The following is a 54,787-nucleotide window of genomic DNA, read 5'->3' on the forward strand; positions in this document are numbered from 1 at the left end:
CACAGCTGGCGCAGCTCTTCGCGCATGGTCACCAGCTTGTCCAGCACCGGGCTGTCGGCGCGGGCGCCGGCCATGTGCGGATGCTGGTCGGCCGGAATGTTCTCGACATCGCGGTGCAGCCAGCGCTGGGCGGCCTTGAACTGCGCCCACTTGGCGGCGTTCTGCTCCTTCTGCTCCTTCATGCGAGCCAGTTCGGCGGCGCAGGCGGACTTCAGGTTGCGGCCATAGGCGGCCATCAGCTCGTAGCGGTTGGCGATGATCGCCTCCAGCGTTTCCTTGTCGGCCGGCTTGACCTCGCCCTGGACCAGCTTGGGCACCGTCTTGCGAACCTTGGCCCAGCCCAGCATCTCGAACAGGCGGATGTAGCCCCAGCCGATGTCGAACTCGTACGGCTTGACCGAGAACTTGGCCGAGGTCGGGTAGGTGTGATGGTTGTTGTGCAACTCTTCGCCGCCGATCCAGAAGGCCCACGGCGAGACGTTGCGCGAAGCGTCCGGCGCTTCGAAGTTGCGGTAGCCCCAGTAGTGGCCGATGCCGTTGATCACGCCGGTCGCCCAGACCGGGATCCAGGCCATCTGGATCGCCCAGATCGTCAGGCCGATCGAGCCGAACAGCGCCAGGTTGATGATCATCATCAGGCCCACGCCCTGCCAGGAATAGCGGCTGTACAGGTTGCGCTCGATCCAGTCGTCGGGCGTGCCGACACCGAACTTCTTCAGCGTCTCTTCGTTGCCGGCCTCGGCGCGATACAACTCGACGCCGGTCAGCAGCAGGGCCTTCAGGCCGCGCGTCTGCGGGCTGTGCGGATCGTCCTCGGTCTCGCACTTGGCGTGGTGCTTGCGGTGCACGGCGACGAATTCCTTCGTCACCATGCCGGTCGTCAGCCACAACCAGAAGCGGAAGAAGTGCGACGGGATGGGTCCCAGGTCCAGCGCGCGGTGCGCTTGCGCACGGTGCAGGAAGATCGTCACGCCGAGGATCGTGAAATGCGTCATGACCAGCGTGTAGGCCACGATTTGCCAGGCGCTGGCATCGGCCAGGCCGGAGCCCAGCCACTGCACCAAGGCATCACGAACGGTCGTCAGGAGGTCCATGCGGTCTTTCTGCCCAGCTTCTGGGCACCAATTTGGGTAAAAACGCCTGGGATTGTAGGCGATCCACCCAGGAACACCGACGCAAAAGTCGCGCCGGACTGAGCTTTATCAAGCGATTGGGGCTCTTGTGAAGCCTTCGCCTCGAATTGACCTAAGTTCGCTCCCACACGGCGGCAAAGAAGCCGTCCGTCTGGTGCCGATGCGGCCACAGCCGCAGATAGCCGTTCTCGGTCAGGCTCTCGGCCTGCTCGACATGGGCCTTGGCCAGCGCCTCGTCGGCCGGCACCAGCTTGAACGCCGGGTGGGCCGCCGCGAAAGCCTCAGCCACCTGTTCGTTCTCCGCGTCGAGCAGGCTGCAGGTGGCGTAGACCAGCCGGCCTCCCGGCTTCACAAGCCGCGCGGCACTGGCCAGGATCGCGCCCTGCTTGACCTGCAATTCCCCTATACCTTGGAGCGACTGGCGCCACTTCAAGTCCGGATTGCGGCGCAGCGTACCCAGGCCCGAGCACGGCGCATCGACCAGCACGCGGTCGATCTTGCCGGCCAGGCGCTTGACCCGATCGTCCCGCTCATGGGCGATCTGGGCCGGATAGACGTTGGAAAGCCCACTGCGCGCCAGCCGCGGCTTCAGCGCCGCCAGCCGGTGGCCGGAGATGTCGAAGGCGTAGAGCCGGCCGGTATTGCGCATCGCCGCGCCGATCGCCAAGGTCTTGCCGCCGGCGCCGGAGCAGAAGTCGACGACCATCTCGCCGCGCTTGGCATCCAGCAGCAGCGCCAGCAACTGGCTGCCCTCGTCCTGCACTTCGACCGCACCGCTGGTGAAGACCTCCAGCTTTTGCAGCGCCGGCTTGCCCTGCACGCGCAGGCCCAGCGGCGAATACGGCGTCGCCTCCGCCTCGACCTTGGCGGCCACCAGCGCCGCCTGCGCGTCCTCGCGCTTGGCCTTCAGCGTGTTGACGCGCAGATCCAGCGGCGCGGCCTCGTTCATGCTGTCGGCCAGCTGCCAGAACTCGGCCTCGCCGAGGCGCTGCTGCAGGGGCTCGGCCAGCCATTCGGGCAGGTTGTGGCGAAACCGCGCGGGCAGATGCGCGCGATCGATCTTCTGCACCTGCTCCAGCCAGATCTTTTCCTTGTCGTTGAGCGCGCCACGCAGGAAGGCCTGGTCGCCCTGCCAGCCCAGCATCGCCAGGCGCCGCTCGAGCGGGCCGCTGCCGGATTCGGCCAGGTTTTTCAGCAACGGCCGCAAACGCAGCACGGCATAGGTGGTTTCGGCCAGCACATGGCGTTCGCGCTGGCCGAGGTTCTTGTTCTTGCGGAAAAAGCTGGAGACGACGCTGTCGGCCGGCGAGTCCAGCAGCAGCACGTCGCGCAGCAGTTGGGCGGTCAGTTCGAGGAGAGCATTAGGGTGCATGGGGCGGGATTATCCCAGGCACCCCGCCCGCTCGAAATCAAGGTCAATGCGCATCGGCGTGCTGCGAGGCCGCGATGATCGCCTGCTCGTCCAGTTTCGCGCCGTTCAGGAACAGGTTCAGCAGCACCGCGCTGAGCGAGGTCAGCAGGATGCCGGACTCGACCAAGGTCGACAGGCTGTGCGGCATCCACTGCTTGAAGTTCGGTGCGATCAGCGGGATCATGCCGATCCCGATCGACACGGCGACGATCATCGCGTTGTGGCGATTGGTCTTGAAATCGACGCCGGACAGGATGCGGATGCCGGTCGCGGCCACCATGCCGAACATCACGATGCCGGCCCCACCCAGCACCACCGTCGGCAGCGATTCGACCAGCGCCGCCATCTTCGGCAACAGGCCCAGCACGAGCAGGATCAAGCCGCCGGCCACGCAGACGAAACGGCTCTTCACGCCGGTGACCGCCACCAACCCGACGTTCTGCGAGAAGCTCGTGTACGGGAAGGTGTTGAAGATGCCGCCGATCAAGGTGCCCAGGCCGTCGGTGCGCAGGCCGCGCGCCAGGTCCGGCTGCGTTAGCTGACGATCCGTCATCTCGCCGAGTGCGAGGAACATGCCGGTCGATTCAATCATCACGACGAGCATCACCAGCGACATCGTGAGGATCAGCACCGGGTCGAACTGCGGCATGCCGAAGTGGAAGGGCATCACCACCTCGAACCAGGCCGCCTTGCCGACCTTCTCGAAGCTCATCAGGCCCAGCGCCGCGGCTACCACCGCGCCGATGACGATGCCCAGCAACACTGAAATATTGGCGACGAAGCCCTTCGCGTACTTGCAGATCCCCAGGATAGCCACCAGCACCAGCGCCGCCACGCCCACGCCGGTCAGGTCGGCATAACGCGGATTCGGGACGGTGGGCAGGATCGAGAAGCCCTTCGGCACCGGCGGCAGCGCACTGCCCGGCGCACTGACCGCCGCCAGCCATTTCGCATGAGCCGGATCGACGATGGACGGCGCCGTCGGCCCGAACGGGTTGCCGAAGATCCAGTTGATGCCCACGCGCATCAGGCTGATGCCGATGACGGCGATGATCGTGCCGGTCACCACCGGCGGGAAGAAGCGCAGCATCCGGCTGACCAGCGGCGCGACGAGGATAGACACGACACCGGCGCCGATGATCGAGCCGAACAGCAGCGGCGCACCCTCCGGCCCCGGGTTCGCATTGGCGATCGCGATCATCGGTGCCACCGACGCGAAGGTCACACCCATCATCACCGGCAGCCGCACGCCGAACCACTGCGTGGCGCCAAGCGCCTGGATCAAGGTGACGAGGCCGCAGCAGAACAGGTCGGCCGAGATCAGCAGCGCCACGTCCTCCGGGCTCAGCTTCAGCGCGCGGCCGATGATCAGCGGCACGGCCACCGCGCCGGCGTACATCACCAGCACGTGCTGCAGGCCCAGCGCCAGCAGCTTGCCCGACGGCAGCCACTCGTCGACCGGGTGCACGGGCTTCAGGGGAACGGGTGCATTCATGCTGTCTCGAGCCTCCGGGGAAATCGGCATGACCGTTTGGTGACCGGCAGAGCGTAGGCGCTCCTGGCTGATCGATAAAGCGGGAGAATCAGATAAATACATCAGGGATTTCGATGAAACCATCGATGACCGAGCTGCGCGCCTTCGCCACCGTCGCGGAGACGGGCCACTTCACCCGCGCGGCCGAGCAACTGGGCCTGTCGCAATCGGCGCTGAGCGCGGCGATCGTCAAGCTGGAGAAGCTGATGGGCACGCGGCTGTTCGACCGCCACACCCGCACCTGCCGGCCGACCGATGCCGGCGTCGCACTGCTGCCCGCCACGCTCCGGCTGCTGGCCGACTGGGATCAGCTGCTGGCCAGCGGCCGGGACTTCGCCGCGAACGCGCGCGGCCGTGTCGACGTGGCCGCGCCGAATGCCCAGTGCGCGCTGCTGCTGCCGCCGGTGATCAAGGCCTTCCGCGCCGCGCACCCGAACGTGCGGCTGGTGCTGCACGACGTGCCCGAGCACGAGGTCCATGCGCTGGTGCGCAAGGGCACGGCCGACCTCGGCATCGCCACACAGACCGATGCCCGCGCCGACCTGCTGCTGACGCCGCTGGCCACCGACCAGTTCATCGTCGCGATGAGCCCCGAGCACCGGCTGGCTTCGCGCCGCGCGCTGGAGTGGTCGCAGCTGGCGCGCGAGCCGGTCATCGGCTACCTGCCCGGCAATCCGGTTCGCCATCTGCTCGACGAGAAGCTGGCGGAGCGCGGCATCAAGCTCGATTACGTCCACGAGGTCGCCCTGCCCTGGACGGCCATCGGCCTGGCGCGTGAAGGCCTGGGCGTGGCCGTCGTCACGATGGCGCTGCGCCCGCTGGCCGCCTGGCACGGGCTGGCGGTGCTGCCGGTGTCGCGCCCGCAACTCGCCCGCACGCTGGGCCTGCTGCGGGCGCCGGGCAACACGCTGTCGCCGGCTGCGGCGGCCTTCCGCGAATGCCTGCTGGGCCGGCCTCAGCCGGCGACCGCAGGCATTCGCTAGGATCCGACCCATGAATTCAGACCTGCCCCCGCTTCCCGACACGCCGCCCGGCCGCTACCGCCACTACAAAGGCGGCGAGTACGAAGTCATCGGCTGCGCCCGCCACAGCGAGACGCTGGAGCCAGTGGTCGTCTACCGGCCGCTCTATAACGACAGCGGCCTGTGGGTCCGCCCGCACGCGATGTTCTTCGGCACGCTGGAAGTCGACGGACGCACGGTGCAACGCTTCGCCAAGTCCCCATGAGCCTGCTGCGTTCGCTGCGTCACCGCCCGCGCCTGATCTGTTCGATCGCGCTGGCATTGGTCCTGCCCTGGCTGCTGCCGGATTCCGTACCTGCACCGACGCGAGCCCTGATCGGCTGGGACGCCGGGGTCTGGCTCTACCTCGCGCTGCTGCTGCAGATGATGTTCAAGGAGAACGGCAGTTCGCACCTGCAGCGTACGGCGCAGGCGAATGCCGACAGCATGTGGGCCGTGCTGATGGTCGCCACGCTGGGCGCGACGGCCAGCCTCGTCGCGGTGGCGCTGGAGCAGTCGCAGGTCAAGCAGGGCCTCGGCACGCTGCACGGCCTGCCCTACCTGGTGCTGGTGATCAGCACGGTGGTCGGTTCCTGGCTGCTGCTGCCGGTGGAGTTCGCGCTGGCCTATGCCGGCATCTACCACCAGGACAGCGCGAAGGGCACGGAGCCGCACGGCCTGGAGTTCCCCGGCCAGGACGATCACCCGGATTACCTGGACTTCATGTACTTCGCGATCACGCTGGCCGCCACCTCGCAGACCTCGGACGTGGCCGTCAGCTCGCGGCCAATGCGCCGCCTGGTGCTGATCCACGCGGGGCTGTCTTTCGTCTTCAACACCTGCGTGCTGGCGCTGACGATCAATATCCTGGCCGGCCTGATCAGCTGAAGAAGGCCTGCGATTCGCCGCCGGTGTGGCGCACGACGCCACCGGCATCGATGGCAAGTTGACCCTCGACGAACCAGCGCACCGCGCTCGGGTACATCCGGTGCTCCAGCTTCAGAATGCGCGCCGACAGGCTCGCCTCGTCGTCGCCCGGCAGGACGGGCACGACCGCCTGCGCGACGATCGCACCATGGTCCAGCTCGGCGGTGACGAAGTGCACCGTCGCCCCGGCGAGCTTGCAGCCTGCCTCCAGCGCACGCCGATGCGTGTGCAGACCGGTGAAGGCCGGCAGCAGCGAGGGGTGGATGTTGAGCATCCGGCCGGCGTAGTGCGCGGTGAAGCCGGGCGTGAGGATCCGCATGAAGCCGGCCAGCACGAGGAGGTCGGGCGCGTAGCCGTCGATCGTGCGCTGCAGCTCGGCATCGAAGGCCTCGCGGCTCTCGAAAGCCTGGTGATCGACCACGGCGGTAGCGATGCCGTGCTCCTGCGCGAAAGTCAGGCCCTCGGCGCTGGGCCGGTTGCTGACCACCGCGGCGATCCTGGCCGGCCAAGCTTCGGCCGCACAGGCCTTCACGATGGCCTCCATATTGGAGCCCCGCCCCGAGACCAGGATCACTACGCTTTTCATCGGGCGGCAGTGTAACAATCGCCCTCCCCATGAAGATCCAATCCCGCGCCACTCCTCGCGTCCTCTCCGGCATGCGCCCCACCGGCGCACTGCACCTCGGCCACTACCACGGCGCGCTGAAGAACTGGGTGCGCCTGCAGAGCACGCACGACTGCTTCTTCTTCGTCGCCGACTGGCATGCGCTGAGCACTCAGCACGAGCGCCGCGACGACCTGGAGAAGAACGTCTACGACATGGTCGTCGACTGGCTGGCCGCCGGCATCGACCCCGAGCAGGCCACGCTCTTCATCCAGAGCCGCATGCCCGAGCACGCCGAGCTGTTCACGCTGCTGGCGATGAGCACGCCCACCGCCTGGCTCGAACGCACCCCCAGCTACAAGGCGCAGACCGAGGCAGACCGCGAGCCGGCCACCTTCGGTTTCCTCGGCTACCCGTTGCTGCAGGCCGCCGACATCCTGATCTACAAGGCCGGCTTCGTGCCGGTCGGCGAGGACCAGGCCGCGCACGTGGAGGTCACGCGCGAGGTCGCGCGCCGCTTCAACCGGATCTACGGTGCCGGGCAACCCATCCTGCCCGAGCCGCAGGAACTGCTGACCGAAACCTCGCGCCTGCCCGGCCTGGACGGCCGCAAGATGAGCAAGAGCTATGGCAACGGGATCGCGATGCGCGACACGCCCGAAGCCACCGCCGAAAAGATCCGCACGATGCCCACCGACCCGCAGCGCGTGCGCCGCAGCGACGCCGGCGATCCGGCGCGCTGCCCGGTCTGGCCGCTGCACCAGCTCTACACCGACGAGGCGACGCGCCTCCAGCTCGATGAGGGTTGCAGGACCGCCGGCATCGGCTGCCTGGACTGCAAGCAGCCGCTGATCGAGGCGATCCAGCGCGAGCAGGCACCCTGGCGCGAGCGTGCCGACGAGTACCTGAACAACCCGAAGCAGGTGCACTGGATCGTCGAAGTGGGCACCGAGCGCGCCCGCGCCGTCGCCCGCAAGACACTGCGCGAGGTGCGCAGCGCCATGGGCCTGAACTACTGAGCGGCAAGAGATGGCCGGCATCCACATCACCGACATCGAAGCCGCCATCAACTGGTGGCGCGCGAAGAAGCCTTCGCCCGACGGCGTCAGCGCCTGCGCCGAGGTGCGCGCGCTGGCGACCGTCTACGCGCTGATGGTTTACTACCGCGAAAGCGAGTGCGACGAGGACTCGATGCCCGCCGTCGCCAAGGACGCCTGGCTCGGCTGGTACGAGAGCACGCCCGACGCGCCCTGCATCGCGATCTGCTCGACCAGCCAGGGCGACGAAATCTGCAAGGGCTGCGGACGCACCTTCGACGAGGTGCAGAACTGGCCCGTGATGACACCGGCCGAGAAACGCGTCACCTGGCACCGCATCTCGATCGAGGCCACCGCCTGGCGCTTCAACCGCTATGCGGAGCGGGCGCGCGAGTCCACTGGCGTCGATCATCCGCAAGACCCGCGTTGAAGAACTCCGTCCTGACCGACCTGCGGCGCATGCTGCCGCTGGCTTGGCCCGTCTTCATCGGCCAGATCGCCGTACTCAGCTTCGCCACCGTCGACACGCTGCTGCTGGCGCGCTACTCGAACATCGACCTCGCCGCGCTGTCGATCGGCGCGGCGGTCTACATCAGCGTGTTCGTCGGGCTGATGGGCATCGTGCTGGCGGTCTCGCCGATCGTCGGCCAGCTATTCGGCGCGGGCGAGCTGGAAGCGTCCGGCGATCAGCTCCATCAGGCCGTGTGGACCGCGCTCGGCCTGGCCGTGCTGGGCGATCTGGCGCTGCTGTTCCCGGGGCCGTTCCTGGCGATCTCGCACGTCGGGCCGGAGGTCGAATCGCGCGTGCGCGACTACCTGTTGGCGCTGGCCTTCGCGCTGCCGCCCGCCCTGGTGTTCATGGCCTACCGCGGCTTCAACGTTGCTGTGTCGCGGCCCAAGGTCGTGATGGCGCTGCAGGTCGGCGGGCTGCTGGCCAAGATCCCGCTGTCGAACTGGATGATCTTCGGCGGCCACGGCATGCCCGAGTTGGGCAGCCTGGGCTGCGGCGCGGCCACGGCCATCGTCATGTGGGTGCAGGCGCTGGCGGCGCTGGTCGTACTGCGCAAGGACCCGTTCTACGAGCGCTTCGGCCTGCATCGCGGCGCCCGCCTGCAGCGGCCCGACTGGCCGAAGCTCGCCAAGCTGCTGAAGCTGGGCATCCCGATGGGCGCGGGCCTGATGATCGAGGTGACGGGCTTCACCTTCATGGCCCTGTTCATCGCCCGGCTCGGGCCGACGATCGTCGCCGGCCACGAACTGGCCGTGAACCTCGTCGCGATGATGTTCATGCTGCCCTACGCGATCGGCAACGCGGCGGGCACTCTCGTGGCGCAACGCATCGGCGCCGATGACCTGGAGGACGCGCGCCGCCTCGGCTGGCACGGCATCGTTATCGGCCTGGGTTTCGCCTTCGTGCTCGGCGCCGCCGTGTTCTTCGGCCGCGTGCAGGTGCTGGGCCTGTACACGCGCGACGCGGCGCTAGTGGCAGCAGCCCTGCCGCTGCTGCTGTGGGTCTGGCTGTTCCACGTCAGCGACGCGGTGCAGACGGTGGCGGCCTTCGTGCTGCGCGCCCACCATATCGCCACCGCGCCGATGATCATCTACACGCTGGCCTTGTGGGGCGTGGGCCTCGGTGGTGGCAACTGGCTCGCCTTCGGCGGCGTGGCCTGGGTGCCACCGCTGCTGCAGGGCGCCTCAGGCTTCTGGTTTGCAGCCACACTGGGCTTGCTGCTCGCGGCGATCGGGCTCAGCGTGCTGCTGGCCCGGGCGCACTGGAAAGAGTTGCAGAACCCTAGGCTGCCAGCGCCGGCACGCTGAACACGAACACGCTGCCACCGCCATCGCGCGATTCGCAGCGCACCTGCCCGCCATGGCGCTGGGCAATCTGCTTGACCAGGCTCAGGCCCAGCCCCACGCCACCGGCTTGTTCGGCGTGGCCGGGCAAGCGGAAGAAGGCTTCGAAGATGCGATCACGCATCGTCTCCGGCACGCCAGGGCCGCGGTCGCAGACGCGGAACTCGGCACGGCCGCCATTGCGCTGCACCTCCAGCCGCACCTCTGCGCCGCCGTAGCGACGGGCGTTCTCCAGCAGATTGCGCAGCGCGCGGCGCAACAGACGGTCCTCACCGCTGACCTTCAGCGTCGCCAGGCCGTCGGCCGGTTCGAAGTCGGCATCAACGCGCGCAGCCTCCTCGGCCGCCATGCCGATCAGGTCCACCGCTTCGTTCTGAGGAGCCTGGCCACCGGCTTCCAGCCGACTGGCCAGCAGCACTTCTTCGACCAGCGCATCCAGCTCGGCAATGTTGGTATTGATCTCGGTGCCCAGGCGCGCGCGGGCGGCGGGGCTCGCTTCATCGAGCATCGCGAAAGCCATCTTCAGCCGCGCCAGCGGCGAGCGCAGCTCATGGCTGGCGTTGGCCAGCAAGGTGCGGTTGGAGCGCAGCAGCGCCTCGATCTGATCGGCCGCGCGGTTGAAGCTGACGGCCAGCGCCGCCACTTCGTCATTGCCATGGTCATTGACCCGGTGCGAGAACTTGCCGGCGCCGAACTGCTCGACGCCGCGCTTCAGGCCTTCGAGCCGCCGCGTCAGCCGACGCACGACCGGATAGGCGCCCAGCGCCACGCCCAGGAACAGCAGCACGAGCACGACGGCCAGGGCCTCGCCGCCGGTGCGATGCGACATCCATGGGATCGGCCAGATCGATTCCTCGCGCTGCTGGAACTGGCCGCCCGGCGCATACGGCACGGTCGTCACCACCGGGCCGGACGCACCCAGAGGCGCTGTCGGACCCGGCGGGTAGGTTCCCGGCGGCCGCAACGCGCGGATCACGATCAGCTTGCGGCCATCCTCGAACGAGACCTGCACGACGCGTGCACCAGGCTCGTCCTCGCGCTTCTCGAAGAGGTCATTGGCGGCGATGCGCTCGCCCTTGGTGTCCGTCAGGGACAGCGCCATGCGAAGCCGCTGGCCCCATTCGAGCAAGGCCTCGGCCTGCTGCTCGCGCGGGGCATCGGCCGCCGGCAAGGCGTGGTAGATCAGCTGGGCGATAGCCGTGAGCCGCTCGGTGGCGGCCGCATCGGCATTGCCCCGCTCCTGCTCCATCTGGCGTTGGAACAGCCAGCCGGAGCCGAAGGCAAAGGCCATCAGGAGGACCACCAGGGTCAGGTAGATGCGCAGGTACAGCGATTTCATGATCAGCGCATCTTGGCATGCCAGCCCTGGCGAGGCGGGGCAGGAAATTCCCTGAAAAGAATCAGCCCTCGGCGTCCTGCTTCTTCGCGAAGACGTAGCCGACGCCGCGCACCGTCAGCACTCGGCGAGGCGTCTTCGGGTCTTCCTCGATGACCGAGCGGATGCGCGAGATGTGCACATCGATCGAGCGATCGAACGCGTCCAACGGATGGCCCTTCAGAGCGTCCATGATCTGGTCGCGCGAGAGCACGCGGCCCGGGCTCTGCGCCAGCACGACCAGCAGGTCGAATTGGTGGCTGGTCAGGTCGCAGGCCTTGCCGTCCAGCCGGGCCATCCGGGCGGCCAGGTCGATCTCCAGGCGGCCGAAGCGCAGCACGTCGTCACCGGCAGCCTGCGGCTCCAGCCGGCGCAGCAGCGCCTTGATGCGGGCCTGCAGTTCGCGCGGCTCGAAGGGCTTGGGCAAGTAGTCGTCGGCACCCAGCTCCAGGCCGAGGATGCGGTCCATCGGCTCGCCGCGCGCCGACAGCATCAGCACCGGCATGCGGCGCATCTGCGCGTCGCTGCGCAGCTCGCGGCAGAAGTCCAGGCCATCGCCGTCGGGCAGCATCAGGTCCAGCACGATCAGGTCCGGCACGTCGCCGGCCAGCACCGCGCGAGCGGCGGCCAGCGAGCCGGCCACCTGGACCTCGAAGCCCGCGGCGCTCAGGTAGTCGTTGAGCATCGCCGTCAGGCGGGCGTCGTCGTCGATCAACAGCAGTCTTGCGGTCATGGCAGTGGTCAGGACCGACCGTGCCGAAGCATGGTGCAGGCGGTCGGATTCATAGGTCGGGGTCTGAAGCATAAACGAGCCCTCCGTCAAGAAATGCAAAGAGCCGACCAGGATTGGCCGGCGGTTTCGGGATCAGCTATCGGATCACTGGGCAGCCGTGCTGTGGCGTGCCTTCATACGCTCAGCCATGCGCGCCTCGCGCTTGGCCATCTTGGCCGCCAGCGTGGCGCGCTGAGCCGGGGTCAGCACATTGGCCGCGGCGATCATGGCCTGGCTCATGCGCTTGCTGATCTGTTCGCGCACCGTCGAGCCCTGCTGGCGCAGCGACTCGATCGCATTCGCATCGATCTGCGGTGCGGCGAACAGCGCCTCGGCCTGCTTGTGCAGATCGAACTCCTGCTTCATCAGCGGCTTCACGTCGGCGCGGGCAGACTGCATGATCGTCTTCACCTGGGTCCGCTGCGCGTCGGTGGCATCGGCGGCGTCGAGCATGTGCTCGGCTTCCATGCCGTCCATCCCCATGCCGGGGCCGCCGCGATGCGGGCCTTGCGCCTGCGCGGCCAGGCCGCTCAGCGCCAGTGCCGACGCGATGGCACCGATCTTGAGTCCACGAACCATATTCAGCTTCAACATCTCTGCTCTCCGAGGGAGGTGATTGGGTGAAGCGAATGATGGCGGCGGTGCGTTAGCCGCCCATGCCATCGTGGTAAAGATCGGTTAAGGTGGATCGTAACTTTTGATGGCTGTCAAGCAACTTTACGCTGCCGGCCGTTGCGCCCGGCATTGACCGCTCGCGAAATGAAAGAAGCCGGGCAAGCCCGGCTTCTTCGACTATGACTGGAAGATCACTTGATGGGTTTGAAGCGCATGCGCTTCGGGCGCGCACCCTCTTCGCCCAGGCGCTTTTTCTTGTCGGCCTCGTACTCGTGGAAGTTGCCGTCGAAGAAGAACCACTGCGAATCGCCCTCGCATGCCAGGATGTGCGTGCAGATGCGGTCCAGGAACCAGCGATCGTGGCTGATCACCATGGCCGAGCCGCCGAATTCCAGCAGCGCCTCTTCCAGCGCGCGCAGGGTTTCGACGTCGAGGTCGTTGGATGGTTCGTCCAGCATCAGCACGTTGCCGCCCTGGGCCAGGGTCTTGGCCAGGTGCAGGCGGCCGCGCTCACCGCCGGAGAGCTGGCCGACCATCTTCTGCTGGTCGTTGCCCTTGAAGTTGAAGCGGCCGAGATAGGCACGGCTGGGCATCACGAACTTGCCGACGACGATGTTGTCCAGGCCGCCCGAGACGTCTTCCCACACGGTCTTGTCGGCTTCCAGGCTCTGGCGGCTCTGGTCGACGAAGGCCATCTTGGCCGTCTTGCCGATCTTGACCGTGCCGCTGTCCGGCTGCTCCACGCCCTGCAGCATGCGGAACAGCGTGGACTTGCCCGCGCCGTTCGGGCCGATGATGCCGACGATGGCACCGGCCGGCACCTTGAAGCTCAGGTTGTCGATCAGCATGCGATCGCCGAAGCTCTTGCTGACGCCTTCGAACTCGATCACTTCATTGCCCAGGCGCTCGGCCACGGGAATGAAGATTTCGTTGGTGACGTTGCGCTGCTGGTATTCGACGTCCGACAGTTCCTCGAAGCGGGCCAGACGCGCCTTGCTCTTGGCCTGGCGGCCCTTGGCGTTGGAGCGCACCCACTTCAGTTCTTCCTTCATCGCCTTCATGCGGGCGTCTTCGGACTTCTGCTCGCCTTCCAGGCGGCGCTCCTTCTGGTCCAGCCATTCGGAGTAGTTGCCCTTCCAGGGGATACCGTGGCCGCGGTCCAGTTCCAGGATCCACTCGGCGGCGTTGTCGAGGAAGTAGCGATCGTGGGTGATGGCCACCACGGTGCCGGGGAAGCGCTGCAGGAACTGCTCCAGCCACTCGACGGACTCGGCGTCCAAGTGGTTCGTCGGCTCGTCGAGCAGCAACATGTCCGGCTTGGACAGCAGCAGGCGGCACAGGGCCACACGGCGCTTCTCGCCACCGGACAGCACGCCGATGACGGCGTCCCACGGCGGCAGGTTCAGCGCGTCGGCGGCCAACTCAAGCTGCAGGTCGGTATTCTCGGAACCGGCGGCGGCGATGATCGCCTCCAGCTCGCCCTGCTCGGCGGCCAGCTTGTCGAAGTCGGCATCGGGCTCGGCGTATTCGGCGTAGACCTCGTCCAGGCGCTTCTTGGCGGCCAGCACGCCGCCGATGCCCTCTTCCACCGCCTCGCGCACGGTCTGCTCGGGGTTCAGGCGCGGCTCCTGCTCCAGGTAGCCGATCTTGATGCCGGGCATCGGGATCGCCTCGCCCTCGTACTCCTTGTCCACGCCAGCCATGATCTTCAGGATCGTGGACTTGCCGGAGCCGTTGACACCCAGCACGCCGATCTTGGCGCCGGGGAAGAAGGACAGGGAGATGTCCTTCAGGATGTGCCGCTTGGGGGGAACCGTCTTGTTGACACGGTTCATCGAGAAAACGTATTGCGCCATGAGCGGTGCTTCCTGAAGATTGCTTGCTGGAGGTCGGAACCAAACCCCCTATTGTCGCAGCTTCAGGAAGGCCGCAGGTCGGGCCGCCCGATTCAAGCGCTCAGGCTGACGCTCGTCGAACTGATGGTGGTCGCATCGCTGCCCATCACGCTCAGATAACCCTGCGCGATGCGTTGCAGCATTTCCTGGATCTGTGCGGCGGATGGCGCGGAGGCGCCATCGCTGCCGGTTGAGGACGAAGACGTCGACGAGGAGGAGGAATCCACCGGCGGCGGTCCGGGCGGCGGACCCATCGGCGGCATGCCGCTGCCCTGCGAACCATCCCCGGTACTGCTGCCGGCCTCGAACTTGGCCTTCATCGCATCCTGCATCTTGCTGTCGAAGGTCGAGATCTCGGTGCTGGACAGTGAGCCGTCGCCGTCCGTATCGATCGCGCTGAACAGGTTCTTCACATCGCTGTCGGCGGAACTGAGGCCGAACTCGTCGGACGAGACCGAGCCGTCGCCGTTGGTATCCAGCTGCTTGATCGGATCGGCGTGATGCCCGCCATGGTGACCGCCGGCGCCGCGCGTGCCGGCGAACTGCGAGGTGGACATCTGCACATCGAAGCTCGATGGCGTCGTCTGCGTCGCCGAGCTGCTGGCGTCTGTCGCCGCGGGCGCGTCGGTGGTGCTGGCCGCCTGGCTGTACGAGGCGGTCTGCCCGGCCGCTGCCGCATTGGCTTGCTGCCGCGCCTGCGCGGCTAGCAGTGCGTCGAGCGCGCTGCTGGTCGATGATGAGCTTGAACTGACATTCATCTCGGGATCCTTTCTGAGTGGGAGTGTTGATACGACATCAACGCAGCGAGTCGTCGAACAGATAGCCCACACCGCGCACGGTGCGGATGAAGCTGGGGTTGCGCGCGTCGTCGTTGAGCTTGCCGCGCAGGCGCGAGATCAGCAGGTCGACGCTGCGTTCCAGCACCTCGATGCCGGCGCCGCGCGCCAGGTCCATCAGCTCGTCGCGGCGCAGCACACTCTGCGGTCGTTCGAGGAAGGCACGCAGCAGGCGGAACTCGGCCGGCGACAGCGGCGTGCTGAAGCCGCCCGGGCCGACCAGCCGGCGCGTCGCCGGATCGAGCCGCCAGCGGCCGAAGCTCAGCGCGCCCGCGCCGGCATCCACCTGCTCGGCCTGGCGCAGCAGCAGCCCCTGCATGCGGACACGCAGCTCACGCAGCTGGACCGGCTTGCCGATGACCGCATCGGCGCCGGATTCCAGCGCCAGCACGCGGTCGAAACTGTCATCGCCGCCCAGCATCGCCAGCACTGGCACGCGCGATCGGGCGCGCAGGCCGCGCAGCCCCGCCCATCCGCGGCCGCGCGGATCGACCGGGTCCACCAGGACGAGCCCGACGCGCTTGTCGGGCCGCGCCAGCCCGTCCAGGTCGCCCACGCTCACCCGATGCCCCCAGCGGGCCAGCGTGGCGGCGAGCAGGCGGGCGCTGGCCGGGTCGGGATCGATCAGCAGCACGACGGTCGGGGCGAGATCGGCGGGCTCGGGGCTGAGCATGGAGACTTCCTGTATGTATCGAGCGGTGTCGGATACAGGAAGCGTAGGATCCCAGTGCACAGCCATTGCGCCGATGAGGCGCCAGGTGTCCGCGCTATTTACCGCCGCTTTACGGGCTCGACACAGGGCTGTGCGATGCAGCAAAAAACCGGTTCCGCAAGTGCCGTGCCAAAACCCCAGCTCTTTACATAACTTTTATTGCAACAGGCCGGTCGGTCGGCCCGGAGCCCATAGAGTCAGCGGTTTGTCAGGGTCAGTAGGTTAAGAAAAATGAAGCAGATGATCTGCGTGAAGTGGGGCAAGGGCTACGGCACCGAGTACGCCAACCGCCTCTATGGCATGGCGCGCCGCAATACGACGGGACCATTCCGCCTGGTCTGCCTCACCGACGACCCGAGCGGCCTGCGGCCCGAGATCGATGCCTTCCCCTTGCCCGAACTCGGCTGCGAGCACCCCAAGCGCACGATGGGCAAGTGGCGCAAGCAGGTGCTGTGGGGCGCCGACATCCCGGCGCTGACCGGCCTGCAGGGGCCGGTGCTGTTCGTCGATCTCGACACGGTGATCGTCGGCAATATCGACGACTACTTCACCTATGGCGACCCGGATCGCGTCTACCTCGCGCGCAACTGGTCGAAGCCGTTGCATCGACTCGGCCAGACCTCGGTGTTCCGCTACCCGGTGGGCCGCTATCCGGAAGTGCTGGAAAAGTTCCGCGCCGACCCGCAGGGCGTGGCCGACCGCGAAGGCTTCGAGCAGCACCACGTGACGCACTCGGTGCCCGGCGGCATCGAGTTCTGGCCCGAGAGCTGGACACGGCTGTTCCGCCTGCACTGCGTGCCGCCCTTCCCGCTGATGTACTTCAAGCAGGCCAAGCTGCCGCCCGACGCGAAGATGGTCACCTTCGCCGGCGGCCCGAACCCGAGCGACGTGCAACTGGGCCGCTGGGAGCCCGACCAGCCCGAGTTCCCGAGCCGGCTCGACCACCTGAGCCGCCTCTTCAAGGCGGAACGTCCCTGGCGCCATCTGCGGCGCTACATCGTGCCGGTCGACTGGATCAACAAGTACTGGCGCGACTGATCCGTCACAGAATCGAAGCGATCACTAGCCTATAATTCGACTCACGCCGCGCCTCTCAGTCTTGCGCGGCGTTGCTTTTTCAAGCCCAAGCACGTTCCCTGGCGCACCGAAGACTGGCGTTCTCGCGAAGGGCGCGGCCGCGCCTCACGGACCGCGTGCGCAAAACATCCCCAATGAGTTTTGATTCCCTCGGCCTCGCGGCCCCGCTGCTGAAGGCCATCGCCGACGCAGGCTACACCACCCCCACCCCCATCCAGGCCCAAGCGATTCCCGCCGTCCTCAACGGTGGCGACCTCATGGCCGGCGCGCAGACCGGCACCGGCAAGACTGCCGGCTTCACGCTGCCGATGCTGCACCGCCTCTCCACCGGCGCCCCGCTGCTGAACAAGCGCGGCAAGCCCGCGATCCGCGCGCTGGTGCTGACGCCCACCCGCGAACTCGCCGCCCAGGTCGAGGAAAGCGTGCAGACCTACGGCAAATACCTGCCGCTGAAGAGCATGGTCATGTTCGGCGGTGTCGGCATGCAGCCGCAGATCAACCGCCTGCGTGACGGCGTCGACATCCTCGTCGCCACGCCGGGCCGCCTGCTGGACCACGCCCAGCAAGGCACGCTGGACCTGTCCCAGGTGCAGATCCTGGTGCTGGACGAAGCCGACCGCATGCTCGACATGGGCTTCATCCACGACATCAAGAAGGTGCTCGCGATCCTGCCGCAGAAGAAGCAGAGCCTGCTGTTCTCGGCCACCTTCAGCGACGACATCAAGGCCCTGGCCGACCGCCTGCTGAACCAGCCGGCACTGATCGAAGTGGCGCGCCGCAACCAGACCAACGACGCGATCGCGCAGAAGGTCCACCCGGTGGGCCGCGACCGCAAGAAGGAACTGCTGGCCCACCTGATCAAGCAGGGCAACTGGCACCAGGTGCTGGTCTTCACCCGCATGAAGCACGGCGCCAACCGCCTGACCGACTACCTGAACGACCAGGGCATCAGCGCCATGGCGATCCACGGCAACAAGAGCCAGGGCGCCCGCACGAAGGCGCTGGCCGAGTTCAAGAGCGGCGAACTGCAGGTGCTGGTGGCGACCGACATCGCCGCCCGCGGCATCGACATCGACCAGCTCCCGCACGTCGTCAACTTCGAGCTGCCCAACGTGCCCGAAGACTACGTCCACCGCATCGGCCGCACCGGCCGCGCCGGCGCCCAGGGCGAGGCAATTTCGCTGGTCTGCGTGGACGAGAACGGCTTCCTGCGCGAGATCGAGAAGCTGATCAAGCGCGAGATCCCGAAGGAAGCCGTGCCCGGCTTCGAACCGCCGGCCGGCGAGAAGCCCGAGCCGATCGTGCTGGGCCGTATGGTGCTGAACGGCAACGGCAGCCGCACGACCAACCGCGGTGGTCGCCCGGGTGGCGGTGGTGGTGGCGGTCGTCCCGGCAACCACGCGCCGCGTGGCAATGGCGGCGGCGGCGGCAACCACTCTCACGCCCCGCGTGAAGGCGGCCAGGCCCGTCACGGGCAGCCGTCGGGCCAGCGACCGAATGGCGGCGGCGGCAACGGCGGCCAGCGCTCGAACGGCAATGGCGGTGGCAATCGCAATGGCGGGCAACAGCCCCGGCTGACGACGCCGAAGCGCTGAAGCCTGAGGCGGGGAAGCTGAGGCAGCCCCTGCCTCGCGAATGACAGTTGTTATATCGTCGGTCCATCACCTTCCCTACTCAGGTGTCCGATGAAACAACCCGTATGGATCGCCGGTGCAAGCGGCCTTGTCGGCCGTGAGTTGCTGACCGTGCTGCTGGAGCGCGGGGTCGATGTCCATGCGCTGTTGCGGCGCGCAGTGCCGGATCTGGCCAAGGATGACCATCTGCACCAGCACGAGGTCGACTTCGCCCGCTTGCAGCTCGACGCCCTGCCGGCGCCGCAGGCGGTCTACATCGCGCTCGGAACGACGATCGCGGTAGCCGGCTCGCAGGCCGCATTCCGCGCGGTCGATCATGATGCGGTCCTCGCCGTCGCCCGGGCCGCCAAGACAGCCGGCGCGCGGCGCTGCGCGGTCGTGTCGGCGCTGGGGGCCGATGCGAAGTCCTCCGTGTTCTACAGCCGCGTCAAGGGCGAGACCGAGCAGGCGCTCGGTGGCATCGGCTTCGAGCAACTCGTCATCGCGCGGCCTTCGCTGCTGGTCGGCGAGCGTGCAGCGCTGGGGCAGCCGACGCGGGCCGGCGAGGTCTGGGGCGAACGCCTGACGCGGCCGATCCGCGCTCTGATCCCGGCGCGCTGGCGACCGATCCCGGCCGAGCGCGTGGCGCGAGCGATGGTCGCCGCGCTGGACGAGGCCGCAGGCCCGAAGCTCCGGGTGCTCGAATCCGACACGCTGCAAAGAATGGGGCGATGAAGACCGCGCCACTCGTTCACGCCCGCATCGACTTCAGCGACCCCGCCGCGCCCGGCGCTCCGGACTTCGGCGACGTCTATCACAGCCGCGCCGGCGCCCTGGGCCAGGCACGGCATGTCTTCCTCGGTGGCAACGGCCTGCCCGGCCGCTGGGCGGGGCGCGAGCGCTTCGTCATGCTGGAGACCGGTTTCGGCCTGGGGAACAACTTCCTCGCCGCCTGGGATGCCTGGCGCCAGGATCCGGCGCGCTGCCGACACCTCCTCTACATCGGCATCGAGAAGCACCCGGCGCGCCGCGATGACCTGCAACGCGCACACGCCGCTTCGCCGCTGCCCGATCTCGCTGCGCAGCTGGTGGCCGCCTGGCCGCCGCTGACGCCCGACCTCCACGCGCTGGACTTCGAGAATGGCGGCATCCGCCTGCTGCTGGCACAGGGCGACGTCCATCGCTGGATGCGCGAGCTGGTCGCCGACGACGTGGACGCCTTCTGCCTCGACGGCTTCTCGCCCGCGCAGAACCCGGACATGTGGGACGGCCACCTACTGAAGGCGCTGGGCCGCCGCGCTGCGCCGGATGCCACGGCCGCCACCTGGAGCGTCGCCCCGCAGGTGCGTGCGGGCCTGGCTGCCGCCGGCTTCGAGGTCGAGCGCCAGCGCGGCTTCGCCAACAAGGGCGGCATGTGCGTGGCCCAGTACCGGCCGCGCCACATCGCGCAGCGGCCGGCGGCCCGCGCGCCGCTGGCGCCCGGCGCGCGTGAAGCATTGATCATCGGCGCCGGCCTGGCCGGCGCCGCCTGCGCCTGGGCGCTGGCGCGCGAAGGCATCGCCAGCACCGTCATCGACACAAGACCTGGCCCCGCGCAAGGCGCCTCCGGCAATCCCGCCGGCCTGTTCCACGGCACGCTGAACCCGGACGACGGCCTGCACGCCCGCTTCAATCGCGCAGCCGCGCTGGCCACCGAACGGGCGCTGCGCGAATTACCGCCGATGCCTGGCCTGCAACGCGGCCTGCTGCGCCTCGAGCAGGAACGCGACGCGGCGGCGATGCAGGCGCTGATCGATCGCCTGGGCCTGCCGCCGGACTACGTGCAGGCGCTGGACCGGGACGCAGCCCGCGCGGCCAGCGGCCTGCCCGGCCTGCCCTCGCCCGCTTGGTTCTACCCCGGCGGCGGCGCGCTGACGCCCTCGGCCTACGCCCGCGCAATGCTGGACGCGGCCAACACTCGCTGGCGCCAGGCACGCGTCGGCGCGTTGCGCCGCGCGGGCGACGGCTGGCAAGTGCTGGCGGACGATGGCTCCACGATCGGCGAGGCGCCGCTGGTGGTAATCGCCGCGGGACACGAGGGCCAGGCCCTGCTGGACGGCCTGCCGCCGCTGCTGTGCCAGCGCGGCCAGCTGACTCACCTCGCGCGATCGGCCGTCCCGCCGCGCATCCCCGTCGCCGGCCTCGGCTATGCGATCCCCGACGGGACAGGCGGTCTCTGGTGCGGCGCGGCCAGCCACGACGGTGACATGCAGCCCGCGCTACGCAGCGAGGACCAGGCGGCCAATCTCGCGCAGTGGTCGCGCCTGTCGGGCGAGCCGCAGGCATCGGAGACACCGCTGGCAGGCCGCGTCGCCTGGCGCCTGGCGGCGCCGGATCGGCTGCCGCTGGTCGGAGGCCTGCCGGACGGCACGGCCGGCACCGCCGCCCGCATGGATCAACCGCGCTTCATCCCGCGGCTGCCGGGCCTGGCCGTCTGCACCGCCTTCGGCTCGCGCGGCATCACCTGGGCGGCGCTGTGCGGCCAGGTGCTGGCGGCACAGGTGACCGGCGCGCCTCTACCGCTGGAAGCCAGCTTGGTCGATGCGATCGATCCCGCGCGTTTTCTGGTCCGCCAGCAGCGGCGCACGGCGGAGTGAAACAAAACGTCTTGGTACCAACTGCTGCATCTCGCGGCGCAGGCGCGGACAACAATCGCTTGCATGACCAGCAGCACCAGTCCCAGTACCGATTCCCTGGCCGCCGAGGCCGACCAGCGCCTGATCGACAAGCAAATGGCCGGTGTCGTCGAGGCCATCATGATCCAGAGCTACAGCCTGGCGAACAAAGGCTTCATCCCATCGGACGCGCAGATCGCCGCCTACATCGCAAGCCTCGATGAAGAGACGCTGCTGCAGAAGATCCGTCGCCATCCGGGCGCGGCCTCGACTCGCGCGCTGAGCGCCGACGACACGGCCCTGCTGCGCTGGGCGCGCCTGGTGGGCCAGCGCGGCGCTCGCTGAAGCTTCTCGACTTGGTTCAGCCCGCCGCGGCCTGATCGATCAGCCACTGCTCGAAGGCCTGTACCGCCGGCCGCAGCCGCGAGGCCGGGTCCACGATCAGCTGATAGGCGCGCGCCGAGGCCACGTTGGCATCGAAGGGCGTCACCAGTTGGCCGGCCGCCAGCAGCGCATCGACCAGCGGACGACGGCCCAGCGCCACGCCTTGCCCGGCCAGGGCCGCAGCGATCGCCTCCGAATAGCTGGTGAAGCTGAGCCGCGCCGCGGGGCGCAGGTCGGCCAGACCCCAGGCCGTCAGCCAGGGCTCCCACTCGACCGGCATGCCGCCGGCATCGCCATCCATCGCCAGGTGCAACAGCGTGTGATGGGCCAGGTCGGCAGGCTCGCGCAGCGCCAGCGCAGTCTCGCTGACCAGGCGCGGGCTGCACACCGGTTGCATCGCCTCGTCGAACAGCTTGCGCGCGCCCGGCACGGCGCCGAGCTTGCCGTAGCGCACGGCCAGGTCGAAGCCCTGGGCGGCGAGGTTGCGGTTGTCCAGCGTCGCATCCATGCGCACGTCGATTCCGGGATTCGCGCGCGTGAACGCCGTCAGCCGCGGGATCAGCCACAGCGCGGCGAAGCCCGGCGTCGTCGTCAGCGACAGCACCTCGCGTTCGTGCGGCGCGCGGATGTCGCGCATCGCACCGCGCAGGCTGCCGAGCGCCACCGTGCAGGCGGCGAGCAGCCGCTGTCCGTCGAGCGTCAGCGTTAGCGCTCGGTGCCGGCGGGTGAACAGCGACACGCCCAGTTCGTCCTCCAGCGCACGCATCTGCCGGCTCATCGCCGACTGGGTGACGAAGCGCTCCTCGGCGGCCTTAGTGAAGCTCAGGTGCCGCGCCGCCGCCTCGAAGGCAACGATCAGCTCGAGCGGCGGGAGTCGGTCTAAGGGCTTGTTTGGCATGCGCGCAGGGAATGTGTTGGGTTCCGAACCATCGTTTGTCGGCCAAGTATGACGGCCGCAATATTCGCTCCACGCCAGACCCGGCGCAAGCATGCGCACGATGCATGCGAGGAGCCCACCATGTTGATCGACACCTCTCACGCCACGCTGCACCTCGAACGGGGCCAGACCTCGCGCCTCACCAGCGCCTGCCACAGCCGGCTGGCCAGCGCCGCGGGCACGCTGTGGGTCACGATCGACCATGACCCGCGGGACTTCGTGCTCGAGCCCGGCGAGAGCATTGAGCTCGGCTGCCACGACGCGCTGATGATCTCGGCGCTGGGCGGCCCGGCCACGCTGGATCTGCGCCCGGCGGCGGAGGCGCACTGATGGACGCCTTGCTCCAGCCACAAACCGGCGTCGAATTGCAGCCGGAGCGCCTCGCCCTGCCTGGCGGCCGCTCGGTGCTGCTGCGGCCGATCACGCCGGCCGATGCGGAGGCCGAGCAGGCCTTCGTCGGCACGCTGTCGCTGGACTCGCGCCACAAGCGCTTCCACGTCGGCCTGCGTCAGCTGTCACCGGACCTGCTGCGCCAGTTCACCGACGTGGACCAGCACGACCACGTCGCCCTGGTCGCGCAGGCCGAGGACGAGAACGGCCGCATCGTGGCCGACGCCCGCTACGTGCGCAGCGCCGAGCATCCGGACGAGGCCGAGTTCGCCATCGCCGTGGCCGACGACTGGCAGAGCCTGGGCCTGGGCCGCACGCTGATGGCACGCCTGGCCGCCCACGCGCGGCGCGCCGGTCTGGCCGCGCTCTATGGCGACGTGCTGGTGCAGAACCGGCGGATGCTGGTGCTGATGCGCGGCCTGGGCGCGACGCCGCGGCCGCACCGCCAGGGCGCACACATTGCCCGCGTCGTCTTCGACCTGCGCGCGGACTGACGACGGCCTCGCCGACTCCGTGCGATTTGCACGTTAGCTCCCGATGGCGCCGCAGCCGCCGCCCCGGGATCCCATGAAAATTTCAGCCTCGGAGACAACGAAGCGACAACGAGAACATGAGCTCAACGACCCGCGGCCGCTCGATCGGCCAACGCCTGACGCTGGTGCTGGCCCTGGTGCTGGCGATCGCCTTTGTCGGTTCAGGCCTCGGCTACTTCGCGCTGCAGCGCGTGGCCGCCGAGACGGCCGAGATGTTCCAGGGCGAGCTGATCGCCGAGCGCACTGCCGGCGACTGGTACCGCAACATCACCAACGGCGTCACCCGCACCAGCGCGATCGCCGTCAGCGCCGACCCGAGTCTGGTGGACTTCTTCAAGGCCGAGGCGGCCGAGTCGTCCCGGCAATCGACAGAACTGCAGAAGCAGCTCGAGACCAAGATGACCACGCCGGAGGAACGCGCGCTCTTCGACTCGCTGTCCGGCGCACGCAAGGCCTACCTGAGCACCCGCGACTCCGTCAGCGAAGCCAAACGCATCGGTGACGCGTACAAGGCCAAGACCCTGTTCGAGAAGGACTTCCAGCCGGCCGCCGCAGCCTTCCAGGCCGGCATCAAGAAGATCACCGAACTGCAGCGCCGCCAACTCGACGAGGCCACGCAGCACATCGACGAGGTGAACCGCAATGCGCGCATGGCGCTAGTGGCCTTCGGCGTCTGCGCGCTGCTCGTCGGTGGCGTGCTGCTGGTGTGGGTCACGCGCTCGATCACCCGGCCGCTCGGCGAGGCCGCGCAGGTGGCCGAGGCCATTGCGAACTTCGACCTCAGCCGCCCGATCCAGGCCGGTGCCAACGACGAGACCGGCCGTCTGCTGAACTCGCTGCGCCAGATGCAGGCCTCGCTGCTGCAGCTGATCGGCTCGGTACGCGGCTCCAGCGACAGCATCAACACGGCCAGCGCCGAGATCGCCACCGGCAACTCGGACCTCTCCGCCCGCACCGAACAGACCGCCTCCAACCTGCAGCAGGCCGCGGCTTCGATGATGCAGCTCACGGGCACCGTGCAGCAGACCGCCGAATCCGCCCAGACCGCCAACCAGCTCGCCAGCTCGGCCACCGAGGTGGCGCAGCGCGGCGGCGAGGTCGTTGCGCAGGTGGTCAGCACGATGGAGGACATCAGCGCCAGCTCGCGCAAGATCGGCGACATCATCGGCACGATCGACGGCATCGCCTTCCAGACCAACATCCTGGCCTTGAATGCCGCAGTGGAAGCGGCGCGCGCCGGCGAGCAGGGCCGCGGCTTCGCGGTGGTCGCATCGGAAGTGCGTTCGCTGGCCCAGCGCTCGGCCGCCGCGGCCAAGGAAATCAAGACGCTGATCGGCGCCAGCGCCGAGCGGGTCGAATCGGGCACGAAGCTCGTACAGGACGCCGGCGCGACGATGGGCGAGATCGTCGCCAGCGTCCAGCGGGTCACCGACATCATCGGCGAGATCACCGCCGCCTCGCGTGAGCAGAGCGACGGCATCCACCAGATCAACGCTGCAGTCACGCAGCTCGACCAAATGACGCAGCAGAACGCGGCACTGGTCGAGGAATCGGCCGCTGCAGCCGAGAGCCTGCGCGATCAGTCCAGCCAGTTGGCCGGCGCTGTCGGGGTGTTCAAGCTGGCCTGATCAGAACTCCAGGGTCCGGACGCCGCTGCTCGTCCCGAGCAGGCAGACGCCGGCCTTGTTGCGGGCGAACACGCCCACCGTCACGACGCCGGGCCACTGGTTGACGTCGCGTTCGAAGGCCTGCGGGTCACGGATCTGCACGCCGCGCACGTCGAGGATGTGGCAGCCGTTGTCGGTGACGCAGTTAGCGCGCAGCGTCGCTTGGCCGCCGATGGCGTGGAAACGCCGCGCGATCTGCGCTGCAGCCATCGGGATCACCTCGACCGGCAAGGGGAAGGCGCCCAACACGTCGACCAGCTTCGATTCGTCGGCGATGCAGACGAAGCGCGCGGCCAGGTCGGCAACGATCTTCTCGCGCGTCAGCGCCGCGCCGCCGCCCTTGACCATGTGGCCCTGGCGATCGATCTCGTCGGCGCCGTCGATGTAGACCGGCAGGCTCTCGACCTCGGCGGCCTCCAGGATCCGGATGCCCAGCGCGCGCATGCGCTCGGTGGAGCGCACCGAGCTCGACACCGCACCGGCGATAGCCATGCCGCTGGCGGCCAGTGCATCGATGAATTTGTCCACCGTGGAGCCGGTGCCGACGCCGACGATGCTGCCGGGCGTCACGTATTGCAGGGCGGCCTGGCCAACCAGGGTCTTGAGTTCGTCTTGAGTCATGGCGCTGCGGATTGGGGAAACCACGGATTATCTCAAGCCGAACCTAGGGGCCGGTCACGCCACCGAAGTCAGCCGGCAGTCATCAATGATCGTGCAGGCAAATTCGCCTAGTACAGATCCGCCCGCGTAGTAACTAGGAATTTACATCTCCTACGTTCAGCAGCCTTGTCCATGTGAAGCATTGCAAAGACCATCGCGCTGCATTTGCCCCAAGACGGCAGATGTCCAAGTAACTGACCCAGTAACTGATCTAGGAGAGATTGATGGTTTTCAATGGCACCCTGACCCGAATCGCAGCCTGCTGCGCAATGGCGCTGGCGGCGAATGCGGCAGATGCAGCCCAGTACCAGTTCACCGTCACCGGTGACTATTCCGCCAGCTGGCAGATGAACTCGACCGTCGTGCCCGACATTTCCGAGGAGGGCGGCGGCTTCGTGATGTGGGACGTGACGGGCGACTTCAGCGGCGCCGTCGACACGATCGCCGACCTGACCTTCTACCATGCCGACATCGGTGGCGGCATGCAGATCTATGACTACATGGGCGACAACACGCTGTTGCTCACCGACGGCCCGCAGTTGTACAGCGGCTCCGAAGATCAACCGACTTTCCTGCTCGGCACCTTCGCCATGACGGAGTTCGGCGGCTCGGGCCAGTACACGCTGACCGTCAGCGAAGTGAGCGCCGTGCCCGAACCGGCGACCTACGCCATGCTGCTGGGCGGACTCGGCCTCGTCGGCACCCTCGCTGCGCGCCGTCGCAAGAGCTAAGCCTCGTCCCTCAAAAAGCCGTCAGCCCCGACGGCTACGGACCGCAGCCGCCAGCTCCCGCAGCAGCGGCTCGGTCTGGCTCCAGCCCAGGCAGGCGTCGGTGATCGACACGCCGGGCAGCAGGTCGCGCTTGGTCTGGCCGGCGCCGAGGTCTTGCCGGCCCGGCTGCAGATGGCTTTCGATCATCACGCCGGTGATGCGCTTGTCGCCGCCGGCCATCTGCGCGGCCACGTCGTGGCCGACGTCGATCTGGCGCTCGTACTTCTTGCTCGAATTGGCGTGCGAGAAATCGATCATCACCTGCTCGCGCAGGCCCGAAGCCTTCAGCGCTTCGCAGGCGGCCTGCACCGAAGCGGCGTCGTAGTTCGGCGCCTTGCCGCCGCGCAGGATGATGTGGCAGTCCTCGTTGCCGCGGGTTTCGAAGATGGCGGCCGTGCCCATCTTGGTCATGCCCATGAAGGCGTGGCTGGCGCTGGCGGCGAGCACAGCATCGGACGCCACCTTGACACCGCCGTCGGTGCCGTTCTTGAAGCCGACAGGGCAGCTCAGGCCCGACGCCAGTTGGCGATGGCTCTGGCTCTCGGTCGTGCGCGCGCCGATGGCGCCCCAGGCGATCAGGTCGGAGATGTATTGCGGCGACAGCAGGTCCAGGAATTCGGTGCCGGCCGGCAGGCCCAGCGCGGTCACGTCCAGCAGCAGCTGACGGGCCAGGCGCAGGCCTTCGTTCATGTGGAAGCTGCCGTCCAGGCGCGGATCGTTGATGTAGCCCTTCCAGCCGACCGTCGTGCGCGGCTTCTCGAAGTACACGCGCATCACCACCAGCAGCTCGCCCGCCAGCTCGTCGCGCAAGTCCTTCAGCAGCCGCGCGTAGTCCATTGCCTGGTCGTGGTCGTGGATCGAACACGGACCGACGACCACCAGCAGCCGGTCGTCGCGGCCATGCAGCACGTCGCCGATCTCGCGGCGCGCGCGCTCCACCAGCTCCAGCGAGGATTCCGGCAGCGGCAACTCATCCAGCAGCAGCGCCGGCGAGATCAGCGGGCGCACCGCGCTGATGCGCGTGTCGTCAGTGCGGGTGGAATCAAGGGTGGCGGCGTCGGAGTTCATGGCGGTCTGGCTGTGGTCTTCAGGGGAACCCCGAATTATGGCCGCTTGAATTCGCCGTTATTGACCGATCGTTCCAATTAAAGGACACTCGCCCCATGGCACGACCGAAGCAGTTCGATCCCGACGTGGCGCTGGACGCCGCGATCGATGTGTTCCGCGAGCACGGCTACGCGGGCACGTCGGCCGAGATGCTGGTCGAGGCGATGCACATCGGCAAGCAGAGCCTCTACAACACCTTCGGCGGCAAATGGCCGCTGTACTGCGCGGCGCTGGAGCGCTATGCGGCGGCCGAGACGGCCGGCCACATCGATGCACTGGGCAGTGCGCCGACGGCGCTGGGCGGCGTGGAGGCGATGATGAAAAGAGTCGTTGCCGAGGCACGACTGGCCTGCCTGGGCACGCATTCGATCAGCGAGTTCGGCGATGCGCGCGAGGGCACCGAAGAGCTGGCGCGGATCCGCCAATCCGCCGGCCGCTCGCTGCGCACGGCGCTGGCCACCCGATTGCGTCAGGCGCAGCGGGACGGAGAGGTGTCGACGGAGCTGGACGTGCAGCACGCAGCCGGTTTCCTGATCGCCAACATCGCGGGCATCCGGCTGGCCGCCCGCGGCGGCGCCGGGGACGCCGAACTGCGGGCACTGGCACGGTTGAGCCTGCAGGCGCTCAAGTAGGGCATCTGCTTTTTTTTGGTCTATTTTTGAATGATTGTTCAATTTAAGGAATGACGATGACGACAGCAAATGAGACGGCAAATGGAAATGGCGTGGCAATGGTCTTCGGCGGCTCGCGCGGCATCGGCGCGGCGATCGCACGGCGGCTGGCGCGGGAGGGCTACGACGTGGCGCTGACCTATGTGTCACGCCCGGACGATGCCGCGGCGGTGGCGGCGGACATCGAGGCCCTCGGCCGGCGCGCCCTCGCGATCCGAGCCGACAGCGCGGACGCAGCGGCGCTGCAGCAAGCCGTCGAGCAGGCGACCGAACGGTTCGGCCCGCTGGACCTCGCCGTCGTCAATGCCGGCGTGCTGGCACTGGGCACGCTGGCGGAACTGCGGCTCGAAGACCTAGACCGGATGCTGGCCGTCAATGTGCGCGGCGTGTTCGTGGCGATCCAGGCCAGCGCCGCGCGGATGAAGGATGGCGGCCGCATCATCACGATCGGCAGCAATACGGCGGTCCGGACCGGTACGCCGATCGGCGCCGCCTACGCGATGACCAAGGCGGCGGTGGCCGCGCTGGTCAAGGGCGTGGCGCTGGATCTCGCGCCCCGCCGCATCACCGTCAACAACGTCCAGCCCGGCCCGACCGAGACCGACATGACGGCCGATCATCACGCGCTGATCCTGCCGATGGTGCCGCTGCGCCGTCTGGCAGAGCCGGATGAGGTTGCCGGCATGGTGGCCTACCTGGCGAGCGCCGAGGCCGGCTTTGTCACCGGAGCCAGCCTCACGATCGACGGCGGCTTCGTGCTCTGACAGACACCGCCTCAAGCCCGCTCGGCCAGGTCTTTCAGTGCCGTCAGCACGTCGATGAAATCGCCGGTCACGTGCGGACCAAACTCGGCGGCCTGCGGGCCGTCGATCTCGGTGCGGTAGACGACCTTGGTGCCGCCCCAGGCTAGCGGGATCAGTTCGTGCGAGACGACGACGCGTGTGTCGTCGATCACCGTCTCGTCGACGAAATGCCGGTTCTCGACGACATCCAGCAGCTTGCTGGTGAAGGCGTCCTGCCCCGGCGGCTGCATCACGAAGCGGGTGCCGCTGGTGAAGTCGCCGAGCAGCAGGATTCGCTCGATGCCGGCGTTCCAGCGCTTCCAGCCGGGCACGTCGGTGAAGAGGTTCCACAGCGTGGCCGGCTGCGCGTGGGTTTCGATGCTGGCTTCATGGGTCCACATGGCGTTTTCCTTGTTCTGGGGTGGGCGATTCATTGGAACGCCCTCCTCCTGACAAGGCTGTGGCAGCAACGACGGCTGCCGCGCTCAGGCCGAAGCCCAGCAGCGCCAGCGGCGGCAGATGCTCGCCCAGCACCACGAAACCCATCGCCGCCGACACGCCCGGCACGAGATAGAAGAGACGCGCCACCGCGCTCGCCTGGCCGCGCCGCACCATCAGGAACAACAGCGAGAACGCACCGATCGCATTCACCAGCGCAAGCCACAGCACGGCCAGCACCGCCTCCGCGCTCCACTGCACGGCCAGGCCTTCGAAGTGGCTCGCCGCCGGTGTCACCAGCAGGGCCGAGATGCCCACCTGCACGAAGGCGCCGCTGCGCAGGTCCATGCCGGCGCAGAAGCGCTTCTGGTACAGCGTGCCGGCCACCAGGCCGAAGAGGCCCATCGCCGCCAGCCCATAGGCCGCAGCGCCGCCACCCTGCACCGGCTTGCCCACGACGACCAGCGCGATGCCCGCCAGGCCGCCCAGCAGGCCGATGAGCTGCATCCGCCCCAGCCGCTCGCCGAGCCACAGCCAGGCGCCCAGGCAGGTCGCCACCGGCATCATGCCGATCAGCAGCGCCGCGATGCCGCTGGGCAAGCCCTGCCGCATCGACTCGTAGACGCCGACGAACTGCGTCAGCTGCATCAGCAGCCCGACGACGACGAGATGCGCCCAGTCCCGCGCGCGTCGCGGCCAGGGCGCATGGCTCATCACGGCGATGGCCAGCAGGACACCGGCCGCGATGCCGAAGCGCAGCGCCAGCAAGGTCAGCGGCCCGAGATGCGCCAGCGCCACCTTGCCCATCACGTAGCCGCTGCTCCACAGCACGACGAAGAGCAGCGGCAGGCTCATCGCGGCCAGCGGCACCGACGGCAGGGCCGGGCGGAATGTGCGTGCAAGTTCGGCGTTATGCATGGGGCAGCTCCTCGAAGGAAATCCAGTGGCGCCACTGTAGAAATTAGCCGATCAGGACACAATTCGCTCACAGATCGATTCAGAGTTTCCAACTGGAGAACAACGATGGGCCGCCTCGAAGACCTGCTCGCCTTCGCCCGCGTCGTGGACGCGCGCAGCTTCTCGGGCGCAGCGCGCGTGCTGTCGACGACCAAGTCGGCCGTCAGCAAGCAGGTCGTGCGGCTGGAAACGCAACTCGGCGCCAAGCTGCTGCACCGCACGACGCGCAGCGTGAGCCCCACGGCGGAAGGCCGCGGCGTCTACGAACGCGCGCTGCGCCTGCTCGACGAGGCGCAGGCACTGGCGGATGAGATCGAAGGCACGCAGGAGCCACGCGGCGTGCTGCGGCTGTCCACCTCCACCGCCTTCGGCAACCTGCAGTTCACCGCGCTGATGGGCGAGTTCTGCGCCCGCTACCCGAAGGTGCAACTGGTGCTTGGGCTGAACGACCGCTATGTGGACCTGGCCGAGGAAGGCTTCGACGTCGTGATGCGGCTGACGTCGCGGCCCTCGCCAGGGCTGGTGGCACGGCGGCTCGCGGCGATCCGCTACGTGACCTGTGCCTCGCCCGCCTACCTGCGCGCGAATGGCCGGCCCGAAACGGTCGAGGCGCTGGCCGAGCATCACTGCCTGCTGTTCGGCTACTTGCATGCGCCGGACCGCTGGCAGTTCCGCCACGCCATTCACGGCGAGGCCGGCGTGCCGGTGCGCGCCGCGCTGCGCTTCGAGAGCGGCCTCACCGTCAACAGCAGCGAATCGCTGCGTGTGGCCGCGCTGGCGGGCTTGGGCTTAGCCGTGCTGCCCACCTACGCCGTTGGCGACGACCTGCGCGCCGGCCGGCTCGAAGCGGTGCTGCCCGACTGGCAACCGCTGGGCGGCAATGCCGACGCCGACACGCTCTACGCCGTCTACCTGCCCAGCCGCCAGCCCAGCCCGAAGGTGCGCGCGCTGATCGACTTCATGCTGGAGAAGATGGGACAAGTGCCACCTTGGGACCGAGAGTGATGCCCCTCGCCCGGTCTCGCCGCGCTGAACGCGGGCGAGCCCAGTCGGTCCCCCGCGGGGACGCCGGGCCGGCTTGGGGCGGCCCGGCGCTCGGCCCGAGCCAGCTTTGCGACAATGCCGCCCCATGCCGCTGATCCCCTACGCCCTCACCCGCCCCTTCCTGTTTGGCCTCGATCCCGAACACGCCCACGAACTGACGCTGGGCAGCATCGCGAAACTGCAGAACACGCCGGCGCAATGCCTGTGGTCGCAGACCCGCGTCAAGGACCCGGTCACCGTGGCCGGCCTCAAGTTCCCCAACCGCATCGGCCTGGCCGCCGGCCTGGACAAGAACGGCCGTTGCATCGACGGCCTGGGGGCGATGGGCTTCGGCTTCATCGAGGTGGGCACGGTGACGCCCAAGGGCCAGCCGGGCAATGACAAGCCGCGCATGTTCCGCCTGCCGGAGGCCGATGCGCTGATCAACCGCCTCGGCTTCAACAACGAGGGCCTGGATGCCTTCCTCGCCAACGTCCGGCGCGCCCGCAGCTTCCGCGCGGCCGGCGGCCTGGTGGGTCTGAACATCGGCAAGAACGCCGCCACCCCGATCGAGAACGCGGTGGACGACTACCTGATCGGCCTGGCGGGCGTGTTCCCGCATGCCGACTACATCACCGTCAACATCTCGAGCCCCAACACGAAGAACCTGCGCGCGCTGCAGAGCGACGAGGCGCTGGACGCGCTGCTGTCCCGGCTCCAGGAGCGCAAGCTGGCGCTGGCCGTCGAGCACAAGCGCCGCGTGCCGATGTTCGTCAAGATCGCGCCGGACCTGGACGAAGCCCAAGTCGGCGTGATCGCCCGCACCTTGAAGGCCAACGGCATCGACGGCGTGATCGCGACGAACACGACAATCTCCCGCGAGGCCGTCAAGGGCTTGCCGCACGCAGAGGAAACCGGCGGCCTGTCGGGCCGGCCGGTGTTCGAGGCCAGCAACCGCGTGATCGGCCTGCTGCGTGCGGAGCTGGGCGCGGGCTATCCGATCATCGGGGTCGGCGGCGTGCTGAGCGGCGCCGATGCGCAAGCCAAGCTGGCTGCCGGCGCGGACCTGGTGCAGGTCTACACGGGGCTGATCTACCGCGGCCCCGCGCTGGTGAGTGAGTGCGCGGCGGCGATGGCGCGCGCCTAGGTCGCATCATGGGCATCGAGATCGAGCGCAAGTTCCTCGTCGTCGGCGAGGCCTGGAAGCAAGGCCTGACCCCCGAGCGCCTCAGCCAGGGCTACCTGAACCGCGACAAGCAGCGCACGGTGCGCGTGCGCCTGGCTGGCGGCGCGGCCTGGCTGACGATCAAGGGCGAGTCGCGCGGCGCTACCCGGGCCGAGTTCGAATATCCGATCCCGGTGGAAGACGCCGAGCAACTGCTGGCCCTGTGCGACGGTCCGCGGGTCGAGAAGTACCGCTGGCGCGTGCCGCACGGCGGGCTGGTCTGGGAAGTGGACGAATTCCTCGGCGACAACGCCGGGCTGGTCGTCGCCGAGGTGGAGCTGGCCGCGGAAGACCAGGCATTCGATATGCCCTCCTGGGCGGGCGAGGACGTCACCGCCGACCCGCGCTACTTCAACTCCAGCCTGGCGAGCCGTCCGTTCAAGGACTGGTGAGCCCCAAGAACCCGATGACGCGCATGCCCCGTACCTTCGCCTCCGCCTGGCAGCAACTGCGCGACCTGCTGGCCTCGATCGGCCCGCTGTTCTTCCTCGTCGCTGCGCTGATCGTCGGCGCCTACTGGTGGATCGACCCGCAGCCGCCGCACACGGTGCGCATGGCCACCGGCCCGGAGGGCTCCACCTACGCGCTGTTCGGCAAGCGCTACGCCGAGCAGCTGAAGGCCAAGGGCATCGAGGTGCGCGAGATCGCCACCGCCGGCTCGGCCGAGAACCTGCAGCTGCTGCGCGAGGACAAGGCCGACGTCGCCTTCATCCGCGGCGGCACCGACGAGTACACCGACGACGACGCGCTGCTCTCGCTCGGCTCGCTGTTCTACGAACCGCTGTGGATCTTCTATCGCAAGCTGCCGAAGGCGCCGCCGATCACCGCGCTGCCCCAGCTCGCCAAGCTGCGGCTGAGCGTGGACACGCCCGGCAGCGGCGTGCCCCTGTTGATGGAGCGCTTGTTCAAGGCCAACAAGCTGGACATGGCCACGCTGCACATCGAAAACCTGCCGCCCGAGGCCGCCACCGAGGCGCTGCTGGCCGGCAAGCTCGACGCCATCGTGCTGGCGCAAGCGCCGCAGTCGCGCTTCGTCCGCAAGCTGCTGCGTGCGCCCGACATCGCGCTGGTGGACATGGCCCAGGCCGATGCCTACAGCCGCCGCTTCGGCTTCTTCTCCAGCGTCACCCTGCCGCGCGGCGTGGCCGAGCTGGCGTCAGACCTGCCGCCGCAGGACGTCTCGATGGTGGCGCTGACGACCGCCTTGCTGGCCCGCGAGGACGTGCATCCCGCACTGCGTGAACTGTTCGCCGACGCCGCCGTGAAGCTGCACGGCGAGGTCGGCTGGTTCAACCGCGCGCGCGACTTCCCGAACACCCGTACCAGCGAACTGCCGGTGAGCCCCGAGGGCGACCAGGCGATCAACGGTACGCCGCCCTTCTACAAGCGCTGGCTGCCTTTCTGGCTGGCTAATCTGGTCCAGCGCATGGGTCTGCTGATCGGCGGTTTCCTGGTGTTGCTGCTGCCGCTGTCGCGCGTGATCCCGCCGCTGTACCAGTGGCGCGTGCGCCGCCGCGTGTTCCGCTGGTACGCGCTGCTGCGCGAGATCGAGGAGCGCGTCGAGACCGGCCAGGAGACGGCAGACAGCGCGCACAAGCGGCTCGACCAGCTTGACGAGCGGGTCAACCGCGTGGCCGTGCCGCTGTCGTACGCGGATGAGCTTTACGCGCTGCGCAACAACATCCACGCGGCGCGCAAGCGGATCGTGGCGCGGGAGCCCGGCCCGAGATAGCGCCTGATTGGAATGGAAAAGCCCCGGCGCACCGTGGAGTGCGCCGGGGCTTGGAGCCTGCGAGGGGATTCGATCAGCGGAGCGTACGCCGCCGACGCGTGGCCACCAGGCCCACCGCGCCCAGGCCCGCCATCAGCATCACATAGCTGCCGGGCTCGGGCACGGGGCTCACAGCCTGGACGCTGATGGCACCGTTGTAGGCACCGCCCAGGGAGCCCGTGGCGCGACCGAAGATGTCAAGGTAGTAGACCCCGCCCTCCGTGGCAGGCACCGAGAAGGAGTAGGAGCCGACCGAACTCAGGTTGCCGGAAGCAACAACCTTGTCGTCGGCGTTGCCCACCACACCGTCCGCGCCGGCATAGGCGAGGTCGAAACCACTGAACGACAGGTTCAGGGTGCCGAGCGACCCCAGGTCAATCGGAAAGTTCTGGAACGAATAGCCCGAGCCGCCGTTCGTCGGCAACGCGAAGGTGTAGGTATCCGCGAAGATGCCGTTGGCGACCGTGGCACTGAAGGTCTTCGGAACCCCGATGCTCACGGCACCGAGGTTGTAAGTGGTCGCGGAAGCGTTCCCGCCCAGCAAGGCCGACGCGATGACCGCGCTGGCAAATACAGCTTTGAGAAGAAATAGCTGCTTCATGTGATTTCCTTAACGGAGCAAGCGTCGACATTTCGTGATGCAAGATGAGTGTGCAGCTCTTTGTCGCTTATTTCAATGTCACAACCCCTCTAAATGAGGGGGTGCACAAGGCGACAGCGGTCCATCGGCGCCGCGCCCGCCTGCCTCTTCAGGGCGCCAGCACCCGCATCACCCGCTGCATGCCTTCCACCGGCTTGCCCTTGCGCGCACGCTTGCCCGCATAGCCGGCCAGCGCGGCGCCCTTCAGCAGCTCTTCCTTCGCCTTGCCACCCCGCCCGCTGCCCTGCACCAGCAGCTGCTGCGTGAACGCGGCGACGCTGACCAGCGCGTCCTTGGGCTCCAGGTCGATCAGAGTCAGGCCGCGGCCGCCCTTGGGCTGGTGCTTCAGCTCATCGATCGGGTAGCTCAGCAGCCGCCCCTGCAGCGAGAGGCAGGCGAACTGCACGCCTGCGACTTCGCCCGCCGGCAGCAGCGCCGGCGGCAGCGGTTTCTCCTCGCCCTCCAGCGCCAGGAAGGTCTTGCCGGCCTTCTTGCTGCCGACCAGGTCGCCGGTCTGCGCGATCAGGCCGAAGCCGCCCGTGCCGGCCAGCACCATCTTCTGGCCCGGCGCTGCGGCGAGGTAGTGCGCGATCTGCGTGCCGCTCTCCAGCTCGATCAGCGTCGTGATCGGCTGGCCGTCGCCGCGGCCACCCGGCAGCAATGAGACCGGCACCGAGTAGACGCGGCCATTGCTGCCGAACACGATCAGCGGGTCGACGCTGCGGCAGGGGAACACGCCGTAGAGCTGGTCCCCGCTCTTGAAGGCCAGCGCCGCCGGATCGACCTCATGGCCCTTCAGCGCGCGCACCCAGCCCTTCATCGAGACGACCACCGTCACCGGCTCGTCGACGATGCGCACCTCGGCCACCGCGCGCTTCTCGGCCTGGATCAAGGTACGGCGCTCGTCGCCGTACTGCTTGGCATCGGCCTCGATCTCCTTGACCACGGTGCGCTTGAGCACGCCGGGGTTGGCCAGGATGTCCGCCAGCTTCGCCTGCTCCTCGCGCAGCTTGGCCAGCTCCTGCTCGATCTTGATCGCCTCCAGCCGCGCGAGCTGGCGCAGGCGGATTTCAAGAATGTCCTCGGCCTGGCGGTCGCTCAGCTTGAAGCGCTCGATCAGCGCCGGCTTGGGCTCGTCCGCGTTGCGGATGATGCGGATCACCTCGTCGATGTTCAGCAGCACCAGTTGCCGGCCTTCCAGCACGTGGATGCGGTCCAGCACCTTGTCCAGCCGGTGCTGCGTGCGGCGCTGCACGGTGGCCTGGCGGAAGGCCAGCCACTCGCTGAGGATCTGGCGCAGGCCCTTCTGCGTGGGCCGGCCATCCAGGCCGATCATCGTCAGGTTGATCGGTGCGGAGCTTTCCAGGCTGGTGTGGGCCAGCAAGGTCGTGATCAGGTCCTGCTGCTCGACGGTGCGGCTCTTCGGCTCGAATACCAGGCGCACCGGCGCGTCCTTGCTGGATTCGTCACGCACCACATCCAGCACGGCCAGCAGGCTGGCCTTGAGCTGCATCTGCTCCTGGGTCAGCGCCTTCTTGCCGGTCTTGACCTTGGGGTTCGAAAGTTCCTCGATTTCCTCCAGCACCTTCTGCGAGCTGGTGCCGTGCGGCAGCTCGGTGACGACCAGCTGCCACTGGCCGCGCGCCAGATCCTCGATCTTCCAGCGTGCGCGCAGCTTCAGGCTGCCGCGGCCGGACTGGTAGGCGGCGCGGATGTCCTCGGGCGGGCTGATCAACTGGCCGCCACCGGGGAAGTCCGGGCCGGGCAGCAAGGTGAACAACTCGTCGTCCGACAGTTTCTCGTTCTTCAGCAGCGCCACGGCCGCGGCCGCCACCTCGCGCAGGTTGTGGCTGGGCACTTCCGTGGCCATGCCGACGGCGATGCCCGAGGCACCGTTGAGCAGGGTGAACGGGAGCCGCGCCGGCAACTGCTTGGGCTCCTCGGTGGAGCCGTCGTAGTTGGCGATGAAGTCGACCGTGCCCTCGTCGATCTCGTCGAGCAGCAGCCGCGCGATCGGGGCCAGGCGCGCTTCCGTGTATCGCATCGCCGCGGCGCCGTCGCCGTCGCGCGAACCGAAGTTGCCCTGGCCGTCGATCAGCGGGTAGCGCTGCGAGAAGTCCTGCGCCATGCGCACCAGCGCGTCGTAGACCGACTGGTCGCCGTGCGGGTGGAAGCGGCCCAGCACGTCGCCGACGACGCGGGCGCCCTTCACGGGCTTGGCGCCGGCGTTGCCGCTGAAGGACAGGCCCATGCGCTCCATCGCGTACAGGATGCGGCGCTGCACCGGCTTTTGGCCGTCGCACACATCGGGCAGCGCGCGGCCCTTGACGACCGACAGCGCGTATTCGAGGTAGGCGCGCTCGGCGTAGTGGGCCAGGGTCAGCGCGTCGCTGTTGTCGTCGGACGGCGGCGGCGGCGGTGGCGGTGGCGGAGCTGCGGCAAAGAGGTCGGCTTGGTCACTACTCATCGGTTACTTCGGTTCGGATGTCAGATGTTCATTGGGACAGGTGCAGCTCCAGCTGCTGCGCCTTCGCGGGCAGGCTGCGTTGCAGCAGCGCCCAGTAGAGTTCGAGCACCAGTTGCACATGGGCGCGGGTCTCGTCGATGTCGGGCACGCGGCCGCCGGCCTTGCGCACCGCGCCCTCGCCGGCGTTCCAGGCAGCCAGCGCGGCATCGATGCGGCCGAAGCGCTTGATCAGGTCGGCCAGCATGCGCGCGCCGGTCAGCACATTGATGCGCGGATCGAGCAGGCGCTGTGCGTCGGCGGCCGTGGCGTAGCGGGCGGCGGTCTCGGGCGTGATCTGCATCAGGCCCATCGCGCCGCGCGGCGAGACCGCGTCGCGCTTGTAGCCGGACTCCACCGCGATCACCGCCTTCAGCAATTCCATGTCCACGCCGTGCCGGGCGGCGGCCTGGCGCAGATAGGGCTGCACGGCCTTGACCTCGGGCGCGATGTCCAGCCAGGTCAGCAGCGGCTGGCTGCCGTCGAGCTTGCCAGGCACGCGGCCGAAGGCAGCACCGGGCGTGCCCATCACCAGGCTGTAGCTGCCGTCCAGCGGCGCCGAGGCCAGGTGCGCGATACCGCGACCGTCGACATAGCCCCACAGCTCGGCATGCGCTGCCGTGGCGGCGAATGTGAGGACGAGCGCCAGCAGCCGCTTCACGCGCCCGGCTCCTCGACGCCCAGCGCCTGCCGCGCCTGGTACTCGCGGTCCAGCATGGACATCACGACCAGGCTGTCGTAGCCGTCCGCGCCGACGCCAGACAGGCGCACGCTCTCGCGCAGCCGCCCTTCCTCGACGAAGCCCTCGCTCGCATAGAGCTTCTGCGCCCGCACGTTCAGCGCCTTCACGTCCAGCCAAAAGCGGTGGGCGCCGAGCTGGGTGAAGGCCATCTTCTTCAGCAGGCGCACGCAGGCGCGGCCGTAACCCAGGCCCTTGGGGCCCAGCACCAGGCGCTTCAGCTCGATCGAGCGATGCGGGTTGCGGCAGCCCTGCAGGATCACGAAGCCGGCCATGGCTCCATCACCTTCACCAGCCTCGACGACGAAATGCCGCGAATCCGGGAAGCGCACCGCGCCCTCGTGCTGCGTGCGCTCCCACGGCGTGATGAACGGCAGATTGGTGGCGTCCTGCTCGACCGAGACGACGAAGTCCAGATCGGACAGCATCGTCGGCCGCAGGTGCACGAGCGGCTTCATACGTCGATCTCGACCGAGTCTCCGTGGATTTCCATCAGCTCGCGCCGCGACGAGGCCTCGCCCTTGCCCATCAGCTTGTTGATCGCGGTCTCGGTGGCCTCCAGGTCCAGCAGGCCGTAGCTGATCGGGCTCAGGCGGCGCGTCTCGGGGTTCAGCGTCGTGTCCCAGAGCTGTTCGGCGCTCATCTCGCCCAGGCCCTTGAAGCGGCTGATGCTCCAGGAGCCTTCGCGGGCGCCTTCCTTGCGCAGCTTGTCCAGCGTGGCGGTCAGCTCACCCTCGTCCAGCGCGTAGATCTTGGCGGCCGGCTTCTTGCCACGGGCCGGCGCGTCCACGCGGTACAGCGGCGGGCGGGCGATGTAGACGTGGCCGGTCTCGACCAGCTTCGGGAAATGGCGGAAGAACAGCGTCAGCAGCAGCACCTGGATGTGCGAGCCGTCCACGTCCGCGTCGGACAGGATGCAGACCTTGCCGTAGCGCAGGCCCGACAGGTCCGGCGAGTCGTTCTTGCCGTGCGGGTCGACGCCCAGCGCCACGGAGATATCGTGGATCTCGTTGTTGGCGAACAGGCGGTCGCGCTCGACCTCCCAGGTGTTCAGCACCTTGCCGCGCAGCGGCAGCACGGCCTGCGTTTCCTTGTCGCGGCCCATCTTGGCCGAGCCGCCGGCCGAGTCCCCTTCGACCAGGAAGACCTCGTTGAGCGTCAGGTCGCGGCTCTCGCAGTCGGTCAGCTTGCCGGGCAGCACGGCCACGCCGGAGCCCTTGCGCTTCTCGACCTTCTGCGCCGCGCGCTGGCGTGTCTGTGCCTGCTTGATGACCAGCTCGGCCAGCTTCTTGCCGTGCTCCACGTGCTGGTTCAGCCACAACTCCAGGCCCGGCTTCACGTAGGTGGAGACGAGGCGCAGCGCGTCGCGCGAGTTCAGCCGCTCCTTGGTCTGACCCTGGAACTGCGGGTCCAGCACCTTGGCCGAGAGCACGAACGAGGCACGCGAGAACACGTCGTCCGGCATCAGCTTGACGCCCTTGGGCAGCAGGCTGTGCATCTCGATGAAGCCCTTGATCGCGCCGAACAGGCCGTCCTTCAGGCCGGACTCGTGCATGCCGCCGGCCACCGTCGGGATCAGGTTGACATAACTCTCCCGCATGACGGTGCCTTCGTCGGTGAAGGCCACGCACCAGGCGGCGCCCTCGCCTTCGGCGAAGTTCTCGGTCTCGGACTTGCTGGCGTACTGCTCGCCCTCGTACAGCGGGATCAGCGGATCGGCCACCAGGGTCTGCATCAGGTAGTCGCGCAGGCCGCCCTTGTAGGACCAGGTCTGCACATCGCCGGTCTTCTCGTTCTTCAGCGTCACGATGACGCCGGGCATCAGCACGGCCTTGGAGCGCAGCAGGTGCACCAGCTCGTTCTTCGGCAGCTCGGCGCTCTCGAAATACTTGGCATCGGGCCAGACGCGCACCGTCGTGCCCTGCTTGCGGTCACCCGAGGCCGCAGGCCGCACGCTGACCGGCTCCACCACGTCGCCGCCCGAGAAGGCCAGCGCCGCCACCTGCTTCTCGCGCCAGACGCTCACCTCCAGCCGCTTGGCCAGCGCGTTCGTCACCGAGACACCCACGCCGTGCAGGCCGCCCGAGAAGCTGTAGGCGCCGCCCGAGCCCTTGTCGAACTTGCCGCCGGCATGCAGCCGCGTGAAGACGATCTCGACGACCGGCACGCCCTCCTCCGGATGCAGGCCGAAAGGGATGCCGCGGCCGTCGTCCGCCACGCTGACCGAGCCGTCCGCATGCTGCACCACGTCAATGCGCTTGCCGAAGCCGGCCAGCGCCTCGTCGGCCGCGTTGTCGATGACTTCCTGGATGCAGTGCAGCGGGTTGTCCGTGCGGGTGTACATGCCGGGCCGCTGCTTGACGGGCTCCAGGCCTTTCAGGACGCGGATCGACGCCTCGCCGTAGGAAGAAGGGGTCGTGGGGTTCGTAGCCATAGGGGCGGGATTCTATGGTTAGCATGTCGGCCCTATGAGCCGCCGCCTGCTGTCCCTGCTTTCGCTGTCCGTAACGATTCTTTTCAGCGGCATCGCCCGCGCCCAGGGCCAGGCGCCCGATGCCGAGCCCTTCAAGGCCAGCGCGCAGCTGAGCTTCGCCCTGGTCAACGCCCAGTGGTTCGACGGCCAGGGTTTCAAGAAGGGCACGCTCTACATCGTGGACGGCAAGTTCACCGCGCAGAAGCCCGCCCGCGTGAACCGGCGCATGGACCTGAAGAACCAGTTCATCATTCCGCCGCTGGCTGAGGCCCACAACTACAACCTGCAGAACGACTGGGGTATCGAGCACTACGAACAGCGCTACATCCAGGACGGCGTGTTCTATGCCGCCATGCTCTGCAGCGACCCGGCCGAGCTGGCCACCGCCAAGACGCAGCTGAACACCCAGGACAGCCCCGACGTCGTCTTCGCCAGCGCCTGCATCACCTCCAGCGACGGCCAGCCGCTGGCAGCATTGATGGCCGCCCCAGCCAAGCCGAAGCTGGCCGACATCGCCGACAAGGCGGTGCTGGTGATGGACAAGCCCGAACAGGTCGACCAGAAATGGAAGCTGGTCACCCAGCGCAAGCCCGATCTCGTGCGCATCACCCTGAGCTACAGCGACAAGCCCGAGCTGCGCGCCAAGCCCGAGCTGAAGGGCCGGCTGGGCCTGGACGCCGAGACGGCGGCGGCGATCGTCAAGCACGCGCACCAGTCGAACCTGCGGGTCAGCGCCAACGTCGACAGCGCGGGCGACTTCGACGCCGCCGTGCGCGCGGGCGCCGACAACATCGCCCACCTGCCCGGCCACTTCAACCACCACGGCGACGGGCCCGAGCGCTACCTGATCAGTGCCGACACCGCCGCGCTGGCCGCACGACAGAAGACGACCGTGACGACCGCCATCGCCGCCACGCAGCTCTACAAGACCACGCCCGAGCAGGCCGAGAGCCTGCGCCAGACGCAGATCAAGAACCTGCAGACGCTGAAGGCCGCCGGCGTCACCCTGCTGCTGGGCTCGGACGTGTTCACCGGCACCTCGCAGGCGGAGCTGGCGCGGCTGGCCGAGACCGGCGTGTTCAGCAACGCCGAGCTGCTGAAGATGGCGACGATGGACACCCCGCGTGCGCTGTTCCCCAAGCGCCAGATCGGCTGCTTCGAGCCGGGTTGCGAGGCCAGCTTCCTGCTGCTGCCCAGCGACCCGCTGCAGGACCTCAAGGCCGTGGCCACGCCGATGTTCCGCGTCAAGCAGGGCCGCATCCTGACCCAGGTGGACGACGTGGCCGAGACCAGCGCCACGGCCACCGAATCGACCGACGCGGCGAAGAAAGCCAAGGCGGCCGGCAAGAAGAGCACGAAGAAGAAGGCGCCGGCAACGGCCGCCAAGCCGCGCAAGAAGACTTAGGCCTGCACCGTCTTCAACTGCTGCAGGCGCTCGGCCAGCGCAGGGTCCTGCAGCGCCGATTCCAGGTTGCGCAGCCACGGGTGCGCCAGGTAGGCGCGGAAATGGAAGAAATCGGCCGGCGCCTCGTCCAGCACGGCCAGGCCTTCCAGCGTGGCCGGTGCGCCGTCCGCCAGGCGCTCGCCGACACGGGCGCAGAAGTAGGCCAGCGCCAGGCGCCCCTCACGGTCCGGCCAGCGCGGGTCGGGCGGGCTGGTCAGCAGGCTGTCGATGTCAGCGGCATCGGCCACCAGCGCCGGCGGCAGCCCCCATTCGGTCATCAGCAGGCGGCCGATCTCTGCGGCGGGCAGGCCCAGCGCCGCCTGCTCGGCGATCGAGCGCGCCAGCAGGCCTTCGCGCGGGATCGTGGCCAGCTCCTCGGCCGTTGCACCGCCCTCGATCGCCAGCCGGCCGAGGAAGGAGAGTACCAGCGCGCTGACGGTGGCGCCCGCCGCGTCGAAGTGCAGCGCCTGGCAGAGATGGCGGGCCAGTTCGCTCGCGATGCCGCTGGCCCGCCAGCTGGCCTCCAGCCGTGCGGCGCGGGCGGGGTCGTCGGTGCTGAAAGCGGCCAGCATCAGGTAGCGCAGGCAGATCGAGCGCACGCCGTTGACGCCCAGCACCATCACGGCCTGGTCGATGCTCGCGGCGGGCCGCTGCAGGCCATAGGCCGGGGAATTGACGACGGCCAGCAGTCGCGCAGCGATCAGCGGCTCGGTGGCGATCAGGTCCACCAGTTGCGCCGAACTCGCGGTGTTCAGGAAATCCGGCGACAGCAGTTGCTGCAGCAGCGCCGGCGGGCGCGGCACCTTGCGGAACAGCGTGAACAGGTCGCGCCGCCGCTCGGGCGACAGCTCATCGGCATGGGTCGGCCGGAAGGCCAGCAGCGCTTCGGGCGCTGGCGGCCGGGGCCGGGCGGACGGCTCGGGCTGCACCGGTGCCGGTGCCGGCACCTTGGCAGCGGTGACCAGCGGTGGCGCTTCCTGCACCTTGCGCGGCCGCCGCAGCAGCACGAAGGCAGCAACCGCGACGGCCGCAATGCCCCACCAGAGATAGTCGTTGATCATTGTTGTTCCCTGCCCCGAATCGGTTGGCCGCCTAACTGTAAGTTCGAGCGGTGCGGCGGAACCCGGCTCTTTTTCTCGAACCGCGCAAGTTGGCGCGCATTGGCTACATTCGTAGGCATGAACGCCACGACCACCTCTGCCGCCGACGCCAAGCTGTCGATGACCCGGGTCCTGCTCTGCGGGGCGATGGTCGTCACGACCTCGATGGGCATCCGCCACGGCTTTGGTCTGTGGCTGCAGCCGATCACGATGGAACGCGGCTGGACGCGCGAAACCTTCTCCTTCGCGATCGCGGTGCAGAACCTCTGCTGGGGTCTGGCCGGGCCGCTGGCCGGCATGGTGGCGGATCGCTTCGGCGCGTTCCGCGTGCTGCTAGCGGGCAGCCTGCTCTACGCGCTGGGGCTGCTGGGCATGGCCGCCTCGGCCAGTGGCTGGGCCTTCACAGCCACGGCCGGCGTGCTGATGGGCGTCGCCCAGGCGGGCACGACCTACGCGATCGTCTATGGCGTGATCGGGCGCAACATCGCGGCGGAGAAACGATCCTGGGCGATGGGCGTGGCGGCGGCGGCCGGCTCCTTCGGCCAGTTCCTGATGGTGCCGGTGGAGAACTGGCTGATCGGCCACGCGGGCTGGCAAAACGCGCTGTTCGTGCTGGCGGCGGTGGCGCTGGTCATCATGCCGCTGGCCGTGGGCCTGCGCGAGCGCCCGCAGCAAGGCGGCCCGGCGCACGGCGCCCGCCAGAGCATCGGCAGCGCGCTGCGCGAGGCCTTCGGCTACCGCAGCTTCCAGTTGCTGATGGCAGGCTACTTCGTCTGCGGCTTCCAGCTCGTCTTCATCGGCGTGCACATGCCCAGCTACCTGAAGGACCGCGGGCTGTCGCCGCAGGTCGCCACCGTCGCGCTGGCACTGATCGGGCTGTTCAACGTGTTCGGCACCTACGCGGCCGGCAGCCTGGGCGAGAAGGTGCCCAAGCGCTACCTGCTGTCGGGCATCTACGCGCTGCGCGTGCTGGCGATGATCGCCTTCCTCAGCGTGCCGGTGAGCCCGATGACGGTGTACCTGTTCGCCGCGATGATGGGCTTCCTGTGGCTGTCCACGGTGCCGCCGACGAACGCGGTGGTGGCGCAGATCTTCGGCGTGCAGCACATGTCGATGCTGGGCGGCTTCGTGTTCCTGAGCCACCAGGTCGGCAGCTTCCTGGGCGTCTGGCTGGGCGGCAAGCTGTACGACGCGACCGGCAGTTACGACATCGTCTGGTGGCTGGCCGTGGCGCTGGGCGTGATGGCGGCGCTGGTGAACCTGCCGGTGCGCGAAGGCGCGATCGAGCGCCACGCGGCAGCGGCATGAAGATCCACACCAAGCGCTGGCTCGCCCGCGGCGCTGCGGCGCTTGCGTTAACGCTGGTCTTCCTCGCCTACACGCAGCCGGCGCTGATGACGCAACTCTCGCAACAACTCTGGGCCTGCTTTTGAGCATCACCGACATCTCCCCCTGGCTGCGGCGCTGGCCGCAGGCCGTCCGACCCGGCGCCACGGCGCTGGATCTCGCCTGCGGCTCGGGCCGCCACCTGCGCCACCTGGCAGCGGCGGGCATGAAGGTCACCGGCGTCGATCGCGACGAGGTGGCCGTCGCCCCGCTGCGCGGAATCGCCGAGATCGTCGTCGCCGACATCGAAGGCAAGGCCTGGCCCCTGGAAGGCCGTACGTTCGACCTGGTGCTGGTCACAAATTACCTGTGGCGGCCACTGCTGCCGCGCATCGTCGCCGCGGTGGCGCCGGGCGGCTGGCTGGTCTACGAGACCTTTGCCGACGGTCAGCAGACGATCGGCCGGCCCGCGCGCCCGGACTTCCTGCTGCAGCCCGGCGAGCTGCTCGACCTCTGCCGGAGCGAGTTGCGCGTGATCGGCTACGAGGATGGCTATGAAGGTGGATCCGGGCAGTCAGTCGTCAACGGCCGTTATGTCCAGCGCGTTGCTGCGGTTCGGCCGGCCGGCGAGGCCGGGATTTACCAGCGCCACATGCTGGACTGAGGCTTAGCGCCCGGACGCTTCAGTAGAATCGCGGGATTACTGGGAACCATTCCATGAACGGACTTGTTGGCAGCATCGTCGCTCTGGTGACGCCGATGCACGAAGACGGCAGCGTCGACTACCCCGCGCTGCGCAAACTGATCGACTGGCACATCGCCGAAGGTACGGCCTGCGTGGGCGTCGTCGGCACGACCGGCGAGTCGCCGACGGTGAGCATGGAGGAGAACCGCGAGATCATCCGCGCCGCCGTCGAGCATGCCGCGGGCCGCATCCCCATCATGGCCGGCACCGGCGCGAACTCGACCGCCGAGGCGATCGAGCTGAGCCGCTACGCCAAGGAAGTCGGCGCCGACTGCACGCTGTCGGTCGTGCCCTACTACAACAAGCCTTCGCAGGAAGGCATCTACCAGCACTACCGGGCGATCGCCGAGGCCGTCGACATCCCGATGATGCTGTACAACGTGCCCGGTCGCACGGTGGCGGACATGGCACCGGAGACCTCGCTGCGCTGTGCCGCCCTGCCCGGCGTGTTCGGCGTCAAGGAAGCCACCGGCAACATCGAGCGCGCCGCCTGGCTGATCAAGAACGCGCCGAAGGGCTTCTCGATCTATTCCGGCGACGACGGCACCGCCATCGCGCTGATGCTGCTGGGCGGCCATGGCAACGTCAGCGTCACCGCCAACGTCGCGCCGCGCGCGATGGCCGAGCTGTGCCGCGCCGCGCTGGCCGGCAAGGCCGCCGAGGCCACGAAGATCCACTTCCAGCTGCTGGCGCTGCACAAGCAGCTGTTCTGCGAACCCAGCCCCGCGCCGGCCAAGTGGGCGATGGCCCGCCTGGGCCTGTGCGCCGCCCACCTGCGCCTGCCGATCACGCCGCTGACCGACGCCGGCCAGACCAGCGTCGAGCGCGCGATGGTCGAGGCCGGCCTGCTCTGATCGGCCTGCCTGCGCCGATCTGATCTAATGCCGCACTTTCTTGCGACCGGAGCAGCAGCGCGGCTCCGGCGCCCCTTCCGAACCCCGGAGATGTCTAGCGTGACCCGTTCCCCCATTGTTGATTCGTCGTCCACCGCCGTGCGCGTCGCCTGCCTGGCCCTGGTCGCCACGCTGGCCGGCTGCAGCACCGTCGAAGGCTGGTTCTCGTCCGACAAGGTCGACTACAACAACAACGCCCGCCAGACCGCCGGCCTGCAAGTGCCGCCCGACCTGACCCAGCTGGCCAAGGACAGCCGCTCGCAGATCCAGGGTGGCAGCGTCAGCGCCGCCGCGCTGGCCCAGCAGCAGGAAGCGGGCAACACGGCCGGCAGCAACCGTGCAGCAGCGGCCCCCGGCTCGCGCGGCGCGGTCGCGCTGAACAGCGCCGGCGACGCCAGCATCGAACGCAGCGGCAGCGACCGCTGGGTCCACACCAGCCTGACGCCCGAGCAGACCTGGCCGCAGGTGCTCGCGTTCTGGAAGGAAAACGGCTTCGAGATCGCCAGCAGCGATGCCGATACCGGCATGATCGAAACCAACTGGATCGAAGACAAATCCAAGCTGCCGCAGGACTTCTTCCGCCGCACGATCGGCAAGGTCTTCGACAGTCTCTACTCGACCGGCGAGCGCGACATGTACCGCGCCCGCGTCGAACGCGATGAGAAGGGTGGCACCGACATCTTCATCAGCCATCGCGGCAAGACCGAGGTCTACACGAACACGCAGAAGGACAACACCGGCTGGCAGGATCGCCCGAGCGACCCGCTGCTGGAAGCGCAGATGCTGTCGCGCCTGATGCTCAAGCTGGGCGGCAAGACTCTGGCAGCGCCGACGACCCTCGCCAGCGCCGACGACGCCGCATCGGCTCCTGCAGCGCCGGTGCCGGCCTCGGTTCTGCCGGACACGAAGAAGGCACGCCCGCTGTCCGAAGTGCCGGATCAGCTGGTGGTCAACGACAACTTCGAGCGCGCATGGCGCCGCGTCGGCCAGTCGCTGGACCGCCATGGCTTCACGATCGAGGACCGCGACCGCACGCTGGGCATGTTCTTCCTGCGCTACGCCGATCCATCCAAGGCCGGCCAGGACGAGCCGAACTTCTTCCAGCGCCTGTTCAGCAGCGACAAGGGCGCCGAGCCGATCCGCTATCGCGTGCTGGTCAAGGCGCAGGGCCAGACCACGGTTGTCTCGATCCTGGACAACAAGGGCCAGGCACAGACGAACGACATCGCCAAGGGCATCCTGAACCTGCTGATGGACGACCTGCGCTGATTCTCAGCGTTAGCATCGACAAGAACGCCGCCGCACCGCAAGGGCCGGCGGCGTTTTTCATGAACCAGGCGGTATCCCTTCTTCCATGCGTTTCTGCAGTCTCGGCAGCGGCAGCGGCGGCAACGGCACGCTGATCGAAGCCAGCCAGGGCATCACGCGCACGCGCGTGCTGGTCGACTGCGGCTTCAGCCTGCGCGAGCTGACGCGGCGACTTGAGCGCGCCGGCACCTCCCCGGCCGAACTCGACGCGGTGTTCATCACGCATGAGCACGGCGACCACGCCGGCTGCGTGCTGACCTTGGCGGCGAAGCACCGCGTGCCGATCTACACCAGCCGCGGCACCTGGCGCGCGATCGGTCAAGCGGACTTCGACGCCGCGCCGGTGCACTTCGTGCGCAGCGATGAATGCATCGCGCTGGGCGACCTCGAGTTGCAACCGTTCGCAGTGCCGCACGACGCGCAGGAGCCTTTGCAGCTCCGCGCCACCGACGGCTGGCGCCGACTGGGACTGATCACCGACATCGGCTCCCTGACACCCTTCGTCACCGCGGCCCTGCAGGGCTGCGACGCGCTGCTGCTGGAATGCAACCACGATGAGGCGCTATTGCAGGCTTCGAGCTACCCGGCGAGCCTGAAGCGCCGCATCCTGGGCAGCCATGGCCACCTGTCCAACGCCAGCGCGGCCGAGTTGCTGGCGCAGTGCCGCCACGAGCGACTGCGGCACGTCGTCGCCGCCCACCTGAGCGCACAGAACAACACGCCGGCTCTGGCTGCCGCAGCGCTTGCCGCAATACTCGGCTGCAGCGCGCGCGAAATACCCGTGGCCGATCAGGCCCTGGGTTTTGATTGGCTGGTACTGAATTGATCGTGATTCAGCGATACCCAATCAAACTCGGTCAGTAACCCGTCAGAAACTCGAGATTCCCGAGGGAACTTCTTCAATTCGTGCCAGATTGGCACATCAGAAAAACGAAAAGCCGCCCGGCATGACGCCGAACGGCTTTTTCGTTTCGCGGCACACACGAGCCTTGCGGCTCGGCGCGCTCAACGATCAGTTGCTGGCAGCGCTGGCCGAAGCGTCAGCGGCGGCCGGAGCCGAAGCGTCCATGGCCGGAGCCGAAGCGGCTTCCGAAGCGGCCGGGGCCGGAGCGGCGACCGGAGCCGGAGCAGGAGCGGCTTCTTCCTTCTTGCCGCAAGCGGCCAGGGCAACAGCAGCAACCAGGGAAGCCAACAGGATCGACTTTTTCATACTTGTCCTCAAAGATCGTTAAACGATGAACGCGAAATTACCGGTAATTTTTGAAGCCACACGAATACTCGTCAGCTTCGCAAGACAAGACGACGAAAACCTCGAGCGTTTCCCTCGCCTAGCCGCTCATTATAGCCAGAGCTTTTGAATGCACTCATAGTCCGAACGTCGTGGATGGGAACGACAAGGTCGATCGTTGCGTCACGGCATCAAAAATTTCCCGGGATCTGAGCGCATCGACGGGCAATTCCGATGCCACCCCGCGCCAGGTCTGCGCATCCAGCAGACGCACCGAACGCTGCTGCGCGCCGCCGGCAGCAACCAGGAAGGCCGCGAGCTGGCTGCGGCCGACCATCGCCTCGGGTTCGTAACTTCGAGCCTCGACGCAATGGTCGAAGGTCGTCCGCCAACGCACGAAGCGTGGCTGCGCGCGGCGCAAGTCCTCGTACTGCAACGCCAGCAGATGCAGCCGCCGGCCAGGCTGCCGCGCCCAGGCGCTCAGGGCATCCAGCACAGCCGGCTCGGACAGCGGCCAAGCCTCGAAGCTGGCGTCCAGGCAGAACAGCTCGCGAGCGCCGCTGCCGTCGATCGCACAGGCCTGCAGCAGGGTTTCCCTCAGGGCGTCGACGAATGCGGTACGCCCTTCGAACACGCCCAGGGTCAGTGCCATTCAGGCCTCCTTTGCGTCGGGCCAGGCCGGCCGGATCCAGCCGTCTTCCGCCCACTGGTCCAGCACTTCGCGCGCGCCATCGGACAGCTGCGCGACCTGCTTCGCGCTCAGCGCACGCTCGTCAGCCAGCACATGCATCAGGCGTGCATCGCGCCCGGCCGCGCGGAACGATTCGCCGTTGATGAACACATGGGCGTCGTCGTACATCAGGCGGCTGCGGCGATCGAGGATCACGTCCACCCCGTCCGGCAGCGGCTCGCCGGGTTCGAACCAGACCTGCGGTTTCGGGTCCGTCAGCGCCTCGCCCAGGGCCCGCTCCAATGCCATCGGTTCCTTCAGCGCGCGCGCCACCGCATCGGCTGCAAAAATTTGTAAACCGTTGGGAATTTGCCCCGGATGGGCCGTCGCGGGCTGCTTCGGATCGGAATACACCCGATTGGCGTAGGGGCGATCCTCGTCGTCCATCAGGCGCTGCAGCAGTTCGCGCGCCAGCTCGGCCCGCCAGGGCGCGCGGAAGCCCACCGAGCAGGTCACGCAATCGCCGCCGACGGCCATGCCGTCATGCGCCCAGCCGGGCGGCAGGTAGAGCATGTCGCCCGCCTCCAGCACGAACTCCTCCGTCGGCTCGAAGTTGGCAATGATCTTCAGCGGCGTGTCCTCGCGCATCACGGCGTCCTTCTGCGCCCCGATGCGCCAGCGGCGCCGGCCCTGGGCCTGGATCAGGAACACGTCGTAGGAATCGAAGTGCGGGCCAACGCCGCCGCCATCGCTGGCGTAGGAAACCATCAGGTCGTCCAGCCGCGCCTCCGGCACGAAGCGAAAGCGCGCCAGCAGTTCGTGCGCGGCCGGCAGGTGCAGATCCAGCCCCTGCACCAGCAAGGTCCAGCCGGGCTTGGAGAACGGCGGCAGCTTGGCCAGCGGCCCGCGCCTCATCGCCCAGCGGCCGTCGAAGGAGGACACGAGGCGCGATTCCACGTCCTCGCTGGCGGCCAGCCGCGCCAGCTCGGCGCGCGTGGCGGGCGGCACCAGGCCAGGCAGCGCCTGGCGCACGACCAGCGGCTTCTTCTGCCAATGGCGGCGCATGAATTGCTCGGCTGTCAGGCCGCCGAGCAGGGCAAGAGGTTCATCGATCTGCATGGGGCTATTGTCCGTACGGGTCCGTATGAAACAATCGAGCGATGCAAATTTCCTCCCCCTGCGTCGTCTCCCTGAGCTGGAGACTGGAAGACGCCCAAGGCCAGCTGATCGACGAACTGGCCGAGCCGCTCGAGTTCTTCTACGGCGGCGACGATCTGTTCGCCAAGGTCGAGGAGGCACTCGCCGGCCAGGAGGCCGGTTTCGAGACCAGCGTGGCGCTGGAGCCCGAGCATGCGTTCGGCGAGTACGACTCGAACCTCGTCTGCTTCGAATCGAAGACGCTGTTCCCGGACGGCGTCGAGCCCGGCATGCAGTTCGAAGGCCTGCCCGAAGGCGCGGCCACCGAAGACATGCCGATGGCCGTCTACACCGTCACCGAGGTCTACCCGGAGCACGTCGTGCTGGACGGCAACCACCCGCTGGCCGGCGTGGGACTGCGCATGCACCTGAAGGTACTGGACGTGCGCGAGGCCACGGCGGAAGAGACCGAGGCCGGCAGCCTCGGCGAGGCCGTGTTCCGCATCGGCGGCGCGCCGGACGGCGAGACGCTGCACTAAGGCAAGCTAAGGCGAGCGCTCCGTTTCCGGCTGCAGCGCCAGCAGCGCCGCGTCGAAGTCGAAATCACCCAGCGCCTCGACGACGCGCCGCAGCGCTGCCTTGAGCGCCGGTTCGGTGGCGGCTTCGAGCAGTTCGTCGGCCAGGTCCAGGGCATCCGCATCGCCCTGCCCCAGCAGTTCGGCCAGGCGGCCGAGCGATTGCTGCATGCGTTCGCGTCCGGCTTCGTCCGGCACCTCGGCGCTGGGCGGCGGCCCGGGCGGCGCGGCCCCTTCGAGAAGGGCCAGGCCCTCCAGCACCGGATCCAGCGCGTTCATCACCGCGGTCAGCATGATCTGCAGTTCGGTCGGACTCCGGCCGGCCTGGCAGGCCATTTCGAGGTCTCCCGCCGCGCCTTCGACGGCGATGGCGCCGACGTTGCCGGCCGAGCCCTTCAAGGTGTGGGCCAGGCGCTGCGCCGCCGTCGGGTCGGCGTCCTGCTGCGCCGCTGCGAACTGCTCGGCAAAGCCGACCATCCCGTCGCGGAATCGGGTCAGCAAACGGCGGTACAGCGCCTCGTTGTTGTTGGTGATCGCCAGTCCGCGGGCCACGCTGATGCCGGGCAGCAGCGGCGGCAAGGGTCGCGGCAGCGGTGGCAACGGTGATGGTGGCGCCTCCTGCGGCGCCGCGGTGACTACGGCTGGCCGAACCCAGCGGGCGATCGTCATGAACATCTGGCCGACGTTCAGCGGCTTGGCCACGTGGTCGACCATGCCGGCGGCCAGCGCCTGCTCGCGGTGGCCGGCCATCGCGTTCGCCGTCATCGCGATCACCGGCAGCGTGCTCCAGGCCGGATTGCGGCGGATCGCCTCGGTGGCCGTGTAGCCGTCCATCACCGGCATCTGGCAGTCCATCAGCACGCCGTCGAAGCGATCGTCGCGGGCCAGCACGTCCAGCGCCTCCTGGCCGTTCACCGCGCAGACGACCTCGATGCCCGCGTCGCTCAGGAGGTTGACCGCCAGCTCCATGTTCAGGTCGTTGTCCTCGACCAGCAGCAGCCGGGCTCCGGCCAATTGCGCGCGCGCCTGGTCGTGGGCATCGGCCACCTCAGCCGCCCGCGGTGCCACCGGCAGCATCCGACCCAGCACCTCGGCCAGGGCCTCCAGCAGGGTCGACGGCGTCACGGGTTTCGTCAGCACGCGCAGATGCCCCATGCCGCCCAGGCGCGCGGCATGGACGGCATCTTCGCGGCCATAGGCGGTGACCATGACGACGCGGGGCTGATGCACCATCTGCTGGTCGCGCAGCCTGCGCAAGGTCTGCACGCCATCCATCTCCGGCATCTTCCAGTCCAGCAGGACCGCATCGAAAGCCGCCGCGCGGCGATCCGCCTCGGCCAGCAGTTGCAGCGCCTGTGCACCGTTGCGCGCGGTCTCCGCCCCGAAGCCCACGCTGCGAGCCATCGTGGCGAGGATCTCGCGCGCGACCGCGTTGTCGTCAACGACGAGCACCGTCGTGCCCTGCAGTTCCTCCGCGCGGAACATGCGCCGCTGCCGCGGCTCGCTCTGCACACCCACGCGGACGTGGAAATGGAAGGTCGAGCCCCGGCCCGCCTCGCTCTCCACCCAGATGCGCCCGTCCATCAGCTCGACCAGGTTCTTCGAGATGGCGAGGCCCAGGCCCGTGCCGCCGTAGCGGCGCGTCGTCGACGCATCGGCCTGGCTGAAGGTCTGGAACATCCGGCCGCTCTGCTCCGGCGTCATGCCGATGCCGGTGTCGCGGACCCAGAAGTGCAGTTCCACGCCCTGCGGCTGCTCGGCCACCAGTTCCACGCCCACCACCACCTCGCCGGCCTCGGTGAACTTGACGGCGTTGTTGCTCAGGTTGATCAGCACCTGGCCGATCCGCAACGGATCGCCGCGCAAGGCGGTCGGCACGTCCGGCGCCATGTCGAACAGCAGCTCGATGCCCTTGTCGTCCGCCTTCATGCCGATCAGGTTGGCGAGGTTGTCCATCACGTCCTCGAGACGGAAGTCCACCGTTTCCATCGCCAGCTTGCCGGCCTCGATCTTCGAGAAGTCGAGGATGTCGTTGATGATGCCCAGCAGGCTCTCGCCCGAGCGATGCACCTTCTCGATGTAGTTGCGCTGTTTCTTGTCCAGTGAGGTCTGCAGCGCCAGGTAGGACATGCCGATGATCGCGTTCATCGGCGTGCGGATCTCGTGGCTCATATTGGCCAGGAAGGAACTCTTGGCGCGCGCCGCCTGCTCCGCCTCCTCCTTGGCCGCCCGCAGGTCGCGCATCAACTGCGAGTTGCGCTCGCTCATGCGTGCGTCCATCACCGTCAGCAGGATGGTGAAGCCCAGCACCACGAAAGCCAGGGCGCTGACCGCGACCGCCAGGCCCGGTGCCGGCACACCCCAGCGGCTGGCCTCGGTGACGCAGTTGGGCGCGAACTCCGCCGCGGCCATGCCGGTGTAGTGCATGGCGGCCACGGCGCAGCCCATGACCAGCGCGCCGCCGGCACGCGTCAGCCCCGAGCCGATGTTGTGCGCATGGCGGAAGGCCAGCCACACGCCCGGCACCGACAGACTCACGGCCACGCCCACCGAGACCAGCACGATGCGCCAGTCGAAGCTGATAGCCGGCGCCACCTCGATCGCCAGCATGCCGCTGTAGTGCATGCCACCGATGCCGCTGCCCAGCACCAGCGAGCCCAGCAGCACGTGGCCGGCATTCGGGCGCGGGATGCGCCGCAGCATCAGCAGCAGCAGCGCCGAAGCCGCGGTGGCCGGAAGCATGGACAGCGCCGTCCACGGCGCGTTGTAGCTCAGCTCGATCGGCAGGTGCAGGGCCAGCATGCCGACGAAGTGCATCGCCCAGATGCCGAAGCCCATGGCCAGCGCACCGCCGGCCAGCCAGGCCTTCCAGGCCTTGCCCTCGCTATAGGTCAGCCGGCCGGCCAGCCCCAAGGTGGCGTACGCCGCCACCACGGCCATCGCGACCGACAAGAGGACCAGCCAGGCGCTGTAGCTGGCGGGCACCTCAGCGCCCCCCTACAGGCGCGACGACGGCCAGCGTCGACACCACTTCCTCATGGTCATCCGCGTAGCGCAGCGAGATGGCGCGGAATTGCTCGGCCACCGCCAGGAAGGCATCGACGACGTCCGGGTCGAAATGCTCGCCCCGCCCCTCGTCGATGACCTGGGCCGCCTGGGCGTGCGTCATGCCCGCCTTGTAGACGCGGCGGCTGATCAGCGCGTCGTAGACGTCGGCCACGGCCATCAGCCGCGCCGACACCGGGATCGCATCGCCGACCAGGCCCTCCGGGTAGCCGCTGCCGTCCCACTTCTCCTGGTGGCTGTAGGCGATCTCCTTGGCCACCGTCAGGAATTCGACCTCCAGCCCCAGCCGGTCCTCGGCCTGCTGGACGGCGTCGCGCCCGAGCCGGCAGTGCGTCTTCATGATCTCGAACTCGTGCGGCTCGAAGCGGCCCGGCTTCAGCAGGATGCCGTCCGGGATGCCGACCTTGCCGATGTCGTGCAGCGGCGCCGATTTGAACAAGGTGGCGATGAAGCGCTCGGTCAGCACGTCGACAAAGCGCGGATGGGTCTTCAGCTGCTCGGCCAGCACCTTCACGTAGTGCTGGGTGCGGCGAATGTGGTTGCCGGTCTCGTTGTCTCGCGTCTCGGCCAGCGAC

General features: G+C 68.3%; 55 protein-coding genes (2 of these 55 running past the window's edge). 30 read left to right on the forward strand and 25 right to left on the reverse strand.

Annotated elements, in window-relative coordinates:
- From SNE35_RS16550 to SNE35_RS16560, 3 genes are all read right to left on the reverse strand, one after another.
- Nucleotides 1-1,094, reverse strand: the 5' portion of a protein-coding gene (locus tag SNE35_RS16550; RefSeq protein WP_320424029.1) for a DesA family fatty acid desaturase. 127 nt of this gene lie to the left of the window's left edge; 1,094 of the gene's 1,221 nt are visible here — the first part of the coding sequence; its start codon is at nt 1,092-1,094; the stop codon falls past the left edge of the window.
- Nucleotides 1,095-1,245: 151 nt separating this feature from the next.
- The gene (locus tag SNE35_RS16555) at nt 1,246-2,505 is read right to left on the reverse strand and encodes an RsmB/NOP family class I SAM-dependent RNA methyltransferase (RefSeq protein WP_320424030.1); all 1,260 of its coding nucleotides are present in this window, start codon (nt 2,503-2,505) and stop codon (nt 1,246-1,248) included.
- A gap of 43 nt (nt 2,506-2,548) precedes the next feature.
- Nucleotides 2,549-4,039 (reverse strand): nucleobase:cation symporter-2 family protein, encoded by a 1,491-nt coding sequence (locus tag SNE35_RS16560; RefSeq protein WP_320424031.1) that lies wholly within the window; start codon nt 4,037-4,039, stop codon nt 2,549-2,551.
- A gap of 113 nt (nt 4,040-4,152) precedes the next feature.
- On the opposite strand from SNE35_RS16560, the gene SNE35_RS16565 reads away from it, so the two are divergent.
- The 3 genes from SNE35_RS16565 to SNE35_RS16575 are packed head-to-tail and all read left to right on the forward strand — an operon-like array spanning nt 4,153 to nt 5,967.
- The gene (locus SNE35_RS16565) at nt 4,153-5,061 is read left to right on the forward strand and encodes a LysR family transcriptional regulator (RefSeq protein WP_320424032.1); all 909 of its coding nucleotides are present in this window, start codon (nt 4,153-4,155) and stop codon (nt 5,059-5,061) included.
- 10 nt (nt 5,062-5,071) lie between these two features.
- Nucleotides 5,072-5,305, forward strand: a complete 234-nt coding sequence (locus SNE35_RS16570) for a DUF1653 domain-containing protein (RefSeq protein WP_320424033.1) — start codon at nt 5,072-5,074, stop codon at nt 5,303-5,305.
- A complete protein-coding gene (locus tag SNE35_RS16575; protein ID WP_320424034.1) occupies nt 5,302-5,967 on the forward strand; it encodes a DUF1345 domain-containing protein in 666 nt (221 codons plus the stop codon). The genes SNE35_RS16570 and SNE35_RS16575 overlap by 4 nt, the downstream gene beginning before the upstream one ends.
- On the opposite strand, the gene purN is transcribed toward SNE35_RS16575, so the two are convergent.
- Nucleotides 5,960-6,592: a phosphoribosylglycinamide formyltransferase gene (gene purN / locus SNE35_RS16580; RefSeq protein WP_320424035.1), complete on the reverse strand. Its 633-nt coding sequence runs from the start codon at nt 6,590-6,592 to the stop codon at nt 5,960-5,962. The genes SNE35_RS16575 and purN overlap by 8 nt on opposite strands.
- Before the next feature lie 29 nt (nt 6,593-6,621).
- Here purN and trpS point away from each other — a divergent pair, with 29 nt between their 5' ends.
- From trpS to SNE35_RS16595, 3 genes are read left to right on the forward strand one after another with little or no spacing between them, the layout of a single operon-like run.
- Complete coding sequence (gene trpS, locus SNE35_RS16585) at nt 6,622-7,629, forward strand: tryptophan--tRNA ligase (protein ID WP_320424036.1); 1,008 nt, start codon at nt 6,622-6,624, stop codon at nt 7,627-7,629.
- 10 nt (nt 7,630-7,639) lie between these two features.
- Complete coding sequence (locus SNE35_RS16590) at nt 7,640-8,077, forward strand: DUF3717 domain-containing protein (RefSeq protein WP_320424037.1); 438 nt, start codon at nt 7,640-7,642, stop codon at nt 8,075-8,077.
- Nucleotides 8,074-9,465 (forward strand): MATE family efflux transporter, encoded by a 1,392-nt coding sequence (locus SNE35_RS16595; protein ID WP_320424038.1) that lies wholly within the window; start codon nt 8,074-8,076, stop codon nt 9,463-9,465. Before SNE35_RS16590 ends, SNE35_RS16595 begins: the two co-directional genes overlap by 4 nt.
- Here the strand turns inward: SNE35_RS16595 and SNE35_RS16600 are convergent.
- The 6 genes from SNE35_RS16600 to SNE35_RS16625 all read right to left on the reverse strand — a co-directional run bounded on the left by SNE35_RS16600 (nt 9,440) and on the right by SNE35_RS16625 (nt 15,667).
- Nucleotides 9,440-10,840 carry a sensor histidine kinase gene (locus SNE35_RS16600; protein ID WP_320424039.1) on the reverse strand — a complete coding sequence of 467 codons (1,401 nt, stop codon included), beginning with the start codon at nt 10,838-10,840 and terminating at the stop codon, nt 9,440-9,442. The two genes, SNE35_RS16595 and SNE35_RS16600, sit on opposite strands and share 26 nt — an antisense overlap.
- Before the next feature lie 61 nt (nt 10,841-10,901).
- Entirely contained in the window at nt 10,902-11,609 is a 708-nt protein-coding gene (locus SNE35_RS16605; RefSeq protein ID WP_320424040.1) for a response regulator transcription factor, read from the reverse strand.
- A gap of 144 nt (nt 11,610-11,753) precedes the next feature.
- Nucleotides 11,754-12,242, reverse strand: coding sequence for a Spy/CpxP family protein refolding chaperone (locus SNE35_RS16610; RefSeq protein ID WP_320424041.1), 489 nt, complete (start codon nt 12,240-12,242; stop codon nt 11,754-11,756).
- A 212-nt stretch (nt 12,243-12,454) separates the two neighbouring features.
- Complete coding sequence (gene ettA, locus SNE35_RS16615; protein ID WP_320424042.1) at nt 12,455-14,119, reverse strand: energy-dependent translational throttle protein EttA; 1,665 nt, start codon at nt 14,117-14,119, stop codon at nt 12,455-12,457.
- A gap of 92 nt (nt 14,120-14,211) precedes the next feature.
- Entirely contained in the window at nt 14,212-14,916 is a 705-nt protein-coding gene (locus tag SNE35_RS16620) for an EF-hand domain-containing protein (protein ID WP_320424043.1), read from the reverse strand.
- Between the two features lie 37 nt (nt 14,917-14,953).
- A complete protein-coding gene (locus tag SNE35_RS16625; protein WP_320424044.1) occupies nt 14,954-15,667 on the reverse strand; it encodes a response regulator transcription factor in 714 nt (237 codons plus the stop codon).
- A 270-nt stretch (nt 15,668-15,937) separates the two neighbouring features.
- Here SNE35_RS16625 and SNE35_RS16630 point away from each other — a divergent pair, with 270 nt between their 5' ends.
- From SNE35_RS16630 to SNE35_RS16650, 5 genes are all read left to right on the forward strand, one after another.
- Nucleotides 15,938-16,744 (forward strand): glycosyl transferase, encoded by an 807-nt coding sequence (locus SNE35_RS16630; RefSeq protein WP_320424045.1) that lies wholly within the window; start codon nt 15,938-15,940, stop codon nt 16,742-16,744.
- Between the two features lie 173 nt (nt 16,745-16,917).
- Nucleotides 16,918-18,378 carry a DEAD/DEAH box helicase gene (locus tag SNE35_RS16635; protein ID WP_320424046.1) on the forward strand — a complete coding sequence of 487 codons (1,461 nt, stop codon included), beginning with the start codon at nt 16,918-16,920 and terminating at the stop codon, nt 18,376-18,378.
- A gap of 90 nt (nt 18,379-18,468) precedes the next feature.
- Nucleotides 18,469-19,131 carry an NAD(P)H-binding protein gene (locus tag SNE35_RS16640; protein ID WP_320424047.1) on the forward strand — a complete coding sequence of 221 codons (663 nt, stop codon included), beginning with the start codon at nt 18,469-18,471 and terminating at the stop codon, nt 19,129-19,131.
- Entirely contained in the window at nt 19,128-21,032 is a 1,905-nt protein-coding gene (gene mnmC / locus SNE35_RS16645) for a bifunctional tRNA (5-methylaminomethyl-2-thiouridine)(34)-methyltransferase MnmC2/FAD-dependent 5-carboxymethylaminomethyl-2-thiouridine(34) oxidoreductase MnmC1 (protein ID WP_320424048.1), read from the forward strand. The genes SNE35_RS16640 and mnmC overlap by 4 nt, the downstream gene beginning before the upstream one ends.
- 63 nt (nt 21,033-21,095) lie before the next feature.
- Nucleotides 21,096-21,395: a hypothetical protein gene (locus SNE35_RS16650; RefSeq protein ID WP_320424049.1), complete on the forward strand. Its 300-nt coding sequence runs from the start codon at nt 21,096-21,098 to the stop codon at nt 21,393-21,395.
- Nucleotides 21,396-21,411: 16 nt separating this feature from the next.
- Here SNE35_RS16650 and gcvA read toward each other — a convergent pair whose 3' ends face one another.
- Entirely contained in the window at nt 21,412-22,332 is a 921-nt protein-coding gene (gene gcvA, locus SNE35_RS16655) for a transcriptional regulator GcvA (RefSeq protein ID WP_320424050.1), read from the reverse strand.
- Between the two features lie 120 nt (nt 22,333-22,452).
- Between gcvA and SNE35_RS16660 the strand changes: the two genes are divergently transcribed.
- The 3 genes from SNE35_RS16660 to SNE35_RS16670 all read left to right on the forward strand — a co-directional run bounded on the left by SNE35_RS16660 (nt 22,453) and on the right by SNE35_RS16670 (nt 24,922).
- Nucleotides 22,453-22,701 carry a DUF2917 domain-containing protein gene (locus tag SNE35_RS16660; protein WP_320424051.1) on the forward strand — a complete coding sequence of 83 codons (249 nt, stop codon included), beginning with the start codon at nt 22,453-22,455 and terminating at the stop codon, nt 22,699-22,701.
- Nucleotides 22,701-23,255, forward strand: a complete 555-nt coding sequence (locus tag SNE35_RS16665) for a GNAT family N-acetyltransferase (RefSeq protein WP_320424052.1) — start codon at nt 22,701-22,703, stop codon at nt 23,253-23,255. Before SNE35_RS16660 ends, SNE35_RS16665 begins: the two co-directional genes overlap by 1 nt.
- A 116-nt stretch (nt 23,256-23,371) precedes the next feature.
- Nucleotides 23,372-24,922 carry a methyl-accepting chemotaxis protein gene (locus SNE35_RS16670; RefSeq protein WP_320424053.1) on the forward strand — a complete coding sequence of 517 codons (1,551 nt, stop codon included), beginning with the start codon at nt 23,372-23,374 and terminating at the stop codon, nt 24,920-24,922.
- On the opposite strand, the gene rpiA is transcribed toward SNE35_RS16670, so the two are convergent.
- On the reverse strand, nt 24,923-25,582 hold the full coding sequence (rpiA, locus tag SNE35_RS16675; RefSeq protein WP_320424054.1) for a ribose-5-phosphate isomerase RpiA: 660 nt from the start codon (nt 25,580-25,582) through the stop codon (nt 24,923-24,925).
- A gap of 263 nt (nt 25,583-25,845) precedes the next feature.
- Here rpiA and SNE35_RS16680 point away from each other — a divergent pair, with 263 nt between their 5' ends.
- Nucleotides 25,846-26,352: a PEP-CTERM sorting domain-containing protein gene (locus SNE35_RS16680; RefSeq protein ID WP_320424055.1), complete on the forward strand. Its 507-nt coding sequence runs from the start codon at nt 25,846-25,848 to the stop codon at nt 26,350-26,352.
- A gap of 21 nt (nt 26,353-26,373) precedes the next feature.
- On the opposite strand, the gene SNE35_RS16685 is transcribed toward SNE35_RS16680, so the two are convergent.
- Nucleotides 26,374-27,459 carry a 3-deoxy-7-phosphoheptulonate synthase gene (locus SNE35_RS16685; protein ID WP_320424056.1) on the reverse strand — a complete coding sequence of 362 codons (1,086 nt, stop codon included), beginning with the start codon at nt 27,457-27,459 and terminating at the stop codon, nt 26,374-26,376.
- A gap of 95 nt (nt 27,460-27,554) precedes the next feature.
- Here SNE35_RS16685 and SNE35_RS16690 point away from each other — a divergent pair, with 95 nt between their 5' ends.
- Together SNE35_RS16690 and SNE35_RS16695 are read left to right on the forward strand one after the other, a co-directional pair.
- Nucleotides 27,555-28,130 carry a TetR/AcrR family transcriptional regulator gene (locus tag SNE35_RS16690; protein WP_320424057.1) on the forward strand — a complete coding sequence of 192 codons (576 nt, stop codon included), beginning with the start codon at nt 27,555-27,557 and terminating at the stop codon, nt 28,128-28,130.
- A 56-nt stretch (nt 28,131-28,186) separates the two neighbouring features.
- Nucleotides 28,187-28,933: an SDR family oxidoreductase gene (locus SNE35_RS16695; protein ID WP_431312756.1), complete on the forward strand. Its 747-nt coding sequence runs from the start codon at nt 28,187-28,189 to the stop codon at nt 28,931-28,933.
- A gap of 11 nt (nt 28,934-28,944) precedes the next feature.
- On the opposite strand, the gene SNE35_RS16700 is transcribed toward SNE35_RS16695, so the two are convergent.
- Nucleotides 28,945-29,352 carry an SRPBCC family protein gene (locus tag SNE35_RS16700; protein ID WP_320424059.1) on the reverse strand — a complete coding sequence of 136 codons (408 nt, stop codon included), beginning with the start codon at nt 29,350-29,352 and terminating at the stop codon, nt 28,945-28,947.
- Nucleotides 29,339-30,307 carry a DMT family transporter gene (locus SNE35_RS16705; protein WP_320424060.1) on the reverse strand — a complete coding sequence of 323 codons (969 nt, stop codon included), beginning with the start codon at nt 30,305-30,307 and terminating at the stop codon, nt 29,339-29,341. Before SNE35_RS16705 ends, SNE35_RS16700 begins: the two co-directional genes overlap by 14 nt.
- Before the next feature lie 105 nt (nt 30,308-30,412).
- Between SNE35_RS16705 and SNE35_RS16710 the strand changes: the two genes are divergently transcribed.
- The 4 genes from SNE35_RS16710 to SNE35_RS16725 all read left to right on the forward strand — a co-directional run bounded on the left by SNE35_RS16710 (nt 30,413) and on the right by SNE35_RS16725 (nt 34,326).
- A complete protein-coding gene (locus tag SNE35_RS16710; protein ID WP_320424061.1) occupies nt 30,413-31,351 on the forward strand; it encodes a LysR family transcriptional regulator in 939 nt (312 codons plus the stop codon).
- Nucleotides 31,352-31,475: 124 nt separating this feature from the next.
- Entirely contained in the window at nt 31,476-32,516 is a 1,041-nt protein-coding gene (locus SNE35_RS16715) for a quinone-dependent dihydroorotate dehydrogenase (RefSeq protein WP_320424062.1), read from the forward strand.
- 8 nt (nt 32,517-32,524) lie between these two features.
- On the forward strand, nt 32,525-32,986 hold the full coding sequence (locus tag SNE35_RS16720) for a CYTH domain-containing protein (protein ID WP_320424063.1): 462 nt from the start codon (nt 32,525-32,527) through the stop codon (nt 32,984-32,986).
- A 14-nt stretch (nt 32,987-33,000) separates the two neighbouring features.
- Nucleotides 33,001-34,326: a TAXI family TRAP transporter solute-binding subunit gene (locus tag SNE35_RS16725; protein WP_320424064.1), complete on the forward strand. Its 1,326-nt coding sequence runs from the start codon at nt 33,001-33,003 to the stop codon at nt 34,324-34,326.
- A 73-nt stretch (nt 34,327-34,399) separates the two neighbouring features.
- On the opposite strand, the gene SNE35_RS16730 is transcribed toward SNE35_RS16725, so the two are convergent.
- The 5 genes from SNE35_RS16730 to SNE35_RS16750 all read right to left on the reverse strand — a co-directional run bounded on the left by SNE35_RS16730 (nt 34,400) and on the right by SNE35_RS16750 (nt 40,681).
- Nucleotides 34,400-34,966 (reverse strand): FxDxF family PEP-CTERM protein, encoded by a 567-nt coding sequence (locus SNE35_RS16730; RefSeq protein ID WP_320424065.1) that lies wholly within the window; start codon nt 34,964-34,966, stop codon nt 34,400-34,402.
- A gap of 148 nt (nt 34,967-35,114) precedes the next feature.
- On the reverse strand, nt 35,115-37,472 hold the full coding sequence (parC, locus tag SNE35_RS16735) for a DNA topoisomerase IV subunit A (protein WP_320424066.1): 2,358 nt from the start codon (nt 37,470-37,472) through the stop codon (nt 35,115-35,117).
- A gap of 28 nt (nt 37,473-37,500) precedes the next feature.
- Nucleotides 37,501-38,169: a lytic transglycosylase domain-containing protein gene (locus SNE35_RS16740; RefSeq protein ID WP_320424067.1), complete on the reverse strand. Its 669-nt coding sequence runs from the start codon at nt 38,167-38,169 to the stop codon at nt 37,501-37,503.
- Nucleotides 38,166-38,705, reverse strand: coding sequence for a GNAT family N-acetyltransferase (locus tag SNE35_RS16745; protein WP_320424068.1), 540 nt, complete (start codon nt 38,703-38,705; stop codon nt 38,166-38,168). Before SNE35_RS16745 ends, SNE35_RS16740 begins: the two co-directional genes overlap by 4 nt.
- Nucleotides 38,702-40,681, reverse strand: a complete 1,980-nt coding sequence (locus SNE35_RS16750; protein ID WP_320424069.1) for a DNA topoisomerase IV subunit B — start codon at nt 40,679-40,681, stop codon at nt 38,702-38,704. Before SNE35_RS16750 ends, SNE35_RS16745 begins: the two co-directional genes overlap by 4 nt.
- A gap of 34 nt (nt 40,682-40,715) precedes the next feature.
- Here SNE35_RS16750 and SNE35_RS16755 point away from each other — a divergent pair, with 34 nt between their 5' ends.
- Nucleotides 40,716-42,125, forward strand: a complete 1,410-nt coding sequence (locus SNE35_RS16755; protein ID WP_320424070.1) for an amidohydrolase family protein — start codon at nt 40,716-40,718, stop codon at nt 42,123-42,125.
- Here SNE35_RS16755 and SNE35_RS16760 read toward each other — a convergent pair.
- Nucleotides 42,122-43,225 (reverse strand): HDOD domain-containing protein, encoded by a 1,104-nt coding sequence (locus SNE35_RS16760; RefSeq protein ID WP_320424071.1) that lies wholly within the window; start codon nt 43,223-43,225, stop codon nt 42,122-42,124. The two genes, SNE35_RS16755 and SNE35_RS16760, sit on opposite strands and share 4 nt — an antisense overlap.
- 117 nt (nt 43,226-43,342) lie before the next feature.
- Here SNE35_RS16760 and SNE35_RS16765 point away from each other — a divergent pair, with 117 nt between their 5' ends.
- From SNE35_RS16765 to SNE35_RS16795, 7 genes are all read left to right on the forward strand, one after another.
- Nucleotides 43,343-44,572 (forward strand): MFS transporter, encoded by a 1,230-nt coding sequence (locus tag SNE35_RS16765; RefSeq protein ID WP_320424072.1) that lies wholly within the window; start codon nt 43,343-43,345, stop codon nt 44,570-44,572.
- Nucleotides 44,569-44,697, forward strand: coding sequence for a hypothetical protein (locus tag SNE35_RS16770; RefSeq protein WP_320424073.1), 129 nt, complete (start codon nt 44,569-44,571; stop codon nt 44,695-44,697). Before SNE35_RS16765 ends, SNE35_RS16770 begins: the two co-directional genes overlap by 4 nt.
- Complete coding sequence (locus SNE35_RS16775) at nt 44,694-45,254, forward strand: class I SAM-dependent methyltransferase (protein WP_431312757.1); 561 nt, start codon at nt 44,694-44,696, stop codon at nt 45,252-45,254. Before SNE35_RS16770 ends, SNE35_RS16775 begins: the two co-directional genes overlap by 4 nt.
- Before the next feature lie 53 nt (nt 45,255-45,307).
- Nucleotides 45,308-46,189, forward strand: a complete 882-nt coding sequence (gene dapA / locus SNE35_RS16780; RefSeq protein ID WP_320424074.1) for a 4-hydroxy-tetrahydrodipicolinate synthase — start codon at nt 45,308-45,310, stop codon at nt 46,187-46,189.
- 99 nt (nt 46,190-46,288) lie between these two features.
- Nucleotides 46,289-47,497: an NlpB/DapX family lipoprotein gene (gene bamC, locus SNE35_RS16785; RefSeq protein ID WP_320424075.1), complete on the forward strand. Its 1,209-nt coding sequence runs from the start codon at nt 46,289-46,291 to the stop codon at nt 47,495-47,497.
- Between the two features lie 85 nt (nt 47,498-47,582).
- Nucleotides 47,583-48,362 carry an MBL fold metallo-hydrolase gene (locus SNE35_RS16790; RefSeq protein ID WP_320424076.1) on the forward strand — a complete coding sequence of 260 codons (780 nt, stop codon included), beginning with the start codon at nt 47,583-47,585 and terminating at the stop codon, nt 48,360-48,362.
- An 88-nt stretch (nt 48,363-48,450) separates the two neighbouring features.
- Nucleotides 48,451-48,768 (forward strand): hypothetical protein, encoded by a 318-nt coding sequence (locus SNE35_RS16795; protein WP_320424077.1) that lies wholly within the window; start codon nt 48,451-48,453, stop codon nt 48,766-48,768.
- Nucleotides 48,769-48,900: 132 nt separating this feature from the next.
- On the opposite strand, the gene SNE35_RS16800 is transcribed toward SNE35_RS16795, so the two are convergent.
- Nucleotides 48,901-49,416, reverse strand: coding sequence for a hypothetical protein (locus SNE35_RS16800; protein ID WP_320424078.1), 516 nt, complete (start codon nt 49,414-49,416; stop codon nt 48,901-48,903).
- On the reverse strand, nt 49,417-50,553 hold the full coding sequence (locus tag SNE35_RS16805) for a cupin domain-containing protein (protein WP_320424079.1): 1,137 nt from the start codon (nt 50,551-50,553) through the stop codon (nt 49,417-49,419). It abuts the gene before it with no gap.
- A gap of 41 nt (nt 50,554-50,594) precedes the next feature.
- Between SNE35_RS16805 and SNE35_RS16810 the strand changes: the two genes are divergently transcribed.
- On the forward strand, nt 50,595-51,110 hold the full coding sequence (locus SNE35_RS16810; protein WP_320424080.1) for an FKBP-type peptidyl-prolyl cis-trans isomerase: 516 nt from the start codon (nt 50,595-50,597) through the stop codon (nt 51,108-51,110).
- A gap of 6 nt (nt 51,111-51,116) precedes the next feature.
- Here SNE35_RS16810 and SNE35_RS16815 read toward each other — a convergent pair whose 3' ends face one another.
- Entirely contained in the window at nt 51,117-54,131 is a 3,015-nt protein-coding gene (locus SNE35_RS16815) for a response regulator (protein WP_320424081.1), read from the reverse strand.
- A 1-nt stretch (nt 54,132) separates the two neighbouring features.
- On the reverse strand, nt 54,133-54,787 hold the 3' portion of the coding sequence (locus tag SNE35_RS16820; protein ID WP_320424082.1) for a response regulator. 503 nt of this gene lie beyond the right edge of the window; only the last 655 of its 1,158 coding nucleotides appear in the window; its start codon lies beyond the right edge, outside the window; it ends in the stop codon at nt 54,133-54,135.

Origin of the sequence: Roseateles agri, from assembly GCF_034043675.1 — a bacterium.
GTDB lineage: Bacteria > Pseudomonadota > Gammaproteobacteria > Burkholderiales > Burkholderiaceae_C > KK5.

Excerpts from the sequence above, each read along its gene's own strand:
- SNE35_RS16555 (WP_320424030.1), bottom strand. The coding sequence starts at position 2,505 with ATGCACCCTAATGCTCTCCTCGAACTGACCGCCCAACTGCTGCGCGAC.
- SNE35_RS16560 (WP_320424031.1), bottom strand. The coding sequence starts at position 4,039 with ATGAATGCACCCGTTCCCCTGAAGCCCGTGCACCCGGTCGACGAGTGG.
- SNE35_RS16565 (WP_320424032.1), top strand. The coding sequence starts at position 4,153 with ATGAAACCATCGATGACCGAGCTGCGCGCCTTCGCCACCGTCGCGGAG.
- SNE35_RS16570 (WP_320424033.1), top strand. The coding sequence starts at position 5,072 with ATGAATTCAGACCTGCCCCCGCTTCCCGACACGCCGCCCGGCCGCTAC.
- SNE35_RS16575 (WP_320424034.1), top strand. The coding sequence starts at position 5,302 with ATGAGCCTGCTGCGTTCGCTGCGTCACCGCCCGCGCCTGATCTGTTCG.
- purN (WP_320424035.1), bottom strand. The coding sequence starts at position 6,592 with ATGAAAAGCGTAGTGATCCTGGTCTCGGGGCGGGGCTCCAATATGGAG.
- trpS (WP_320424036.1), top strand. The coding sequence starts at position 6,622 with ATGAAGATCCAATCCCGCGCCACTCCTCGCGTCCTCTCCGGCATGCGC.
- SNE35_RS16590 (WP_320424037.1), top strand. The coding sequence starts at position 7,640 with ATGGCCGGCATCCACATCACCGACATCGAAGCCGCCATCAACTGGTGG.
- SNE35_RS16600 (WP_320424039.1), bottom strand. The coding sequence starts at position 10,840 with ATGAAATCGCTGTACCTGCGCATCTACCTGACCCTGGTGGTCCTCCTG.
- SNE35_RS16605 (WP_320424040.1), bottom strand. The coding sequence starts at position 11,609 with ATGACCGCAAGACTGCTGTTGATCGACGACGACGCCCGCCTGACGGCG.
- SNE35_RS16610 (WP_320424041.1), bottom strand. The coding sequence starts at position 12,242 with ATGTTGAAGCTGAATATGGTTCGTGGACTCAAGATCGGTGCCATCGCG.
- ettA (WP_320424042.1), bottom strand. The coding sequence starts at position 14,119 with ATGGCGCAATACGTTTTCTCGATGAACCGTGTCAACAAGACGGTTCCC.
- SNE35_RS16620 (WP_320424043.1), bottom strand. The coding sequence starts at position 14,916 with ATGAATGTCAGTTCAAGCTCATCATCGACCAGCAGCGCGCTCGACGCA.
- SNE35_RS16625 (WP_320424044.1), bottom strand. The coding sequence starts at position 15,667 with ATGCTCAGCCCCGAGCCCGCCGATCTCGCCCCGACCGTCGTGCTGCTG.
- SNE35_RS16630 (WP_320424045.1), top strand. The coding sequence starts at position 15,938 with ATGAAGCAGATGATCTGCGTGAAGTGGGGCAAGGGCTACGGCACCGAG.
- SNE35_RS16635 (WP_320424046.1), top strand. The coding sequence starts at position 16,918 with ATGAGTTTTGATTCCCTCGGCCTCGCGGCCCCGCTGCTGAAGGCCATC.
- SNE35_RS16640 (WP_320424047.1), top strand. The coding sequence starts at position 18,469 with ATGAAACAACCCGTATGGATCGCCGGTGCAAGCGGCCTTGTCGGCCGT.
- mnmC (WP_320424048.1), top strand. The coding sequence starts at position 19,128 with ATGAAGACCGCGCCACTCGTTCACGCCCGCATCGACTTCAGCGACCCC.
- SNE35_RS16650 (WP_320424049.1), top strand. The coding sequence starts at position 21,096 with ATGACCAGCAGCACCAGTCCCAGTACCGATTCCCTGGCCGCCGAGGCC.
- gcvA (WP_320424050.1), bottom strand. The coding sequence starts at position 22,332 with ATGCCAAACAAGCCCTTAGACCGACTCCCGCCGCTCGAGCTGATCGTT.
- SNE35_RS16660 (WP_320424051.1), top strand. The coding sequence starts at position 22,453 with ATGTTGATCGACACCTCTCACGCCACGCTGCACCTCGAACGGGGCCAG.
- SNE35_RS16665 (WP_320424052.1), top strand. The coding sequence starts at position 22,701 with ATGGACGCCTTGCTCCAGCCACAAACCGGCGTCGAATTGCAGCCGGAG.
- SNE35_RS16670 (WP_320424053.1), top strand. The coding sequence starts at position 23,372 with ATGAGCTCAACGACCCGCGGCCGCTCGATCGGCCAACGCCTGACGCTG.
- rpiA (WP_320424054.1), bottom strand. The coding sequence starts at position 25,582 with ATGACTCAAGACGAACTCAAGACCCTGGTTGGCCAGGCCGCCCTGCAA.
- SNE35_RS16680 (WP_320424055.1), top strand. The coding sequence starts at position 25,846 with ATGGTTTTCAATGGCACCCTGACCCGAATCGCAGCCTGCTGCGCAATG.
- SNE35_RS16685 (WP_320424056.1), bottom strand. The coding sequence starts at position 27,459 with ATGAACTCCGACGCCGCCACCCTTGATTCCACCCGCACTGACGACACG.
- SNE35_RS16690 (WP_320424057.1), top strand. The coding sequence starts at position 27,555 with ATGGCACGACCGAAGCAGTTCGATCCCGACGTGGCGCTGGACGCCGCG.
- SNE35_RS16695 (WP_431312756.1), top strand. The coding sequence starts at position 28,187 with ATGACGACAGCAAATGAGACGGCAAATGGAAATGGCGTGGCAATGGTC.
- SNE35_RS16700 (WP_320424059.1), bottom strand. The coding sequence starts at position 29,352 with ATGTGGACCCATGAAGCCAGCATCGAAACCCACGCGCAGCCGGCCACG.
- SNE35_RS16705 (WP_320424060.1), bottom strand. The coding sequence starts at position 30,307 with ATGCATAACGCCGAACTTGCACGCACATTCCGCCCGGCCCTGCCGTCG.
- SNE35_RS16710 (WP_320424061.1), top strand. The coding sequence starts at position 30,413 with ATGGGCCGCCTCGAAGACCTGCTCGCCTTCGCCCGCGTCGTGGACGCG.
- SNE35_RS16715 (WP_320424062.1), top strand. The coding sequence starts at position 31,476 with ATGCCGCTGATCCCCTACGCCCTCACCCGCCCCTTCCTGTTTGGCCTC.
- SNE35_RS16720 (WP_320424063.1), top strand. The coding sequence starts at position 32,525 with ATGGGCATCGAGATCGAGCGCAAGTTCCTCGTCGTCGGCGAGGCCTGG.
- SNE35_RS16725 (WP_320424064.1), top strand. The coding sequence starts at position 33,001 with ATGACGCGCATGCCCCGTACCTTCGCCTCCGCCTGGCAGCAACTGCGC.
- SNE35_RS16730 (WP_320424065.1), bottom strand. The coding sequence starts at position 34,966 with ATGAAGCAGCTATTTCTTCTCAAAGCTGTATTTGCCAGCGCGGTCATC.
- parC (WP_320424066.1), bottom strand. The coding sequence starts at position 37,472 with ATGAGTAGTGACCAAGCCGACCTCTTTGCCGCAGCTCCGCCACCGCCA.
- SNE35_RS16745 (WP_320424068.1), bottom strand. The coding sequence starts at position 38,705 with ATGAAGCCGCTCGTGCACCTGCGGCCGACGATGCTGTCCGATCTGGAC.
- SNE35_RS16750 (WP_320424069.1), bottom strand. The coding sequence starts at position 40,681 with ATGGCTACGAACCCCACGACCCCTTCTTCCTACGGCGAGGCGTCGATC.
- SNE35_RS16755 (WP_320424070.1), top strand. The coding sequence starts at position 40,716 with ATGAGCCGCCGCCTGCTGTCCCTGCTTTCGCTGTCCGTAACGATTCTT.
- SNE35_RS16760 (WP_320424071.1), bottom strand. The coding sequence starts at position 43,225 with ATGATCAACGACTATCTCTGGTGGGGCATTGCGGCCGTCGCGGTTGCT.
- SNE35_RS16765 (WP_320424072.1), top strand. The coding sequence starts at position 43,343 with ATGAACGCCACGACCACCTCTGCCGCCGACGCCAAGCTGTCGATGACC.
- SNE35_RS16770 (WP_320424073.1), top strand. The coding sequence starts at position 44,569 with ATGAAGATCCACACCAAGCGCTGGCTCGCCCGCGGCGCTGCGGCGCTT.
- dapA (WP_320424074.1), top strand. The coding sequence starts at position 45,308 with ATGAACGGACTTGTTGGCAGCATCGTCGCTCTGGTGACGCCGATGCAC.
- SNE35_RS16790 (WP_320424076.1), top strand. The coding sequence starts at position 47,583 with ATGCGTTTCTGCAGTCTCGGCAGCGGCAGCGGCGGCAACGGCACGCTG.
- SNE35_RS16800 (WP_320424078.1), bottom strand. The coding sequence starts at position 49,416 with ATGGCACTGACCCTGGGCGTGTTCGAAGGGCGTACCGCATTCGTCGAC.
- SNE35_RS16805 (WP_320424079.1), bottom strand. The coding sequence starts at position 50,553 with ATGCAGATCGATGAACCTCTTGCCCTGCTCGGCGGCCTGACAGCCGAG.
- SNE35_RS16810 (WP_320424080.1), top strand. The coding sequence starts at position 50,595 with ATGCAAATTTCCTCCCCCTGCGTCGTCTCCCTGAGCTGGAGACTGGAA.